Here is a 57671-nt window from a genome sequence, read left to right on the forward strand (position 1 = left end):
GGGCTTATCCTATCTGCTTTCCGATATGAATCGGGAGCAACCAGCTAAAGTAAGTAAGCAACTTTCGTATCCAGTTTTCAGGGCGCAAGCCTTGAGGAAAAGATCATTTGGTTTTGAGATGAACCTTCATCGAGAAACACCGTTTGGTGGCGATGGCGGAGGGGAACCACGCGTTCCCATCCCGAACACGACCGTTAAGCCCTCCAGCGCCGATGGTACTTGGACCGCAGGGTCCTGGGAGAGTAGGGCGTCGCCAAGCACGAATAACCTGTCGCANCGAAGCTATATCACGAAATGAATTCATCCGGTGCGGAATGGGCGTCGCCAAGCACGAATAACCTGTCGCAGATGACTGCGGCAGGTTTTTTGTGCGTAGCCAGACGCTCTTCTCCCAACGGGAGAGTGTTCGAACCTCCGATCGAAGTAATACGAAGCAGCAGGCCCGGCCCTAGCGGAAGGTTCAAACGCCGACCTCGAAGCTATATCAAGAAGTGAATTCATCCGGTGCGGAATGGGCGTCGCCAAGCACGAATAACCTGTCGCATATAACTGCGGCAGGTTTTTTGTGCGTAGCTGGACGCTTCTCTCCTAAAGGGAGAGTGTTCGAACCTCGGATCGAAGTAATACGATGCAACTGAGCGTGCATGTGTGTGAAAAAGTTACTACTTGGTTCATGTGGTAGAAGACACAATTTGGGAAGCTATGAAATCAATTGAGCGAAATCTCCTATTTTACAGCGGCGCATGGATCGCTTTGGGAGACTACGTACAAAATGTCAGGTTTGAGTAGTGGATTAGCTACAGTTTAAAGAACTATTGTAAAAACGTACAAGTAGGTTGGTTTGTACTTTGATCAACTATATAGGAAGAGGCGGTTGCTCATAACTGCCAAGCTCCTTTGTATCCTCTATTATGTTAAACTAATAGCATATTGGTTAACTGGAGGCAAGAGCGATGCAAGAGACAATAGAAATGAAAAAATTGGGACACGAGTTATTCGATCAGTCGTTAGAGCTGTCAGAGTTCGCATTCCAACTTAAAAAAACGCCGGAACAAAAAGAGAAGCTAAGAGCCATGACACTTGAGGAAGCGGCGGATCGCTGGGCTATATTTGCTAACGATCATCTGGCTGCACAAGTGACGGTGCTTGACCTGCAAACGTATATAGCAGGGAAACCATTCTCGATGGGAGGAGTCGCAAATGTAGCTACATGGCCGGAATATCGAAGAAGAGGATATGTGGCTAAGCTGTTAGTTCACGCCATACAAGAGATGAAGAAAAGAGGGCAGCTTCTCTCATTCTTGTCACCGTTCTCCTTCCCGTTCTACAGGAAGTTCGGATGGGAAACATATACCGAGCATAAAGTCTACACGATCGAAACGAAACAATTGCCGCCTCGTTCCCCGTACCCAGGACAAATGGTTCGAGAAGTGGACTACGAATCGCTTCATACGATATATGAGCTTTATGCAGCTCAATACAACGGTATGCTTCTGCGATCTGAAGTTTGGTGGAAGTATCGTATACCTCAGAGAAAGTCAGGTTCTGTTGTTACTTATCGCGATTGCGATGGTAAGAAGCAGGGTTACCTTATCTACGAGGTTAACAACAGGATAATGTCGGTTCATGAACTGATCTATTTAAAGGATGAAGCAAGGCGTGCTTTATGGTCATTTATTGCCCAGCACGATTCAATGATTGATCATGTTCAGCTCCGTGCTCCTGTAGACGATTTACTAGCCGATACACTAGCCGACCCTCGAATCAAGCAGGAGATTAGCCCTTACTTTATGGCAAGAATTATCGATGCCGAGGCATTTATCAAGGCATATCCCTTCCTGCAAGGGGAGCAAGATCAATGTACGATTGAGCTTCATGACGAATACGCGCCGTGGAATACGGGAAAATATGAATGGAGCATTGATAAGGAAGGAAACGGGTGTCTGAGGCGGTTGTCTAATGAAGAAGCGATGCAGATGAAAGGTATTGCATTAGATATCGGCACATTGTCGACATGGTTAATGGGATATCGCAGTGGTGGACAATTATCGGGATATCAGCGGATTCAAGGTGATCTCGCAGCAATTAACCGCTTGCAGAATCGTATTCCCGAACATAAAACCTATTTGTCCGACTTTTTTTAAGTAAATGTGCAAATGAGTTCGGAAATGCCTAAATTGCGGGAAATTTCTTGATTTTACTGCGCCTTGACAGCCCTAGACCCCTCTGCTAATATTGCAATAATATACGTGAGAGGTACTGAAAAAAAGGGAGGAACATACTCGTGTGGGAAACGAAATTCGCTAAAGAAGGGCTAACGTTCGACGACGTATTGCTTATTCCGCGCAAATCGGAAGTGTTGCCGAGGGAGGTTAACATCTCGACTCAATTGAGCGAGAACGTTAAATTGAATATCCCGCTGATCAGCGCTGGTATGGATACGGTCACGGAGTCGGCTTTGGCGATCGCAATCGCTCGTGAAGGTGGAATCGGGATTATTCATAAGAACATGTCCGTTGCGCAGCAAGCGGAAGAAGTAGACCGTGTCAAGCGTTCGGAAAGCGGCGTGATTACGAACCCATTCTCACTTACACCTGATCATCATGTCTACGATGCAGAGGAACTGATGGGCAAGTACCGTATCTCCGGTGTTCCGATCGTAGACGAGAACAATCATCTTGTCGGTATATTGACGAATCGAGATCTGCGCTTCGTACACGATTACTCCATTAAAATTAGCGAAGTAATGTCGAGGGACAACCTGGTCACTGCACCGGTAGGAACGACTTTGCAAGAAGCTGAAGTTCTTCTGCAGCAGCACAAAATCGAGAAGCTCCCATTAGTCGATGAAGAAAATACACTGAAAGGTCTTATCACGATCAAGGATATCGAGAAGGCCATCCAGTTCCCGAATGCGGCGAAGGATTCTCACGGCCGCTTGCTGTGCGGCGCAGCGGTAGGCATCTCTAAGGATACAATGGACCGTGCAGAGGCGCTTGTGAAGGCAGGAGTGGACGTGCTGGTCGTAGACTCCGCCCATGGGCATCACATCAATATTATTGAAGCAGTCCGCAAGCTGCGTCAGACATATCCTGACCTTACGATTATCGCGGGCAATGTAGCCACTGGCGATGCAACTCGCGAGTTGATCGAAGCAGGCGCATCCGTCGTCAAGGTAGGAATCGGACCTGGCTCGATATGTACTACGCGTGTCATTGCAGGGATCGGTGTTCCGCAAATTACGGCGATTTACGACTGTGCGTCCGTCGCGAGAGAGTATAATGTACCGGTCATTGCAGACGGCGGCATCAAGTACTCCGGCGACATCTCGAAGTCCATTGCTGCCGGAGCAAGCGCGATTATGATTGGAAGCTTGTTCGCAGGAACTGCAGAGAGCCCTGGCGAGACGGAAATCTTCCAAGGGCGCAGCTTTAAGGTATATCGTGGCATGGGCTCCATTGGCGCCATGAAGGAAGGTAGCAAGGATCGTTACTTCCAGGAGAACGACAACAAGCTCGTTCCTGAAGGCATCGAAGGTCGCGTCCCTTATAAGGGCCCGCTAGCTGATACGGTTCACCAACTGCTAGGCGGCTTGCGCTCGGGCATGGGCTATTGCGGTACAGCGACTCTGGAAGAGCTGCAGAACGATACAAGCTTTATTCGCATTACCGGCTCCGGCTTGCGCGAGAGTCATCCACACGATGTTCAAATAACGAAAGAAGCACCAAACTACTCCCTATAATTCACCTCTAATACGGGGTCAGGCAGAGACATTAACAGCGCTACGGCTGAGTGTCTCTGCTTTTATTTTGCACGCATGCAAATATGAAGGAATCTTCATGCGCTTGCGCCCTAAGACAGGTTTAAAAAAGGACGCCTCGTATGTTACAATTGTTAACGGACAATATAATCGAAATGGGGAAATCAAAGTGAACGCAAGAAGGAAGAAGAAATCACTATTGTCCGTCATCGCTGCCAGCATGGCACTGTGGGTGGCGGTGTTGTCAATTGGGGCGCCCAGTGCGCTGGCGGTTGGCTTTAACGATAGGCCAAGTACAGATAATGAGCTAGGCTTGCAAGTGAAGTCTGCAATTCTTATAGAAGCGGATTCCGGTCAGGTACTATATGAAGTATTAGCGGATGAACCGCTTCCGATTGCTAGTATGACGAAGTTAATGACGGAATATATTGTGCTGAAGGAAATCCAAACCGGTCGGCTGAACTGGGATGAAGTTGTGACGATTACGAAGGAAGCGGCTGATACTGATCCGGCGGAATCACAAGTATTCCTGGCAGAGGGCGATAAGCACACTGTCAGGGAATTATATATCGCTATGGCGGTGGGATCGGCGAACGATGCGACGAAAGCGCTGGCGATTCAAGTTGCGGGCAACCTCGAAGCATTTATTGACAAGATGAATGAAACGGCGGACGAACTGGGACTGGAGTCCGCAATATTCACCAGCGTTACCGGACTTGAAGATACGACAGTGATGTCCGCATACGATGTGGCTATGCTGGGACGCACGATTCTAAGAGACTATCCGGAGTTCCTTGAATTCTCCGGTATTCAAGAGTACAAGTTCCGTGAACGCGACAAGAAGCCGATGGTCAACTTCAATTATATGCTGGGCGCTAACGTTAATAACGAGTTCCTGAGAAAGCTTGCTTATGAAGGTGTCGACGGAATGAAGACAGGATTCATTAATGCTGCCGGGTATAATTTCGCAGGCACTGTGAAACGCGGTGATCTTCGGTTCATCAGCGTTGTAATGGATACAAGCTCCAAAAATCAGCGTTTTTATGAAACGGCAACACTTTATAACTATGGCTTCAATAATTTTGAGAAGAAAACGGTGGTATCCCCAAAAACGGTTGTAGAAACGCTAGAAACCGTAGAGGTTAAAAAAGGAGTAAATAAGACTGTCCCAGTCGTAACGGATCGCGACATTACCATTATGGTGAAAAAGGGAGCGAATCCGCAAATGGAGATGACGAGCAGCAGCTTAACGCCAAAAGAAGAACTGGTTGCTCCGATCGCAGCGGGTACAAAGGTCGGCACGGTAACTTATACCTATGCGGATGAAGCGACAGGCAACGATCTCCAGTATACGGTAAATCTTGTGACGACGGAAGAAGTGGAGAAGGCAAGTTGGCTGAAATTGTTGTTTAGGGCGATTGGCGAATTTTTCACCAAGCTGTTCGACAGCATCATGAACCTGTTCTAGGCGGGAAATCTATACTTGTGGATTAGCTGTGGTTCCTGTAAAATCAATGGTTAGAACAACTTCGGCAGTTATACTTTGATGGATGATAATAGGAGGAACGAAAAGATGGAAACTGGTACTTCACGTGTAAAGCGCGGTATGGCAGAAATGCAAAAAGGCGGCGTAATCATGGACGTTATGAACGCCGAACAAGCGAAAATTGCGGAGGCGGCAGGTGCCACGGCAGTTATGGCGCTTGAGCGCGTTCCTTCCGATATCCGCGCCGCTGGCGGCGTTGCTCGCATGGCTGATCCTACAATCGTAGAGGAAGTCATGAAGGTCGTATCCATTCCGGTGATGGCCAAGGCGCGTATCGGTCATTATGTGGAAGCGAAGGTTTTGGAATCCATGGGCGTAGACTATATCGACGAGAGTGAAGTGCTTACCCCAGCGGACGAAGTTTTCCATATTAGCAAGAATGAATTCACTGTGCCGTTCGTCTGCGGTGCGAAGGATCTGGGCGAAGCATTGCGCCGTATTCAAGAGGGAGCGGCGATGCTTCGTACGAAGGGAGAGCCAGGGACAGGCAACATCGTTGAAGCAGTGCGTCATCTGCGTCTTATTAACGGCCAGATTCGCAAAGTACAGGGCCTGTCGAAGGACGAGCTGTACAACGAAGCGAAGCTGCTGGGCGTGCCTTACGAGCTGTTGCTTCAAGTGCATGAGAGCGGCAAGCTGCCTGTCGTGAACTTTGCCGCAGGCGGCGTGGCTACACCATCAGATGCGGCACTCATGATGCATCTGGGCGCAGACGGTGTATTCGTCGGTTCCGGTATCTTCAAGTCCGAGAATCCGGATAAATTCGCTCGCGCGATCGTGGAGGCGACTACTCATTATCAGGACTACAAGCTAATCACAGAAGTATCTAAAAACCTGGGTACGCCGATGAAAGGCATTGAAATCTCCAAGCTTGACGCATCACAGCGTATGCAAGATCGTGGAATTTAAGATTTGTTAAAGCTTAAGGAGACGGTCCATCCTGTATAGTAGGGTGGACCGTCCGTTCGTACAAAGGAGATGAAGCAGTAATGAAAGTAGGCGTACTGGCGCTGCAAGGCGCCGTTGCGGAGCATATACGCAGCTTGGAGGCGGCTGGTGCGGAAGCTGTGGCAATTAAGCGTGTGGAACAGCTTGACGATGTCCATGGGCTAATCATTCCGGGAGGAGAGAGCACCACGATTGGCAAGCTAATGCGGAAGTACGGCTTCATGGAGGCGATAGCTGAGTTCTCTGATAAGGGAAAGCCGCTATTCGGTACATGCGCCGGCCTAATCGTATTGGCGGATCGCATCGAGGGGGATGAGGAAGCTCATCTTCGTCTGATGGATATGACAGTCGCCAGGAATGCATTCGGACGCCAGCGCGAGAGCTTCGAGACGGACCTGACGGTGAAGGGGATCGATGAACCGATCCGTGCCGTCTTTATACGCGCTCCATTGATCAAATCGGTCGGTGACGGCGTAGATGTACTATCCGAATATAATGGTGAGATTGTGACAGCCAGACAAGGCTCGCTTCTCGCAGCCTCATATCATCCGGAATTGACAGATGACTATCGGTTGCATGCTTATTTCCTTGAGATGGTGAAGGAAGCGGCTGCTGCAAGTGTATAAGGATATAGCATGACATAATACTCTCTTTAGAGGGGAGCTTGAACAACGTGTTGGATGTAAAATTATTGCGCTCCGACTTCGATAAAGTGGAGCAAGCGCTACAAAATCGCGGCGCATCTCTTGATATGGTGAAAGATTTTCCTGAGTTGGACGCGAAGCGGCGCGAACTGATTCAGGAGACGGAGCAGTTGAAAAACCGACGCAATGTGGTGTCACAGGAAGTAGCCCAACTGAAGCGCTCCGGAGGCGATGCGGAATCGCTTATTCTGGAGATGCGGGAGGTGGGAGACCGAATTAAAGCACTGGACGAGGAGCTGCGTCAGCTGGATGAGCAAGTTACCGAGATCGCTATTGCTATTCCGAACATCCCGCATGAAAGCGTGCCGGTAGGCGCTTCTGAAGACGATAATGTGGAGATCCGCCGTCATGGCGAAGTGCCTGCATTCTCCTTCGAGCCGAAAGCGCACTATGAACTGGCTCATGACCTTGGCATTCTGGACTTCGAGCGTGCATCCAAGGTAACAGGATCCAGATTCGTCTTCTATCGCGGTCTTGGCGCACGCCTGGAGCGGGCTCTAATCAGCTTCATGATGGATCTGCATAGCGATCAACATGGGTACGAAGAAGTGCTGCCGCCTTATATCGTCAATCGGGACAGCTTGGTTGGCACAGGCCAGCTGCCTAAGTTCGAAGAGGATCTGTTCAAGCTGGTGGATACGGATTATTACCTTATTCCAACAGCAGAGGTGCCTGTAACGAACATTCATCGCGATGAGATTATGGACGCCAATGATCTGTCCAAGAACTTCGTCGCCTACAGCGCGTGCTTCCGCTCTGAAGCAGGAGCTGCTGGGCGTGACACGCGCGGATTGATTCGCCAGCATCAATTCAACAAGGTAGAGCTGGTGAAGCTGGTCAAGCCGGAGGACTCCTATACGGAGCTGGAGAACTTGACTGCCCATGCGGAGAAGGTGCTGCAGCTGTTAGGGCTTCCATACCGCGTTCAGCTGCTGTGCACGGGAGATATGGGCTTCGCCTCGGCGAAGACATACGATCTTGAAGTATGGCTGCCAAGCGCAGATACCTATCGCGAGATATCGTCCTGTACGAACTTTGAAGAGTTCCAGGCGCGCCGCGCAAGCATTCGCTTCCGCCGCGAAGCGAAGAGCAAGCCGGAATTCGTGCATACGCTGAATGGCTCAGGATTGGCTGTAGGGCGTACGGTTGCCGCCATCATGGAGAATTATCAGCAAGCTGACGGGTCGATTGTCATTCCGGAAGCTCTTCGTCCTTACATGGGCGGCTTGGAAGCCATCACAGCCAAGTAAAGCATCAATCTTGGATGAAATCTTGGATGAACGATGAACTGTTACCTTGACGCAATATACCCTATCTTTACGACTAACTGGAAAAAGTACAGGTAGATGTTTGAAAATAGGGAGCAAGGATGTACCTAACTGGAAAAAGTACAGGTAGATCTCGGTGTTTAAGAGTTTTCTAGCCGAAATGGCAAAAACAACTGTCGCTTTTCCAGTTAAATCTGGAGAAACAAGCCAATCTAGTGCAATGAACTGTCGTTTTTCCAGTTAGCGATCAATTTTAGCCCGTCCGTTGACTGAGTTGTTACCATGGGTCAAATTAACGGTTGATATTTCAATTTGACCTGTGGTACAATATCTTTTGTCAGTCACAATTAAATTTCTGGAGAGGTACCGAAGTGGTCATAACGGGGCGGTCTTGAAAACCGTTAGGGTGCAAGCTCACGTGGGTTCGAATCCCACCCTCTCCGCCAGAATGAATATTCTACCATTAGAGGCCTGAGGGCCCCCAGTAAAGTATGGAATACATAATGTAATGTAAATTACGCTTGAGCGCTTATCGCTTGGGCGTTTTTTTATGGCTTGGATCGTATAAAAGGGGTGAACCTTTCGCATCTTAACGATGTGGAGGTGCTTAATGAATGGCGAAGTCAGATGAGCTCCGTATAGACCAGCAGAAGCTGGTGCAAGCTTGGCAAGAAACCTTGCCCAGAGTCATGAATAGCCCCGATCGGAGCGAAGTAAAAGCCGATGAAGCTGACGAACGCTCGTTGCGGGTGACGATACATGCGGCAGGGCATCAGATGTATGAGTTTGATTTCAAGGTTACTTATGTGGATAGCAGGGAAGTAAAGGTAGAACTTGTCGATGTGGAGAAGGATAACGTCTCTATCGATGAGCGGAACGACATCGTGCAGCAGCTGACGCAGGATTATATCCGGCATCTGCACGAATGCGCACAAGCGCTGCATCAGTTAACACATGCATAGAGGGGGAAGATCGCGATGACGAAAGCGAAAGGCACAGCAGATAAAAATTTGTCCAATGTCGTTGAAGCGCTGGAGACAGAACCGGTCAATAGCCATCATGCTCAACAGCTTCAGCAGGGCAAGAATGACCGACGGCATCAGGATTCGCTGAACTTCGACCAGCCAACGGACTTGAAGCATCAGCGTTAATAGCGGATGAGGGAGGGTTAAGCAATGGCCAAGTCAGAAAGTATACCGGTTCCGGAAAGCATCCCGCACAATGAGCGTAATCGAAAGGATAAGTCGGGCGGAGCCATGCAGGAGCCCATGTCAGGTTCCAAGAAGACAAAGCAGAAAAACCATGTGAGTCATCATAACCCTGAAGGATAGTATTAAATACCTAAACACTAGAATCCCATCCCCGCCTTTGGCAGGAGATGGGATTGTTTTGTAATTATTCACTTTCAAAACCACTATATATAGGATAGAATGGAGATGCTCAAAAAATAGATAGTGGAGGGAATTTACGATCATGAAGCAAGTAAAACGTTTGGCACTCATGGCTGTGCTGCTCACGGCAGTTATCGTGGCCGGGTGCAGCTCCAGTCAGCCGCCTAAGGAATCGCTGCAGACAGCGATGAAAAACACAATGGCTGCAGAGTCCTACAAAATGAATATGACTTTGCAAATCGATGATTTGCAACTGGGTGATCTTGCAGCTGAACAAACAGGCGGTATCGATGTAGCTGGCATTATTAAGGGAGCCAAGTTATCCGCAGATACTATGTATACAAAAGAGCCAATGCGCATGGACATGAACATGGAGATTAATCTTCCAGGCATGATGGACATGAAGCTGGCCGTTCCAATGATTGTAACGAAGGACGAAATGTACGTCAAAATTCCGAATCTGCCGATGCTTCCATTGCCTGAGCAATTATTCGATCAATATATTAAGATGGATCTGCAAGAACTGGCGGAGCAATCCGGGCAACAAATCTCCATGGATGTGGCAACACAACAGAAGATGGCCCAAGAGTTCGCCGCCGTATTCATGGACAACTTCGATGAGAAGACATACTTCACTGAAGTGAAAGCTGCCGATGCGGGACTGCCTGAAGGCATGAAAGCAGACCAGGTGGTCAAGTTCGCGATTACGAAGGACAACTACGATGGAACGGTTGATACGATGGTTAATAAAGTCGTTCCAGCTATCTTCGACCTTCTTCTGAATAATGAAGACTACCTGAATGCGGTAGGTCTGGAGAAAGCGCAAGTGGAAAGTGCAAAAGAGAGCTGGGATAACGACAAGGATCAAGCGCTGGATAGCTTCAAAGAACTGTTGACCGTCAATACGCTGGATATTACGACAGCTATTCAAGACAAGTATATGGTGCATCAGGACGTAAAGATTGATCTGGATCTGAAAAATCCGGAAGGCACTGGCGAGACGATGAAATTCATCATTTCTTTCGCCGCCCAATATTCCGACTTCAATAAGAAGCAAGAGCATCCTGAGCTTCCTGCAGATGCCATAACGATGGAGGAGCTGATGGAGCAGTTCCAAGCTCCTATGGGCATGTAATGATATCATAACGAACAACGTAACGGAAAGAGGCTCCTTGCCGCCAGCTTATGTGCTGATTGCGGCAAGGAGCCTTTGTTCATCGGATTAGACTACTTCAGAAATCTTATCGTCAAGGGATAACGGTAGCGGACGCCTTCATTCGCTTTCACGCTGGCGATAATGATCATGATGATGTAGAAAATGCCAAGGGCGATTAGCAACAAGATACCGATAACCACCAGTGTCAGCAGTCCGCAGACAATGCCATAGATCAAAATGCTGATCTGGAAGTTGAGCGATTCCTTGCCTTGATCGTCTACGAACATTGACTGATCCTTCTTCATCAGCCAGATGACAAGCGGTCCGATAATATTACCGAGTGGAATAAGGAATCCCGCGAACGCCAGTAGATGACACAGCATGCCGTATGTGCGTTCTTCTTTAAAGGAACCTCCGTCTGGATACATAGTGAACCTCCTCTTGTAGTTGGATGCACGTTGCCACGCAACGCGCAGCATCTTAGGAACAATATATCAAGGAAACCTTTGGCATGCAACAACAGATTATAGTAGAAGTACTTGCCAGGAACCGTATTCTTCTCTATACTAATACCTAGATAATCTATGTATAAATGAAATCTAGGTATAGGAGGATATGATGAAGGTTAATAAAGAGTTGATGAAAGGCAGCACGGTCACTCTAATCCTGTCTTTGTTGAGCCGCAAAGAGATGTACGGCTATGAGATGGTGAAGGGGATTGAGACAAGCTCGGGAGGTGTCTTCTCCTTCAAGGAAGGAACGCTGTATCCTATCTTGCATACGCTTGAGGCCGAGGGTTATGTGGAAGCGTACTGGATGGACGAGGGGGCTCGCAAGCGCAAGTATTATCGTCTTACAGACGAAGGGCGAATGCATCTGGAACAGAAGCAGAAGGAATGGAAGCTGTTCCGCACGACCGTAGATCGTGTCATCGGGGAGGGCGGAGCATGAGCGCGGCGATAAGGGAGCATCCGTCCGTCGTTGCTTATATGGAGCGGGTATGCTTCGAGGTGAAGGCGGCCGAGGTGCATGAAGAGATCCGTCTCGAGATGCTGAGCCATCTGGAGGACATCGTCGAAGAGAAGATGGCGAGAGAGGGGATGGCGGAGGAAGAGGCGATCGCCTGCGCCTTGCGGCAGATGGGCGATCCCATCGCTGCCGGCCGGGGACTGCATGCTGTGCATCGTCCGAAGCCGGAGTGGGGCGTGATGGCCTTGCTGGCAGGATTGATTATAGTAGCAGTAGTGGCTATCTATGTGGTCAATTTAACAAGGGGAGAGAGATACGAGGGGTTATGGGTCAACCAGATGGTTTACGGCTTGGCTGGGCTCGCTTGCCTGACCGTCTTCTACTTCCTTGATTACCGGAAGCTGCTGCGCTGGTCATTGCCGATGCACGCTGCTGCGGTGGGATTGCATCTTTCACTCCTTTGGATAGGCACTACGGTTAACGGCTCGAACCACTGGATAGTGGTAGGTGCCTTTGCTTTCAAGGCGACCGCTGTAACCCCATTCCTGTTCCTATTGGCGATCATCGGAATGATGCATCGCGAGAAGGATAGGATCAGTAATATGCAGTCTCCATTCCGCAGGGTGGTTATGGAAGCAGTGTTGTATGTGCTGATACCAGTAGTTCTGTACGCTGCAGCGAATGATATGGTTCATCTGACGATCTATGCGATAGGCGCCATTACAGTGCTCATGATGGCGGGCAGATGGAGAACGTTAGGGGCATCCATGCTGGTCATAACAGTCGTTATGTTCATACGGTTCCTGCTGGATCCGCTGCGATGGGAGAGGCTATGGAGTCGCCTCACCGGCTTTATTAGTCGTGAAGGGGACAGCGGCTATATGACAGCCCGGGCGATTGAAGCTATAGAGCAGGGCGGCATGTGGGGACAAGGGCTCAGGGCTGTATACGGTCCGCTCCCGTATCCATACAGCGATGCTTTGTATGCCCATCTGGTGTACAGCTTGGGATGGGTGGCGGGCAGCGTGATCGCTGTATTCTCTCTGTTGTTCGTCGGCAGATGCATACGCATGGGCATGAAGCTGAAGGATGGCTATGCCAGAGGGATTGTAGTGGGGTTGACTGCTGTATTGGGCACGAAGCTGCTATGGAACATTCTGATGTGTCTGGGCTTGCTGCCGATCAGCAGCATCCCTCTGCCGATTGTTCATGTCTCATCCATCACCGTCGTGGAGCTGGCGGCGATCGGGCTGATGCTGGGAGCGTACAGGAGAAAGGATATGATCCGCAAGCACGCTATAGAGCATTCCCCGCAGTCACTATTGCGATAACGGCGGGGAATGCTCTATAGGTGAACATGTCGGGCAGTCGGCTATGGATAAAGGTTAAGGCGCCACCTTCACAAGCAGGAGCGAGCGCAGACGGATCGGAGCTGCCTGCCACGCTTCGAAGAAGCCCGTCTTTTCTTTCACCCATGCCGACTGCAGGCGGATATCGTACTCGCCGGGCTGTCGGATCTGGACGCGTCCAAGCACAGAATGAACTTCCTCATAGGGATGCTGGCAAGTCGGCGTATCCTCCAGCAGCATGTCCACAGCGGGAATGCAGCTTATTTGCTGTCCGGCGACAGTGGCGACCACTTCCTGATGGCAGTGATCCGACCACTCCTGATTGAATCGCTTGAATGCAATCATGACGACGTCGAATTCGCCCGGCTCCAGCATCGTGAAGGACCAGCCGGCCTCGTTCCCCGCCTCGCCCCCTGACATCACCTTCGCATGGGCGATATCGAGCCGGATATTGCCGGTAGGGAGCTGCAGCCAGCGCGGATCGACATGCGGCTTGCCGTCCAGCTCCAGCGCCACGACGGATACGACGTCGTCCGGTGCCGATAGCGGAAGCGTGACATGCAGCTGATGTAAGCCGACAGCTTCATGATAATGTTGCTGTACGGCCAGCGGCTTGCGGGCTTCGTCGTCGGCGTCGTCTCCCTGCAGGACGTAAGCATGGCGTATCGCATTGTTCAGCCCGTACAGATGGATGCTACCCTTGCTCCAGTACGGTCCATGGATCAGAAGATACATCGTCGTATCCCGAACGGTGATCGCTCCCCATTCCTGTTCATAGTGGAACGGGCTGGGGGTCGTATCGTAGATCGCTTCACCGAACCTGCTCGTCCATCTCCCCACTGCTTCCAGCCTCTCTACCGATTCATCCGGTATGTCGCCTTCCGCGGTCGGTCCTACATTAAGCAGCAGATTGCCGCCCTTGCTCGCGACATCCACCAGCTTCCGAATAAGCGCCTCGCTCGATTTCCACGATTGATCCTTGTTCTGATAACCCCAGGAATCGTTCAATGTCATCGGAGTCTCCCAAGGCCGGCTATCCTCGCCGTGCATAGGAATCTCGTTATCCCCTTTGGAGCTGTAGTCTCCCGCATATTGCGGCCAGTGGCTGACCCGGCTGTTGATCAGGCATGCCGGCTGATGCTCTCTCACCCAATTGATTATCTCCTGACTGTCCTTCTTCGACAGTCCCCCCGCCGTATCGAACCAGATCAGGCCGACAGGCCCGTACTTCGTCAGCAGCTCCTTCACCTGCGGCTTCGCCTTACGGTTCCAATACGCATAGAAGGCCTTCTCTTCCAAGGGGTAATCCCATGTGTTGTTATAAAATTCATGAATAGCATGAGGATGATGCCAATCGATGACGTGAGAATAATAGAAGCACATGCGAAGGCCTTCCCTCTGACACTCTTCCGCCAGCTCCTTCATGGGATCGCGGCGGAACGGCGTGGCGTCGACGATATTGAAGGGATCATGCTCGGAATGATACATCGCGAAGCCGTCATGATGCTTGGCCGTCACGACGATATATTTCATGCCGGCTGCTTTCGCCAGGGCCACCCACTCTCTGGCATCGAACTTGACGGGGTTGAACCGCTCCGCCAGCTTCTCGTACTCTTTCACCGGAATCTTCGCCCCTGACATATGCCATTCTCCCTTGCCGTGAAGCGCGTACAATCCCCAATGCACGAACAAGCCGAACTTGGCCGCCTTCCACCATTGCATACGGTCTGCTTCTTGAGCCTCAATGACCGGACCGGATAAACTCATCAGCTGCGACACCCTTCCCTCATCGGTTTTTTTGATTAGGATACTGTGATCAATATAACGGAAACGCTTTCTTCTAACAACAAGCATGTTTTCAGGAATAGGGACATTCCTCACAATCGCAGCTTCTGCACATATTTTATCCCCTGCACATTTCCGGGCGAAGCGAGATGCAGCGGCACTTTTGGGAATCGGTAAAGGAATTGTACGCGGGGCGTGTGTCGATTAATCAGTCTCGATTCGTAATCTTAGCTTCTGCATATGGGGTGAAGCATTGCTTCTTTACCCCATCATCAGCCATGGAGTAAGGTTACACTATATCTCGGCAGGAGAAAACGAAATTGATATGAAAGCGTATTCCAACAATCGGAAGTGAGGAGAAGATAATCGTGATCGTGATGAAGGCCTATTGGAAGAAGTTGCTGCATAGCTGGCAGTTGCATGTCCTGTTTTTTCTCCCGCTGATGTATGTACTGATCTTCAAATATTATCCCATGTACGGCGCGCAGATCGCTTTTCGCGATTTTGTCGCATCGAAAGGGGTTATGGGCAGTGAGTGGGTGGGGCTGGAGCATTTTATTCGTTTTTTCCAGTCTTATGACTTCTGGCGTATATTGGGCAATACGCTGGAGCTTGCACTGTATCAGCTTGCTGTAGGCTTCCCCTTCCCCATTATTCTGGCTCTGAGCCTGAACTACGTGAGAAGCGGCAGATTCAAGCGCAGCGTGCAAATGATCACCTATGCGCCGCATTTCATCTCTGTAGTGGTCATGGTCGGCATCATTCTTCAGTTTCTTGACCCGCGGACCGGCATGATTAACAATGCTCTGGGGTTACTAGGCATGGAGCCGATTCACTTTATGGCCGATCCGGCATTGTTCAAGTCGATCTATGTCTGGTCGGATATTTGGCAGAATGTCGGATGGGGCTGTATCGTCTACTTGGCGGCGCTAGCCAGCATTAACCCCACGCTTCATGAAGCTGCGGTTGTGGATGGCGCCAGCATCGTACGGCGGATATGGCATGTAGATATTCCGGGCATCCTGCCCATAACGATTATATTGCTCATTCTGAACACCGGCAATTTGATGGATCTTGGCTTTGAGAAAGTCTTGTTAATGCAGAATCCTCTCAACCTGAGCGCGTCCGAGATTATTGATACGTACGTGTACAAGGTCGGATTGTCTTCTGCGGTTGTGAATTTCTCCTATGCGACAGCAATCGGTTTGTTCAAGTCGGTCATTAATCTAACACTGCTCGTTCTATTGAATCAAGCCGCCCGCAAGGTCGGACAAGAAAGCTTATGGTAGGAGGCGGGACAGGAATATGGAACAATCTCACCTGTTGAACTCGAGAGGCGACAAGGCCTTTCTTACTTTCAATAGCTTAATGCTATGGCTCATTCTGCTCGTCGTCCTGTATCCGCTTATTTATATCGTCAGTGCATCCTTCAGCAATCCGGAGGCTGTAGCCTCAGGCAGAGTATGGCTGTTCCCGGTTGACCCTACCTTGGACGGATACAAGGCTGTGTTCAAGCATGATATGATTCTGACGGGGTTCTCCAACTCCTTCTTCTATATGATAGTAGGAACGGTCTTCAATGTGCTGATGACGGTGCTGGCGGCGTATCCGTTGTCTCGGAGGGACTTCTTCGGGGGCAAGGTGTTGATGCTGCTGTTCGTCTTCACCATGATGTTCGATGGCGGATTGATTCCGCGCTACATTCTGGTGAAGGATCTGGAGTTGCTGAACACGCGATGGGCACTTATTATTCCGGTCGCATTGGGCGTGTGGCATGTTATTATTACTAGAACCTACTTCCGAGTGACGATATCGAACGAGCTGTTGGAAGCGGCCCGCATCGATGGCTGCAATGACTTCCGCTTCGTATGGCGAATCGTGCTGCCGCTGTCGGCACCGATATTGGCCGTTATCAGTCTGTTCTATGCGGTCGGGCACTGGAATCAATATTTTAACGCGCTGATCTTCCTGAAGGACCCCGGGCTCTATCCTCTGCAGCTCGTATTGAAGCAGATATTAGTGGAGAACGAGGTGGATATCAGTATGGTTGGCGACGTCGCCGATCTGGCGATGCGCGCGCAGCTTCGCGATCTGCTGAAGTATTCGCTTATTATAGTCGCCACTGTTCCTGTGCTGGCCATCTATCCTTTCGTGCAGAAGCACTTCGTGAAAGGGGTGATGATCGGCTCGTTGAAGGAGTAGTGTGCGTAGGCTGGACAAGCTGAATGACCAATTCGATGAACAAAGGGGAAGAGGACACGTGAAAAAAACGTCTTTCAAGCTTCTTGCTGTGCTGATGGTGCTGACGCTAATTGTAGCGGGCTGCGGATCGAAGAACGATGGCAATTCCGCAAGCCCTGGCTCTGGTTCCGGCAATAATAGTGCTGGGGAAGCGGGAGGAAAGGGTCAAGTTAAGAGCGGTATCAAACTTACGGAACCAGGCAATATGAAGGTGTCGGAGGAGAAAGTGACGCTGAAGGTGATGGTCGGCGCCAAAATTGAAGGCGATTACAATACGAACTGGTTCACGCAATGGCTGGAGGAGCAGACGAATGTTCATGTGGAGTGGGAAGTCGTGCCGAAGGACAGCATGGCAGAGAAGCTGAACCTGGCGCTGGCGAGCGGCGATTATCCCGATGTCATCATGAACATGAAGGTTAATCTGACGCAGCAGCAGCTATACGGAAGCCAAGGCATCTTCCTGCCGCTCAATGAGCTGATTGAGGAGCATGGCGTAGAGACGAAGAAGGCGCTGACCACTCTTGAGGATAAGGATCAATATTATTCGCTGGACGGGAATATCTATTCTCTGCCTAGCTTCAATGATTGCTATCATTGCAACCGGGATCAGAAGCTGTGGATCTATAAGCCTTGGCTGGATAAGTTGAATCTGGAGATGCCGCAGACGACGGATCAGCTGTATGAAGTGCTGAAGGCGTTCAAGGAGCAAGACCCGAACGGCAATGGCAAGGCGGATGAGATTCCATATGCAGGGGCGGTGAAGGATTGGCAGAGCAGTGTGCATAACTTCCTGATGAATGCATTCATCTTCACGGATACGAAGAACCAGTTCAAGTTCACTTACTTGAATGGCGATAAAGTGGATATTATTGTGAACAAGCCGGAGTTCAAGGAAGGGCTCGGCTATATGCGCAAGCTATATCAGGAAGGGCTTATTGCGCCTGAGACGTTCACGCAGAAGAGAGAGCAGCTGAGGCAACTGGGCGACGGCAAGGGCGATCCTATTCTGGGAGCTTTCCCGTCGGGCTGGATGGCTTCAGCCACCTATCTGAATGGCGAGAGCGGCCGTTGGCTGGAGTACGTCACCGTGCCGGCTCTGGAAGGACCAAGCGGGACAAGATATGCAGGCTTCGGCCCTTATGCCGGTATCATTCATGGCGACTTCATTATTACGGACAAGGCGAAGCATCCGGAAGTGGCATTGCGCTGGGGTGATAACTTCTTCCGAGAAGAAGTGATGCTAAGAGCATTGTACGGCAAGGAAGGGGAGAACTGGCGTTACGCGCAAGAAGGGGAGAAGGGCATTAACGGCGAGCCGGCCAAGTATGTCATTCTGGAGCGTTCCAAGCCGGAGGAGAATATCATTTGGGATCAGAGCATGCCGTCCGTTCGTACAGCGGAGTTCCGGCTAGGTGAAGGGATCACGGATCCAGAGACGAATCTGGAATATATTTTGTACCATGAGTCGAAGAACAATTACGATCCCTATGTGCCGGACAAATCGATGATTTTGCCGCCGCTCTTATTCAGCAAGGAGCAATCTTCGGAGCTGCTTGACTTGCAGACGACGCTGGATAGCTATATGGAAGAGATGATTGCGAAATTCATCATTGGCCAAGCCAACATTGAGGCCGAGTGGGATGCTTATCTGAAGACGCTGGACAATATGAAGCTTGAGCGTTATCTCGGTATTTTGCAGGAAGCGTACGATTCCCGTTATTAGTAGGATAGGAGAAGGGCGAGGGCATCCTTGTCCTTCTCTTCCATTCATCAGAGGCGGGAGTATTCTCACATGGAAGGCATGTATGTGGTAGAATGTAGGGAACCTTCATTATCTATACCATGACAGAGAGTTGGGATTGCGGCTTATGATATCTGACAAGACTACGATTCTACTGCGGTTTCTCATCCCTTATATGCTTATGATGCTGATTCCGCTAAGTATCGGCTTTTTTGTCTATCATAAAACGGTAGATGTGCTGGAAGATGAAGTGGTGGAGAAGAATATGGCTTTGCTGCAGCAGAGCAAGAAGGTGCTGGATGCACAACTGGAGGAAGTGGAGTTGTTCGCGCAAAATATGACGACGCATCCTAAGGTCGTGTCTTTTCAGTACGAGCGGGATGTATTCCATCGCGATCAAGTGTATAAAACATTGGAAATTAGGAAAGCGGTTTCAAGTGTTGTTCAGCAAAGCCGATTTATTGACGACTTCCTATTGTTGTTCAAAAATAGCGAGCTGGCCCTGACCGCGGACTCTACATATAAGTGGGCTGAATTGTATCCCGGATTTCTCCGTTACGGACAATATGATTACACGTCTTGGCGGCAATTGATGCTTGCTGACGAGGGAAGCCGCTATTTGCCGGCGGAGCGTGTGCATCTGGAAGGGAAGGCCATGAATAGGGTGACGTATCTGGCTCCGATCGGCGCGCCGATTGCCTTTAACGGCATGCTGGCTGTCATGATGGATAACCGTCACTTTACCGAATTGCTGCAAGGAATGGAGCTGTCGCAAGATGGCTGGGCGTATATTGCAGATCGGAATGGAACGGTCATTAGTTACTTGTCTGCCAGCGGCCAACCGCCAATGCCCCTTCAGCTGCAAGGAAGGGAGGGCGTCTTGGCTCCTGAGGATGGGGACGATAGCGGCCTGATCGTAACTTACACCACCTCGGATTATAACGATTGGGTGTACGTAGCCGCGCAGCCGTCCGATCTACTGTTCTCCAAGGTGCACTACATTCGCAATATCTCGCTCATTATTCTCGCCGCAATGGGGCTGATCGGGCTGTTGCTTGCTTCTGTCCTCGCTTATCGGAACAGCCGTCCGATTCGCAAGATAGCCCTCTCGATAATGGAGCTGCAGGGGAAGGCGACGCAGCCGATGAAGGATATTCACCATTTCATTCAACAAGCAGTGACCAGGCTCGCTCTCGATAACAGGAAGCTCCAGAATAAAGTGGAGGCGCAGATGCCGCTCTTGCGTGCCGCAATGTTCGAACGGCTGCTTAAGGGGGATTTCGCCAATCGCGACGAGCTGCAGATGATTATGCAGCATGCCGAGATGAACCCGCCGGAGAGCAACTATTATCTGATCGCGGTCATCGATATAAGAGGGGACTGGAATTCTCTCAGTCTGGAGCTGCTTCAGCAGCTGGATGTGCGCCGAATCGTATTGAAGGAATGGCTTGAGGATATTAGCGATTATTCCTGCTTGATTCACGATTTAAGTGAGGGCAAGCTTGCGGTCATGCTGTCCAGCTCCGAGAGCGATGAGCGTGCAGCCGTCGGCATAATCGAGCGGAAGCTAAGAGAGAAGGAGACCGCGTATTACGATCAATTCCATACTCAATTCGCCGTGGCGCTGGGTAGCTGCAGCCGGGATCTGATGCAGATGTCACGCTCTTATGAAGAAGCCTTGTTGGCACTGCACTATATGAGACCGAACGATATGCACTACATCGTCCGTCATGACGAGGTCCCCCGATCATCCTCCAGCTTCTATTATCCCGCCGAGCTGGAGACCCGGTTATCGAATCTGATCAGGGCGGGGGAGACGGCGGGAGTGGAGAAACTGCTGGAGGAGCTGTATGAAGAAAATTTTCGTCAGCGCCATCTGTCGCTTCAGATGTCGAAGCTGCTATTGTTCGAAGTATGCGGCAGTCTCATGAAGGTGCTGGATTATGTGTCGCTGAAATCGTCTGATCTTGCGGAGCAAGCCCAACAGCTGGTGGATCATATCGGCCATTCCAGTGAGAGCGAACCGCTATTCAGGCAGTTATCGCAATGGATGGCGGAAATTAGCTTGCAGATGGCGAAGCGGAAGCGCAGTCGGAATGAACAGCTGAAGCAAGAGATGCTGGAGCGGGTGAAGCGGAGCTACGGCGATGCCGGCCTGTCGCTGCTGTCGATGGCAGATGAGCTGCAGATGTCGGAGACGTATCTGTCCCAGTTCTTCAAAGAGCAGACGGGCGTTACGTTCAGCGAGTATGTGAATAATCTGCGCATGGAGCAAGCCCGAATGCTGCTGCGCGAGACGGACTTGCCTATCCATGAAGTGACGGAGCGTATCGGCTATCAATCCTCCAATACATTCTGCCGCGCATTCAAGCGGATTAACGGTGTGACCCCGACGAAGTACAGACAAGAAGAGAGAACGCAGCAGCCCTCCGGTCATGCGAGGGCTTAGTGTCGAGGATGGAGCCTGCAGCGTGAACGCTCCTTCTTATAAAAGAGAATGCAGGTCGTCAGCCATACGGCTGACAGGCGCTTCCGTTATTGCTGTAAGTCCATAAGCGTAGGTTGGCCGGGGCGTCTCCATGATCTGCTTGTCGATCAGCTGGGCTCCGTTGAGCTCATCCAGACGCATGGACAGCATGCGCGGCGTGATGGAGCCAAGTGCGGTACGAATGTCCTGGAACCGGTCATATTGCATATGCAGGGCGATTAGGACAGGCATATTCCAAGCTCTCGCAGACAATAGGCCATGTCCGATCTCGGTATCTGCATATCGCATTGCCTTCGCTGCCTCCCGGTATAACCGCCCCTTATCCGTAAGCTGATATTCAGGCAATAGAGGATGTCGGCGTTCATAGGGTGATAGATGCCTGAGCAAGCCTAGCGCATTAAGCTGCTTCAAGTTGCCGCTAAGCCGGGCTGGCGCAATCTGCAGCTGATTCTGCAGAGGGGTGAATCGTCCACCGCTGCTCTCCAGAGCGAGCAGGATCGGAATGACCCACCGGCCCGACAGCTCTTTCGACAAGGCAATGATCTGCCGTGCGTTGCTCAAAGCTCCGTTAATTGCTCCGATAACATGAACGAGTGTCCATCCGGATCAATGAACGTCGCCAGCTTCACGAAGTCCGGTATAACCTCGATATCCCCGATGAACGTAACGCCATCCTTCTTCAGCTTGTCCACGGCAAGCTCGATATTCTCCACATCGAATACGGTAGATGAAGTGGAAGGGACAACGGAATCTGCTTCTGAGAACCCGATCAAGCAATTCTCCGTATTTGTCTTCACCATCGTTATGCCGCTTTCCTGATCATGATAAAGCAGCTCGAAACCCAGTTTCTCTGTATAAAACGCCAAGGTGTGATCAATATTTTTGACACTGTACCATACGGTTACGCCTGGAACATACATGGTATCGCCCTCCTTTTATACCGTTATTATACTTAGTATAATTTCGGTAGTAAAGAGGGAGATGTAGTTCCATACAAAAAACCTCCCGCAATTGATCGCAAGGAGGCCGTATAGTTACCACTTATTATCCGGTTGAAACGGTCGCTCTTCGGTCTGCCTTCCGTCACAATCAACGACGGGCAAACGCAGCAGAGACACGGGTTTTTCATAAATGGCGCGCCCGATACGATTCGAACGTACGACCTGCAGTTTAGGAAACTGTCGCTCTATCCTGCTGAGCTACGGGCGCGCGTACTTCACATTTTACCACGGCTGGATGAGGGGCGCAACTTGCAATTGCTGCTGTCTGTTCACATCGACTGAGCGGCATAAGTTAAAACATTTAAATTAGATTGAGATATTCTGGAATTGGTATATAATATAGTAGTTGTGACCTATTGGATTGTGAATATGGGTAATATTTAGTAGATAACGATAGATATATCCCATATTATAGGCTTTATTTTGTTGTGTCTTGTCATTTTATTGTATTCAAAACGAAGGAATAGTAGAAAGGATGTGAAAAAAGAGTATTCAGCAATAGGGCTAGAACAACTTAGTTACATACTGCCAGGAGGCGAAAACGACAAATGTCTAAACAGTCAAAAAGATGGATTTGTACATGGCTCGCTGTCATCATGTCATTGTCATTATGGAGTGCAGCAGGAGCAGCAAAGAGCTTAGAGATTGACGATATTAGCGGTCATTGGGCTGAGGATAGCTTGCGGAAGTGGATTGATGATGGGTTGTTGCGTGGCTATGGTGAAGGAAGTTATAAACCGGATCGTGAAGTAACGAGAGTGGAATTGGTAGCCTTGATGAATCGTGCATTCGGATTGGATGATAAAGGCGAGTTAACATTCTCGGATGTCGACGAGAGCAGCTGGAAATACGAACAGATTGCCGTTGCTGTGGAAGCTGGCTATGTGAAAGGTTATACCGATGGTACCTTCCGACCAGATCAAGCGGTAACTCGGGAACAAGCTGCATGGATGGTCTCAGGCTTGCTGGAGCTTGAGAATGCTTCATTGGAGGCACTCGATCAATTCCACGATTCATCGAATATATCCGAAGCGGGGAAACCAGCTGTAGCTGCTCTTGTAGCGGAGAGCATTATGAAAGGCAAACCGGACGGAAGATTCGATCCGACGGGAGAACTGACTAGAGCGCAAGGCGTAACACTGCTCGAAGCGGCCATCTCGTTCGCTAATCCGCTTACCGTATATGAAGAGGCCGGTGTGTACGGACCTTCTGAGGGGATGACCATCATACCCGGTGACGTTGTCGTGTCGGCAGCCGGTGTCACACTGCGGAATGTGACCATTGAAGGCAACCTGACCATTGCAGAATCGGTGGGCGAAGGCGATGTCTACTTTAAGGGAGTAACCGTGAAAGGCGATACGATCGTACAAGGCGGGGGAGCCAACTCCATCCACTTCGAAGACTCCGTCCTTGTGAGAGTAGCTGTAGACAAGAGAGACGGCTCGGTTCGGGTCGTCGTCGTCGGAGCTTCGTCCATTCAGTATGTAAAAGTGAATTCCCCTGTGAAGCTCGAAGAGTCGGGCGTAACGGATAGTGGATTCGCCAACGTGGAGATAGCCGAGTCGCTGCCTTCTGGTTCGAAGGTGGATCTGGTCGGTCAATTCGAAAGTGTGGAAGTATTCGCCTCAGACATTAAAGTCAGCGTACCAAGCGGTTCGATTAATGAGTTAACAGTACAAGAAGGCGCGGAAGATACGGAAATCACGCTGGATAAGCAAGCTACTATCATGAAGCTGGTGTTAGAAGCAGTAGCTAGCCTGCTTGGACAAGGCAAGATCGAAGAGGCGGCTGTCAACGAAAAAGCGGCCGGTTCCAAGTTCGAAACAAATCCGGACAAGACAGAAGGAGCGGGCGCCGATAAAGCTACATCGGCACCAACGGTTGTTCCACCTGGGCCAGTAGCAACTCCTAACCCCACTCCCACGCCAAACCCGACACCGTCGCTAGAGCCAACACCGACACCAGAACCAACTCCAACACCGCCAGCGTGCGAAGGAGTGGACTGTACAATCGCATCACTTGAAGGCTTGTCCATTGGCGGCGGCTTTACGTTGAACCAACTGGATGGCAATTACTATACAACGGGAGAAACGGGCTTCGATTCAGATGTATTCGCATACAGCGTTGTGACCGACCGTGACATGGAGAGTGTAACAGTACCTGTAACGGTGTCGCAATCTACCTATACGACAAGCAATTACAATATATGGACAGGATCGTATGAACATGTCGGTTCAGGGATTGTGACGGACGAGCCCATTCAGCTCACGATTAACGCTATGGAAGACACGCGCATATCCGTGTATGTAAATAGCGGAGATCAATTACGATCGAAGCGGTATGATATCTTTGTTCAATATCCGCGTACCATACAGGAAGGTTTTACTATAGACCGTAACAGTTCCTATCAACACTCCGATGGGACTTGGGGATATAGCTACTCATTAATCGGTCATACCGTTAATGGGGAGAGAGTGCGTGATAACGATACGATACAGATCTTTGCAACTAATACCGATATAGATCCGTTCCAGGAATGCGGTTACGCTTATTGTCATATTCCAGTCGAAAAATTGCAATCCAATACAGGTGAGTGGTATGTAAAAGTATGGAGAGACGGACAATTGTTAGCTGAAGGGGAGTACCCATACAATATTACTCCCATTCCATTGCTATCCGGCGACTTCGGTATTGAGACAGTGATGATGAGTAAGCAGCAGTTGATCGATCAATTTTTGGAGCACCACTCTAGCCGTCCGTATAGTCATGGCTATATTCGGAATGTTGATGCGAACAAGCTTTTAGAACAGCTTCCAAATGCCAAATTTATAGCTAGCAGCCATGAACACATTCATATGCCACGCAGCACATGGCCGGATGCTCTAGTGTTAGATGATGTTAAACAAAATACAGGACCGGCTGGTTATTCATCAAGAGGAACCCTTCACAGGGCAAATCGACTAAACGAACATTCAACAGGTAAGCAGCAATTCGATGGGGCATTCTATCTTCAATCGGATAGCACTGATATTGCAAAGACGGTAGATGACAAATTCATCTATACGGTCTTCTACGATGAAAACCTTGAGCCGATCGGCTATATTGTCGAAGCAGTTGTATTCGATGAAAATCATGTTGCGGACGGTTACACGCCAACGAATCATTGGAACCCGCAGCAGCCATAATGGAACTTAGACAGAGCAATTGGCATGAATAGAGCAAGGGGGTGTCCCAAGGTCTTATGACCCGGGTCACCCCCTTGCTTGTAGTAGACGAACGGGCTATGGAGCGTCCTGCCTGACGCGCTTACCCGAGCGAGTAATGGAAGCCTCGACGAGCACCTGCATGGCGTCGACGCTGCACTCCGCGCTGGCTGAGCTCAGCTTAATACAGGACAGCTCCGTGCAGGCAAGAATGACGCAACGGCAATCATGATCTGTCACTAGTTCGCCGATGAGTGCTTCCAGTTCTTCCGGCGAGAAGTCCTGATTGCTCTTCACATTCGTATAGATGATGTCCATGACCCGGGCCTGCATCGTCTCATCTGGGGTATACAGCTCCATGCCGTATTGCTTGCAGCCAGTGGCATAGATGCCGCTCTGAACAGTGCCGCTCGTCGCCAACAGGCCGATTCTGATGCCGGAGCCATACTTCTCGTAGATGAGACGCAGCGTCTCGTCCACCATGTTGATAATCGGTACGACCGTCATCGCCTGCATGTCTTCATAGAAGTAATGCGATGTATTGCATGGAATGGCGATATGGGCAGCCCCCGCTTGCTCCAGCAGCTTCAGATCCTTCGCCACCGCCTCCAGGAACTGCTCCGGCCTGCCTCCCAGAATAACGCTCGTGCGATCAGGGATTGTCGCATGGTTCAGAATGATCATATTAATATGCTCTTGATCCTTCTCGGCCGCAGTGCAGGTTATAACCTTGTCGAAGAATACTGCAGTAGCCTTCGGTCCCATCCCTCCAATTACGCCTAAGCTCTTATGTTCCATCGTTCAACCTACTTTATAGATATAGTATCGATTAAATTTAGCGTCTTCCGCTCATGATTTCATTGACGATCTCCGCTTCATTGAAGGGCACCTCAGTCTTGCCGATCACTTGCGTCGTTTCATGTCCCTTGCCAGCAATAAGAATGACATCATCCTTGCGGCTAATATCAATAGCATGCTCAATCGCTTCCCTACGATCGACAATGCCGCAATAGGTGCCGCCTGCCGCTTCGATAGCTGCGGATACCTCGGCAATAATCGCATCGGGATCTTGATCCTTTGGATTGTCGGATGTGACGACGGCAATGTCGGAATAATCCGCCGCTACCTTGGCCATCGCCTGCCGCTTGCCGCTGCCCTCGTCTCCTGGCGCAGCATAGACGCCGAAGACAAGGATGAGTCTTCCCTTCGTGTATGGCCGGAGCGTAGTCAAGGCTTTCTCCAGACTATCCTCCGTGTGCGCGAAGTCGACGATGATCTTGCGTTCCTCATCCCGGTAGACGACCTCCAACCGCCCTCTAATGCTCTCGACGGCTCTAATGCCTGCCGCAATGTGGTCCACAGCAATGCCATGCGCATATGCCCAGGCGACAGCTGCCAGACTGTTATAGACATATATGCTGCCTGGCAGATTCACCTGAATGGTGATGCTGCCGGTTGGGGTATGCACCGCATACGTCGTATAGTCCTCGTAGTAGCGTATATCCGAAGCCGTAATGTCCGCCTTCTGCTCGATGCCGTAGGTGACTAGCTTCGTATCTCTGTCCCGCAGCCGCTCAATTAAGCGGCGTCCGAAGAGGTCGTCGCTATTGACGACATTGAAGCGGGAGGTGAGGTCGAACAGGCTGGCCTTCGCCTCGAAGTATTCCTCCATCGTGCGGTGAAGCTCCAGATGATCCGGCGTCAGATTGGTGAAGATGCCGGCGCTGAAGCGAGAGGCTGCGGCGCGCTTCAGGCTGAGCGCGTGGGACGATACCTCCATGACGCAGTAATCGACACCGGAGCCCGCCATATCGGCGAACATATGCTGAAGATGCAGCGATTCCGGAGTGGTAGGCGTCGTCGACTTCGTCTTCAGCGTCTGTGTTCCAATCATGGCGCCGATGGTGCCGATGACGCCGACTCTGCGCCCTGCCGCTTCCAGAATGGATTTGACGAAGTATGTCGTCGATGTCTTCCCGTTCGTACCGGTTATACCGATCAGGTCAAGGTTGTTCGTAGGGTGTCCGTAGTAGGAGGCTGCCGCCATCGCCATCGCCTCGCGCGTATCGTCGACTTTCAATATCGTGACAGGTCCTTCCACCTTGACATCTTTCTCTACCAGGACAGCGGCAGCGCCAAGCGCTATCGCTTTGGCAATAAATTGATGACCGTCCACTTTGAAGCCGCTTATGGCGACAAATAGCCCGTTCTTCTCTACTTCTCTGGAGTCGAAGGCGATAGAGGATATGTCTATATTCGTATCCCCTTGCAAGACAGTATAGTTGATTTCGGCCAGCATGGAAGTTAGAAGCATACCATCAACTCCGTTTTTACGCATAGTGAGTTACTTTCTTAACAGCTTCCTGACAAATTTGCCGCCGATCATGGAGACGTAGGCCATACCCGGCTTGGGGTCCGACCATTCCCATATAGCGGCCGTCTTCGGTCTGAACAGGGAGCGGAACACTTGACCTGCCGTCAATTGCTTGGTCTTGATATAGTCACGAATGGCAAGCATGTCTTCATAGAAGTACCAGAATGCGCGACCGGTCGTATGGGTGAAGGACATCGGCTTCAGAGGCGAGCCGGTCAGCTCCCGGTACGTAATATAAGGCATATTAAGCCCCACTTCATAGAGCATATAGTTGAAATTGGTCATACGCACATTGACTTCAATCAGATAGAATTGTCCGGTGTCGGCGTCCTTCTTGAATTCGATCTCGGCGAAGCCCTTCCAGCCCATCTTCTCCAGAAATGTGCCGCCAATGTCATATAGCTCGGGCACATGCTTCTGAACAGTGAAGACAGATGCTCCAAAGTTGATTGGATATTGGCGGAACTTCTGGCAGGTCGTCCAGTGAGTCACCTTGGCGTCCTGATTCAAATAAGCGTCGAACGTATACATATGATCGTCGAAGCCGGGAATGATGCGTTGCACTATGACCTCGAGATCAGCTTGTGCCGCCTTCTCCAGCGCCTCTAGCAGCTCCTTCCGGTTGTGTACCTTGAACAGCTTGCGTCTGAACTTGGCGACAAATGAAGGAGAGTCCGTCGGTTTCACGACACAGGGATATTGAATAATTTCATCAATCCGGTTCAGGAAGTTGTCTTCGTGAATTCTGACCGTCTCAGGCACGTTTACGCCGTTCTCCTCGGCTAGACGGTGTAGTATTTCCTTGTTCATCATTTTCGTATAGAGACCTTGCTCCGTCTGCGGGATGAGATAATATTGCCTTAGTTCCTCCAAGTACTCATCGATGACCTCGACATAGGAGTCATGGCAAGGGAAGAGCACCGGAGGGGCGCTTTGCTTCCGGGCATAATCCTTCAGGAATGTGATGAAGGCAGATTTCTCGTCGCGGTAATGGGGAGCGATCAGGCGCTCTGACGTATATTTTGACAGTGCTCCGTATGCTCCTTCATGAGAATAATCCACAGCAACTGTATGTATCCCTTGCTTGCCCAGACAGCGAATGACACTTAGTCCGATATAATAATTGCATCCTAGAATAACAGCCTTGTTGTTCACAATCAATCATCCCGCATTCCATAAATGTGTATGAAGTCATTGTACTTCATCACTACTTATATTACAATTGCGCGTTCCGGCTACAATCGGTCATGGGGAAGTCATTCGGTAGCCCATTCGGTAATGGGAATATGGGTCTGAAACATTTTTCCTAAACATGTCGAAATATGCCTGAAAATAGTAGGCGTTTGTCGACAAATTTTTACAAACTCCTCTGGAGATGAGGAGTATAATGATACCATTACCACATGATGACTAGAAGGAGCGTGCCTCGAAGCGAGCTATGGATAAAAAAAACTTGCTTAGACAACTGCATTCGCTTCGGAAGAAGCTGCATGAGATTGCCGAGGCAAGAGGCAGCCTGACGGATCCGGCCGTACTCGCTATAAGCGAAGAGGCGGACCAGTTAATTGTAGCGCTTCAGCAAATCCAACGAGAGGAAATCGCAGTCTCTTCGATGAAACGTGAAGAGAATACATGATTTATTGGCGTTCTCGCAGTCGACGAAAGAATCGGGTAAGCAGCATGGCGCATTCCGGCTGCAGGATACCGCTTGTGAGCTCCGTTTCGTGGTTGAAACGGGGCTCTTGTAATAAGTTCATAAGCGTACCTGCACACCCTGCCTTAGGATCTGTCGTGCCGTAGACGACACGCTTGACACGGGCTTGCACAATTGCTCCCGCACACATGGGACAAGGCTCCAGCGTGACATAAAGCGTGCAGTCGCTTAGCCTCCATGCTCCGATTGTCTCGCAGGCATTGCGAATGGCGACAAGCTCTGCGTGCCCGGTAGGATCCTGTTTCGATTCTCTTACATTGTAGCCACGGCCGATGATCTCATGATTCCGAATGATAACGGCACCGATGGGTACCTCTCCTATTTTCTCGGCTTTCTCGGCTTCGGCAATCGCTTCTAGCATCCATTCGCGATCTGTCTGCTCTCTTAACATATGTAATCACTCCTTAACTGCCCTTGGGTATTCAATTTATACAACGAACAAATATTCTAATGTTAACAGGCGGTGTATAACTCTGTGGACAACTAATTATTTGTTCACAGAGTTATACACAATTCATCCACTACTGTGAATGAGAACTGTTAGTTTTGTGTGCAAGATGTGTATAAGAACGTATAGATTGTACTTCAGCACCGATCATCTTGAAGAAGGATGTGTCGCTCTTTGTCCATTAAAACCAAGCTTTCTGTCGCCATTTCCTTTATGCTGCTGGCTGTAGTCATTGTATACCACTTGCTGAGCGAATATTCAATGGTGAGGGAAGTACAAGGCATGCTGCTTCGGTCAATGGAGAACACATCCAGACATGCTGCCATCACGATACATGAACATGAATCGCAAGCGTTAGACCGCTCTGATGATGCGTTATCTACAGACAACATATTTGATCGATTAAAGTCCATTAATCCGTATATTGAAGAGATCACGGTCTTCCGAGTGGGTGCGGAGGAGGTTGCTTATGGCACATATGCTTACTCTGATGCTAACAACGATTACCGATTTCTGCAAGAGGCGACAAAGGGTAACGCGGGGCTGCAGCAATTCAAGTTGAACGGGAACAGTTATTATAGAAGCTATTATAGGAGTGAACAATTACAGGACTATATTATCAGTATCGTATATGAGCGCGGAAGAACATTGGAACTGATGGGCATTCAGCGCAATAATATGTTATATTACACATTGATTTTCATCGCTATTTTACCGCTGTTTACGTATTGGCTGGTCAGTGTGATGATCCGTCCGCTCAAGGATATTTTATGGAAAGTGAATGAAGTGTCTTCTGTTCGATTTCATAAGCCAATTCTAATCAAGCGCAAAGACGAATTCGGGCTTCTAGCACTGAAGATTAACGCCATGTCGCAAAATTTGAGTATTTATATGAGTAAGCTGCGCAAAGCGTTCGAAGAAAATCGGCGAATGAAAGAGCATCTGGAATCCTTCATTAATCATTCAAACGACGCCATCCATCTGATGGATTTGGAGGGGAAGGTCGTACAAGTTAATCGCGCTTTCGAGCACTTATTCGGCTATGAGGAAGCCGAGGTGCTGGGAAGAAGATACCCTACCGTACCGGAGACGCACCGGATGGAGAAATGCCAGATGATCGGCTTGCTGCTGGCAGGGAAGAAGCTGCCCGCCCAAGAGACGGTGCGCATTACCAAGTCCGGCGAGCCGATTCCCGTCAGCGTAACGGTATCGCCTATTCGCGACGGGGATGGCACGATTCGCGCCTTTGCCAGCATCTGTAGAGATATGCGCAGCCGCAATAAGATGGAGGAATTACTGCGCCGTTCAGAGAAGCTTACGACAGTTGGACAGCTCGCAGCAGGTGTAGCGCATGAAATACGTAATCCGCTAACGACGCTGAGGGGCTTCCTGCAATTACAGAAGCAGAGTGGCAGCTTGAATCTGTCTCATGTCAATCTCATGCTGTCCGAACTGGATCGCATCAATCTGATCGTGGGCGAATTCCTTATCTTGGCGAAGCCGCAAGCGACCAAGTTCGTGACCAAGGATGTTCGCGATATAATGAAGGACGTGCTGCTATTCTTGGACAGCGAAGCCCATCTGCATAATATCGAGTTCCGTACGATACTGACGCAGGAGGAATGTCTGATCTCCTGCGAAGAGAATCAGATGAAGCAGGTATTCATCAACCTGCTCAAGAATGCGATCGAAGCGATGCCGGGCGGCGGCCCCGTCCATATCTCCATCCAGAGGAAGAGCGCGAGCATTGCCATCTCCATTACGGATGAAGGCATTGGCATTCCCGAAGAGATGATATCTCAAATAGGAGATCCCTTCTTCACGGCGAAGGAGAAAGGGACTGGCCTTGGTATCATGGTCAGCCAACGCATTATTAACAGCCATCAAGGCACTCTGGAGCTGCAGAGCCAGGTGAGCGTGGGGACATCCGTCAAGCTTACGTTGCCGGCTTTGACAGACGGAGCATGAACGGTATACTGGTAACAGGATGTAATTGGTGATTATAAGTAAGCCATGCAGCGAGGTGACAACAGTGCGGATCAATAAATTCATTAGCGAGACGGGGTTCTGCTCCCGTCGCGAAGCGGACAAGCTGGTTGAGAGCGGGCGCGTTACGATTAACGGACAGAAGGCTCTGCTTGGCAGCCAGGCGGAGCATGGCGACGACGTCCAGATCGATGGACGTCGTATCGGGGAGCGCAGGAGCGCTGTCTATATTGCCTTGAACAAGCCTGTAGGCATTACAAGCACGACGGAGCAGCATGTGCATGGGAATATCGTGGAATTCGTCGGGCACAAGGAGCGCGTATTCCCCATTGGACGGCTTGACAAAGATTCGGAAGGACTCATCCTGTTGACGAACGACGGCGATGTCGTTAACCCGATCTTGCGATCGGAAGGCAAGCACGAGAAGGAGTATATCGTGACGGTAGACAAGCCTGTGACTGCCGCCTTCCTGAAGGGAATGACGGAAGGCGTGCATATATTGGGCAGCATGACCTTGCCATGCAAGGTCACGCGGATCGGGGATCGCGTGTTCCGCATTGTTCTGACGGAAGGACGTAATCGTCAGATCAGAAGAATGTGCGAGGCATTCGGCTTCCATGTCCGGCGCCTTCGGCGTATCCGAATTATGAATATCCATCTGGGGGATCTTCCGAGAGGGCAGTGGCGCGATCTAACGGAGGATGAGAAGCGGGAGTTGTTCGGCCTGCTAGACTACAAGCCCGCCCCATAACAGAATAACCATCTTCCCCAAAAGAAGAAAGAAGCCTCCAAAACCACTATTAAAGTGGCGCTGGAGGCTTCTGTGTGGCTTGGCCTTCCCATCTATGGCTTCTTCACTTGAAGATTCTGAGGGTTGGTCTTGTCAATAAAGGTATGAATGATGGATACTTCGACGCGTCTGTTCTTCGCCTTGCCCTCTTCTGTCTCGTTATCCGCAATGGGATGATATTCCCCGTACCCGATCGCGCTGAAGCGCTCTGGCTCCAGACTGTCATTCTTCAGCAGAATATCAAGGAAGCGCACGGCCCGCATCGTGCTTAAATCCCAGTTGGAACGGAATTGCGCATTATTGATCGGCCTGTCGTCTGTATGACCGGCAATGATGACGTCATAGTCCGGATACTGCTCCAGCAGCTTGGAGATGGCGATGGCCAGCTCCGTTCCTTCCGTGTTGACTGTCGCTTGGGCGGGAGCGAACAAGGCACTGTCGCTTATCGTAATGAGCAGTTGGGACATATTCAGCTCGGTCTCCAGGGTGGAATCCAACCCGTTCTCGTTAATATAGGCATCCATTTCTTCCTTCAATTCGTTCAGCTCGGCTTGTTCCTGGACAATGAGCTCTTCTTCGCTCAATTCGGACTGTTGGCTGCTGTCTTCTTTATCCTCTTTCTTGTCATCCCTCTCCGTGTCATCGCCCTTCCGAATAACCGAAGGCATGTCCAGCACGCCGCTTCCGTTGTTAAGCGCGAAGTTGAAGGCGCGGGACATATCCTCGAATTTCTTCACATCTACGGAGTTCATGGAATACAGGACGATGAACAAGGCAAGCAGCAAGGTAAGAATGTCCGCATATGGAATCAGCCAGGACTCATCGATATGCTCTTCATGGTCCTGATGCTTACGCTTCCTGCTCATCGGCCCCTTCCTCCTTCTCCGCCATCTTCTTCCTCTCGGTTGGGGTCAGGAAGACGGACAGCTTCTGATTGATGGCGATTGTAGATACGCCGGATTGAATGGACAGCAGTCCTTCAAGCATCATGAGACGAATCTGAATTTCCTGCTTTGATTTGCGTTTCAGCTTATTGGCAAGCGGATGCCACAGGACATATCCTGTGAATATACCCAGCAAGGTAGCAACGAACGCGGCCGCAATGGACTTGGCCAGATGCTCCATATCGCTCATATCGGCCAGAGCTGCGATCAAGCCGACAACGGCGCCAAGAACCCCGAGCGTCGGCGCATATGTGCCGGCTTGCGTGAAGATAAGGGCCCCCGCCTTATGGCGTTCCTCTGTAGCGGCGATGTCTTCCAGCAGCACATCGCGCACCAGATCCTGATCGTTGCCGTCAATAATCATGCGCATGCCGTTGCGCAGGAAGGAATCTTCAATTTCATCGACCCGAGCCTCAAGCGCCAGCAAGCCTTCGCGGCGAGTGATGGAAGCCCACTCCATGAAGCGGGTAATCAGCTCTTCACGGGAAGCCAGTGGCTGTTCGGTGGTGGCGATTTTGAACAGCTTACCGACTTTCGCCAGCTCTGACATAGGGAATGCAATCATAACGGCTGCGACGGTGCCGAGAATAATGATCAAGAATGCTGCGGGATTGAATAAAGCGGACAGCTTTGCCCCTTTTAAAACCATTCCGCCAAGTACGGCTACGAATCCAAGAATGAGTCCAATAATAGTTGAGTTTTTCATCATACACCCCGTCCAGTACGTTTTCGACATTTCTCTACTTTTATTTATATCGTCAAAAGGGTATTCTGAAGTTATAGCAAAGAAGAAGCTGTGGCAAATTTGCCGCACTTTCGAAGGGAGCGAGCACATATGGGAGTCAGACATGCGAGAGAATATGCGGATATCTTAAAGGAGCTGACAGAAGCGGTCGGCAAGATTGAACGGGGCTATTCCTTCTTCGAGATGGAACAGGAGGAGTGGACTGCATTGCCTCAGGGAGAGCGCGGTGAAGTGATGGAAGCGCTAGCGGATGATGTGTTCTACGGGCTTGGCGAGACACCGGTTATCGAAGTTGGCGATGGCGTCATTACCTATAACAACAAGCACCATATTATCGAAGTGTCGCAAGGGGACAACGTTATCCAGATCGTCAGGCTCATTTAAAACTGGAAGGAAGCGGCTGTTTTTGTAAGGGGCGGAATTCACTGCGAATCCGCCCCTTATTTGTATAGAGACGCAAAGCGATATCGTTTATAATGAATGGAACGCATGGAAACGCTTTCTTGCTATTGCGAACAGGGGGATTGTCATGAGGAAAAAACACTTCTTCATAAAATTGCTGGTGGCTTATCTTGTCATCATCGTTTTGTATACATTAATTGCGGCAGGCGTCTTCCTATATAAAAACACGGAAATCGTCGGTCTGGAGCTGAAAACCAAGCAGGAAAGCTTCTTGCTTGGGATGGCGGAACTGTTGGATAATCGCTTCAAAATTGCTCAAAGCCTCATTCATCAGCTGCAGGTCAGTCAGGCGGTCAAAAGCTATGTCCAAAATGACCGGCATAATTACTACAATATTACGACGGTGTATAAAGAGCTGGAGAAATTAAACTCTACCTTCTACGACCTGGGCATTCGCATCGACCTGACAAGGGCGGGAGACAGTCTGGTCATCAAGCCGGAGAATACGATCAGCAGATATTATTACGATCAAGAGATGGCCTTTCAGAATGCCAGGGAAATTGCCATTCCTTATAAAAACCGGTACAGCGGTCTTAATCAAGATATAACAGCCTATATCAAGGAAAGCGGCGATGAAAACGGATTTCTGATGACCTTTGTCACCCGGACGCCGCAATATACAGGACCGGACCTGATCTTCTTCACTTCATTCTACGGAAGCTTTATCATGCCCGGATTGACCAAGGAAAGCCAAGAAGCTTTCTACATCGTTAATCCGGAAGGAGCGGTGTTATCTGCCTCGACACTGCAGGAAGAGTATCCTTCGCTAGGAGAGACGATAGCACACTATGACCTCCCGATAGCGGAAAGCTTCATGACGGCAGAGCATGACGGGCTGCAGCTACATATAGCGAACTCTGCGATATTGCCGGGATGGAAATATGGATATGCCGTGCCGAAGCGTTCCTTCTTCGCCGATCTGCAGCCTCAGCTCATTGGCATTGGAGCGGCTACCTTCATCTGCATGTTGCTCGGCATGCTTGCCGCCTATATGCTGAGCCGCACGATGTATCGTCCCATTGGACGCGTCGTGGCGATGTTCAATGGCTTCGACAACAACGAAGGGCTGGATGAGATGGCATTCATTAGCCGGACGGCGGTGAAGATCCGCAGAGCTAATGAACAATTGAAATCGATGATGCTGAAGGAACGGGCGCCGCTGAAGGATATGTTCCTGCGCGACATGCTGCATGGCTTGCTGACAGGGGAACAGATAGAGGCAAGGATGAACAAGCTGCAGATGCAACTGTCGGGGGGACCTTGGACGGTCGTTGTGCTGGAAATGTCTAATTATGCGGAGCTTAATGCGATCTATTCGCGTAGCTCGCTGCTGGACAAGAAGTCTCAACTGATACACATCATGGATGAGCAGTTAGGCAGAAGCAGGATTTGCCAGCTCGTGGCGCTCGACTTTAAACGGTTCGCTGTACTGCTTCATGAGTCATGCACGGATACCGTCAAGAAGGAAGTGCAGCATGCGCTCATACACATGGAAGCCAAGGTCGAGAGTCCGTATACGATCGGGATAACGGCGGGCGTGGGGGCCCCCGCACAAGCGCTCGAGGAGACCGGACAGTCTTATATAAGCGCAGTGCGAGCGCTGGAGTATCGATCATTTCTGGACAAGCGAACGGTTGTCGCTTATTCCGATGTAGACACTGCGCCGCGCGGCCAGTATTATTATCCGCTCGATATCGAGCGTGATCTGATCAGCAGCGTACAACAAGGGAAGCGGGAAGAGGTCGCGGCCATATTGGAGCGCTTGTTCGACATTAACTTCCAGCAGCGGGTTCCCCAGCAGCAATCGCTTCAACGATTCAGCCTGGCGGTACATGCGACGATAGAACGGATACTGCAGCTCTCTAATCTGCAAGACATGCAATGGGAAGATATGGAGTTGGATAAGATTCATCCGGAATCGCAGCAATTGTGGCAGCAAAATATTCGGAACCGATTTCATCGTCTGCTTGATGAGATCAACAGGGAGCGAGAAGGTGCCGACAGCGATCTGGTAGAGAGATTACTGCAATATATTCATGAACACTATCATGAAGATCTTTCATTGACCGACTTGTCGAGCCAGCATCATTTCTCGCCAGGTTACATCAGCACGGTGTTCAAGCAGTATACGCGACAGAATTTCAAGGATTATCTGAATCAGTATCGCGTTCGCAAGGCGAAGGAAATAATGGGAAGCGAACAAGTGAAAATCGCGGATGTGGCGCTTAGAGTCGGCTGCAACAATACGAATACATTTATCCGTATCTTCCGCAAGTACGTAGGGCAGTCTCCGGGGCAATACGCAAAGCAGCAAAACTAAAGAAACAGCAGTAAATAATAGTAAAGAGGGGGACGAATATGGGAAAGGAAACGTACTTGGACGTGATGGAGCGTGTAATTAAAGCTTATACGAATCAACAGCTCATTCTGAGGAAGAGACGGAACGGAGACTATCTCGATATTCAGTCTTACGCTAGATTGACATGCGTGCTGGCTTGTCTCATTGACGGAGGACGAATGGCGAACCGGCAAGAGCTGTGGGAAGGCATGATGACGGCATGCTGCAGGGAGCTTCCGCAGGTGTCCGGCAGCATCGAATCCGACTTTGCGGTGAAAGATATTATGATGGCCTATACCGTGATGAAGAATCGAGTAAAGCAAGCACGATTGGAAGAGTGGCGACGGGACTTGATCGCGATGGATCCATTCAAGCAGTATCAGTATGTGATCGGGAAGTTGCAGGATGAGTCCAAGCTGCACAACATTAACATATACAGCATGGCGGGCGAATATTTACGGGAACGGGAAGGCATGACGGATACGGAAGCTTATTTCGCCGAGCATTGGCCGATTCAATTGAAGCGATTCGACAAGAATGGCATGTATAGGGATCCCGGCTGTCCCATGCTGTATGATGTAACGACACGTTGTCAGATTATGCTGATGCTTCACTATGGTTACCGCGGATCATTCTATGAAGTGCTGGATCGACATCTGCGTAAGGCTGGCCAGATTGGTCTCTACATGCAATCCGCCACCTTCGAAGGACCCTACGGGGGCCGTAGCAATCAGTACCTGTTCCATGAGGCGCTGATGACCGCATGCGGCGAATTCGAAGCGAGGAGATATGAGGAAGAGGGCAATCCGGAGCTGGCCGGTATGCACAAGAGAAGCGCCAAGCTTGCCCTGGAATCCGTACAGCGCTGGATGGATGCCGATCCGCCGCATCATATCAGGAACGGATACAGCGTTGACAGCGGGTGGGGAACCGAAGGGTACGGTTATTATGACAAGTATATGATCACAATGGGCTCTTTCCTGGCGCTGGCCTATCTGTTCGCTTCCGATTCTGCCGTACCCGAGAGGCCTTGTCCGGCAGAGACAGGGGGATATGTCGCGCAGACTTCCCCCTACTTCCATAAATTATTCGCAAGCGCCGGAGGCTACTCCTTGCAGATCGACACGAACGGAGACCCGCAATACGATGCGACGGGCCTGGGCCGCATACATCGTTATGGAGTACCATCGGAGCTATGCTTATCCGTGCCATTATCGTCAGGAGACGGTTACAAGGTGGGAGAGGGTGTCGGACGTCTGCAAGGCTGTCTGTCTCCAGGCTGGCAGAAGCCGTCCGGCGAAGTGCAATATTTGAGCCAACTGGGCGAAGGGTTGAGGAACGAACTGCAGGTATTGCGGGAGGAGCAGGATGATGTCGCCTTTCAGGTGACGTACAGCGGTTCTTGCATGGAGGGCTGCGAGGCGGTCAGGCTCGTGTATCATGTGGGTCCGAAAGGCGTTACAATCGATACGGAACTGATTCATCCAACTACGCAAGCCGTATATACATCTGTGCCGCTCCTAGTTACCAATGGACAGGATACCGCTACAATCGACTGCGAGCCGGGGCTCGTTCGGGTGCGACTTGGCGACAGTCTCTATCAAGCCAGCTTTAATGGTGAGATCGTCATCAGTGAAGAGGCGTACGGCAATCGCAACGGCGAGTATAAGCTGGCTCAAGTGAGGACAGAGGAGATGAGCACATCAATGGTCATTAAGCTATTGAAGGCGTAATGCCAGGCTATGTTTCAAGGTATTTGAACCAGATTGTGAAAAGGAGCTCCTGCATCATACGTTGCAGGAGCCCCTTCATATGTGGCAGTCTACTCGTTCTGCCAGTTATGCATCAGATAATAGCCCGATGCTTGCAATACGCGCATGGCATCTGCGTTGATCAAATCTGTGTTCTCGGTGTCGGTTAGGTGCTTCAACAATTGCCTTAGATGATGCTGCGCTTGTTCGTCATGGCCTTTCATCTGGTGGTGTACAGCCGCCTTTAACGCATTCGCCAGCTTCTTCGTCAGAGGGTGCAGCAGCTGGTCGGATGCCGCGTATTCGTTGATGCGGTCCTGAAGGAACACAGCATTCACCTGATCCGCGCTAAGCGTATAAGACATACGGATATTGTCGTAATAAGCCGTCGTCATCCAATACTGTGAGCAGAAAGCGACCACTCTTGCCGTATGCGCGCTTTCCGGAGCCGTACCCTTAATCGTGACCGACTGCCATGCTCCTGCTCCGCTTGCCACTTGTGTGCTTGACTTGGCGAGCTCCTTGCCATCTTCATCATAATAGCCGATGTACAGCAGCGTTCTTCCCTCTTGCAGAAATACGTCAGCGGTGAGGGTATAGTCCAAGCCCGGCTGTACGGGGAACGCATCTGAGCCTACGGCGACTGTGCCGGTCTGGCTGCTATCCTCAATCTTCAAGCTGTATTGGCCGGAGCTGCTTCTCTCGGTACTGACTCCAGCGTCCGCGTTCGATTGATACAGCGTCGACCAGCCTGGAATGTCCGTAGCGGATACGAATTGCTCGAAATCATGGTTAGGGAGCGGAATCGCTACTTCCACATCCGGGATCGTGACACCGTCCGATACTTCGATCATGGCCAGCTTGGTACTGTCCATACCGTAATAGATGTTCCCGTCATCTCCCAAGGCCATGACCGGTGTCTTGCCCAGACGGACATATTCCAGCGTCTTGGGATCAAGTACGGTAAGATGTCCAGCCGGCGTGGAGTAGAGCAATCCGTCATCTCCCCAACGGGAGTATACCGGACGCCACTTTCCATACTGAGATACACTGGCATCGACGGCGATTGCTTGACCATGTCGAGAGAGTCAGGATCAAGAGCGAACAAGGTGCCGTCGGCGGCTGCCCAGAGCAATCCGTCCGGCCCGAATGTCAGCCCGTTAATCATCGTCGGAGCTGTGGCTGCGCCGGGAATTTCAGGAGTGAACTCGATCGTTTTTTCATTCGTCGATAAATCCCATACAAACATTTTTGCTACAGTTTCCGTTGGATTAATGCCTTCCCCGCCGTGAATGGAGGTGGAGCCGTAAAGCTTGCCGTCCCTGTAAGCGAGGCCCACAATGCTTTGATTGTATACCACATCATGGAATATGTCATGTTCATTGGTCGTCGGATCGTAGATCGTTAAGGCTCCGCCTAACAGCCCATAGTCAGGGATCGTGCCGATATACAGCTTTTCATTATCCGTTGTCATGATGAACGGCCGGTCTTCACCTTCGATCCAAGCTAACCGGTTCTCCGATCTCTACTGGATCGGAGAAGGACCGTTCAACGAAAGCATCGGCTTTGCCGGGGAACAGGGCAATACTTGCGGTAATGATCAGTGCCAGCGTTAGGGATACGGCGGAACGAAGGTTCATGTTCAGTCTCCTCCTTTATCGATTATTGAGACATAAAACGATCGTAAGCTTGCTGCTCAAGCTGAAGCATCTCCTCAACGCCCATGCTCTTCAGGCTTTTCTGGAATGCGGCGAACGAATCGTCAGTCAAGTCTTCCGCGCCGAGAATCCACTTCTGCGACATTTCTTCTACATAAGTTGTAATCGCGCTTTTCAGAGTCGTCAGCTTCTCTCTTTCTTCATTGGTATAGCTGACAGTCGGGTATTGCTCCATGAACACGTTGGCTTTCGTATACATATCTTCGCCTTGCAGCGCAATGGCATTAGACCATTGTCTTTCATAATCAAAGTTTTGATGGAAGCCGATTTCAATCTGAACGCCGTCTTCCTGTAGTGCGGCCAATGTGCCATTCTCAGCTTTCAGGTATTGTTCTTTAAATACCGGCTTGCCGTCCACCATATCGTAATGCACGTCTTCAATGCCGAAGTTCATGAGACGGCGGCCTTCCTCAGAGAACCAGAAATTGAAATATTTGATCGCCTCTACTTTATGTTTGCTCGTGGAAGCGATGCCCCACCCACTGGCCGCTACTTCCGCTCGCTTCGTTTCTTCGCGTATTTGGCCATCTACGCTTGCCGGAGGCAGCATGGGCATGAAAGCAAAGTCCGGGCGCTCACCTTGCAAGATATCGTTATAGCCGGCTGTGCTTCCCAGCCAGTCATGCGTCACTCCGCCACGGTCTTCACGCAGCATAATGTCCCGGCCTTTCGAGCCGCGCGTGAAGATTTCGGGATCGATCAGTCCTTCTTTATACCAATCAGCGATATTTTGCACGCCTGTCTTGTAAGCGTCCTCATAGGGTCCGAAGCCTATCTTATCATTGGCTAGGTACAGGCCGCGGTTCGCATTCCAGAAGACAAGGAAGTCAAGAGCCGCAGACTTCATTCTGGCGAAGAAAGGCACTTCATCCTTCTGGCCATTACCGTTAGGATCCTGCTCTCGGAATGCTTTCATGACCGTATAGAACTCATCGACGGTAGTAGGCGTCTCCAATTGCAGCTTCTCCAGCCAATCCTCGCGGATGAACCAGCCTTTCGCCACTTGTCCGTCCGGGATGAAGTTGATGAAATAGATGTTGCCGTCTGAAGCGGTGGCGTGGCGTTTCAGATCCGGACGTTCTTCGAACAGTGCTTTGATATTGGGGGCATGCTCGTCAATCAGATCGTTGAGTGGCTCGAAAGCGCCCTCAACACCGTAATTATCATACACGTCCTTCAAATTGAAATGAACGATATCCGACAGCTCCCCGGAAGCCATCGTAATATTGAACAGCTCTTTGCTGTTCGTGGCGCTGCTTGGCGCCGTTCCTTTCAGAGAGACGTTGGTCAGCTCGGCAGCCTTCTGGAATACCGGCCAATCATCCTGATAGGAAACATTGTCGCCGAAGTGCATATGAATCGTTAACTCAAGCGGGTCTTTCGTTACAAGATGGCCTGAAGTTCCGCCACTCTTCTTGTTGTTTCCAGCGTTACCAGCATTGTTGGCGCCTGCATGTGAACCGTTTTCAGCTTTGCCGTCAGAAGCGTTCGGCTCTTTCTTGCTGTCTGCGCAGCCCGCAAGCAATGACATGGTCATGGCGAATGCCAATAGCAGGATGAATCCGTTTCTCTTTTTAAACATAGTATAATGTCCTCCCTTTGTATTAGCCTTTAACAGAACCGATCATGACCCCTTTGACGAAGTAGCGCTGAATGAAAGGATAAACGGCTACGATCGGTATAATAGAGATGATGATAGTGGCATAGACAACGGTTTCTTGTGAGATGGCGGTAGCTATATCTCTGGACGCCATCATTTCCTCACTCAGGTTCAATTCCACAATGAGCTTCTTGAGCAGCACTTGAAGCGGAACTTTGTCCTCGTCCTTTAATAATACCATGGCCCAGAAGTAACCGTTCCAACGCAACACTGCGTAGAACAGGCCAATCGTCGTGAGTGCAGCCTTGGATAAGGGCAAATAAATCTTCCATAAAATCTGAAAGTCGTTCGCGCCATCTACCTTGGCAGATTCTTCAAGATCGTTCGGTATGTTCTGGAAGAATGTCCGCATCAAGATGACATAGAAAGCCGACACGGCAAAGCCTATAATGATAGCTGCGCGGTTATCTAGCAGTCCCAAGTCCCGGAAGTTAAGGTACATCGGAATCATGCCCGCATTAAACCACATCGTGAAGGCGATCATGAAGCTGAGGAACGTGCCGCCCAGCAGCCGCTGCTTGGACAGCGGATAAGCGCCCAGAACGGTAAGCAGAAGGCTGCATGCCGTGCCGACTACAGTATAGTAGATGGTGTTAGCGTAAGCCATCCATATGCCTTCGTATTGCACGACCTTCAAATAGGATTGCAGCTGGATATCAATCGGCCACAGCCAGACAGAGCCTGTCACGACGGCTTCCGAAGAGCTTAGGGAAGCGGACAGCACATAGACGAACGGATACAAGGCGGCCAAAGCGAATAGAGTGAGCGCTATATAATTGAATACGGCAAATATCTTTTCTCCTGATGTTGGTTTCATCGGCTCCCCCCCTTTACCATAGCCCGGTTTCCGTTAGTTTCTTGCTGGTTCTGTTGGCGAATAAGACAAGAATCAAGCCGATAAGACCGTTGAACAGTCCAACTGCCGTGGCAAGATCATACTGTCCCTCCTGCAACCCTGAGCGATAGACGTACGTGCTGATCACATCTGCCGTCTCGTAAGTGGAGGGCTGATAGAGCAGAATAATCGCTTCATAGGACACTTCCATCATCGAGCCGATCTTCAGTATAAGCATAATCGCAATCGTAGGCATCATCGCCGGCAAGGTGACATGGATCGTCTGCTTCCAGCGATTGGCGCCATCCATGACAGCGGCTTCATAGAGAGCCGGGTTAACGGCTGTAACTGCTGCCAAGTAGACGATCGTGTTGAAGCCGGCTTCCTTCCATATGTCCATAGAAGCGATGAAGATCGTCCGGAAATAGTCCGGCTGCGTCAAGAAATAGACCTTCTCCCCGCCGAACATGCTGATGACCAGGTTGACGATGCCGTTGCTAGGTGCCAGGAAATTGGTCACAATACCTGCTACGACGACGACTGAAATGAAGTGAGGCAAATAAGTCAGTGTCTGAACGGTCTTTTTGAACAAGGCATTACGGATCTCATTCAACAGCAAGGCAAGCGCAATCGGAACAGGAAAGGCAAAAATAAGCTGATAGAAATTGATGATAAGCGTATTTCGCAAGGTCCTGATAAAATAAGGACTATCAAAAAAGGTGATAAAGTTTTTCCAGCCTACCCAGGGACTATCCGCCATACCTTTCCACACGCTGAAGTCTTTGAATGCGATTTGCAGCCCGTAAAGCGGTTTATATTGAAAGATGATGTACCACAGCAGGAATGGGATGAGCATAATGTACAGATACCGATCCCGAATGATCGAAGATCGAATATGACTGAATTTCATAAGAGCGTTTTCATCTCCTTTCATCGGGATGGATATTGCCTTCGCGAAGTTGACTTAACTGTATGCCATCCGGCATGACGGTTCAATCGCTACTTCTTCATCGCATCACGATTCTTTCATGGCATCGATAATGCGAACAAAAAGTGTACATTTTTTCAGGATCATCAAAAGCGACACTATTTCGTATATAATGAAGAAATTCAATGTGATGGCAGGATAGATTAAGTTTTAAAGGGGTTATTGCTGAATGAAGAGGTTGATATGGATCGGCTGTCTCTCATATCTTGTGATCGGGATTGCCCATGTGGTCGGAGGAGCTGTGCTGGAGCCGATGATGGCGCATTACGGTCTGGCGTATAAGGATGGCGGGCAGTGGATCATGAATCAGTTTCTCGGTTTTCTTGCGGGAGTGTTGTCGGCGCCCTTCTTATCGGGCAAGATGGGGAAGCGGGGAGTCGTCTTGCTTGCTATGGGCGTACTCACCGTAAGCGAAGCGGCTTACAGCTTATTGCTCCCTTGGGGCTGGATGCTCGCTGTCGCTCCCTTTGCCGGCTTCGGCTTCGGCATGACGGAAGCGATCGTCGGCGCCATGGTCATCGATCTGGTGAAGAATGGCAAGGCTTCGGCTGTTAGCCGTCTGGAGACATTCTTCGGTCTGGGCGCGCTGCTTATTCCCATTACGGCAGCTTTTCTTATTCAACATCATATCTGGCAGCTGTCGTTCCCGATTCTGGCTGCGCTTTCCGGCATCACTTTCGTGCTGTGGCTGTCGATGTCCTTCGGCAATGAGACGGACGATTCGTTGGCCGTGCAGCACTCTGCTGGTAAAGTGAATTCACCCGATGCCGCCGTATCTGTAAAGCATGGCAAGAGGGGGCAAGCAGGCGTGTATGGATATGCGTATTCGGCCCTTCCGTTCCTCGCGCTGTCTGCTCTGTTCTTCATGATTTACGTAGGCATGGAGATGAGCTTCTCCAATTACCTGCCCTCCATCATGATTGCAAGATCCGGCATGGAAGAAGCGGGAGCAGCCGCTGTGCTGGGCTTATTCTGGGGGATGGTCGTTGTCGGACGACTATTCGCCGGAGTACTGGCCGATCGGATCGGCTATGTCCGCTATCTGGTCTATGCGACGATAGGCGCGACGGTTGTCATCAGTCTGATGAGCATCGTCGAAGGATTGACGGGCATGCTCATACTAACCGCATTGTGCGGCTTGTTCTTCTCCGGCATGTTCGGTATTGCACTGGTCTATGCGAATGAGCTGCTGCCCGGCATGACCGAGCGGACAACGAGCATACTTGTCGCCTTCGGCGGGCTTGGCGGAGCGATCTTCCCTCGTATGACAGGCTGGATGATGGATGCTTTCCATGCAGGAGCGACGTTGTGGTACATTGCTGTGCTTGTAAGCGCGCTTCTTGTTCTGCTTATCGTGATGCTGGTGCTCGGTCGTAAGCGCAAGCTGACCCTTACATAATGACTAACGGCGATCGGTTATGTCCAAGGCAAGGGGAGAACGACAGTAACGTTGAAATTCGGCAATATGAAGGCGAAGGTTAGCGTTATGGCGAAATAAGGGGACATTAAAAATGGCGGTGCGAGGATGGAATCCTGCACCGCCATTATTTCAATATATCGATTACTTCTTAGCTGCAGCTACTTGGACTTCTTTCTCCTCTACCGCCTCTACGGCAAAAGCCTGATAGGATTCCTCATCCAATACGCGGCGAGCCGTTACGTAACGAGTTTTGTAATAGGAAGAGTCCAGCTTGTCAATGACCACACCACGGCTACTGGAGGCATGTGCGAAGCTTCCGTCCCCGACATAAATGCCTGCATGCGATACATTCCCATTATTCTTGCCGCTAGTATCGAAGAATACAAGATCCCCCGGCTTCAAGTCTGCCTTGGCTACCTTAGTGCCTACCGTTGCCTGGTCTGCCGATCTGCGGGGCAGGTCGACGCTCGCCTGATTGAAGATATAAATGATAAATCCGGAGCAATCGAAGCCACTGGTCGTGTTGCCGCCATACTTATACTTGGTTCCGATGACTTTATCGATACTCTCTTGCATTTCGGAGCTTGCCATGACGACTCCCGCCTGGAATGCGAGCAGCAGTGCAAGTCCTGCGAATAAGGCGCTGATCTTCTTCTTCAAAACGTGAAACTCCTTCCGGTGCCGACGAGGTTAGCTGTGGGGTTCGGTTGAAGGTCCCCTATGATTCCCAGAAGGAATCAATTCACCCAAAGTGGTTCCCCCGTATCCCTCTGAAGGGAATTAGGCAATTTATTCGTTTTAACTAAGCTAATCATACTGGCAAAATGTTCTTTTGTGTTGAAAGTGAGAATTTTTTAATGGATTCTGAGAGTGTTATGAGAGTATTCTGCTGCAGGCGGTCATAACAAGTGTAATTTCAATTATTTTTGTGTATTATAGTAGGATAAATATGTACCGTGGGAAAGGTTGATCGTGATGGAAAGCGCAACAGAAAACAAGTCTTCATCCTCTAATTTCATTCGCCATATCGTTGTTGATGATTTGCAGAGCGGTCGGGTGCAGGAAGTCGTCACTCGCTTCCCGCCCGAGCCGAACGGGTACTTGCATATCGGGCATGCCAAGTCAATCTGTCTTAATTTCGAATTGGCTGACGAGTTCAAGGGAAGGACGAACTTGCGGTTCGATGATACGAATCCGCTGAAGGAAGATACGGAATATGTGGAGGCCATACAAGAAGATGTGAAATGGCTCGGATTCCAATGGGATGAGCTGCGTTTCGCCTCCGATTACTTCGAGGAGATGTACAATCGCGCAGTGCTGCTCATTAAGAAGGGCAAGGCGTACGTATGCGATCTGACAGCTGAGCAGATGCGGGAGATGAGAGGCACATTGACAGAGCCGGGCAAGGAAAGCCCGGGAAGAAACCGCAGCGTAGAGGATAATCTGGATCTGTTCGCGCGCATGCGCGCAGGCGAATTCAAGGACGGGGAGTTTGTGCTGAGAGCCAAGATGGATATGGCGTCTCCTAACATCTCACTGCGAGATCCTGTGCTCTATCGCATCGCTCATACGCATCACCATCGCACGGGAGATGACTGGTGCATTTATCCGATGTACGATTACGCGCACCCGCTTGGAGATGCCATTGAAGGCATCACGCATTCCATCTGTACATTGGAATTCGAAGATCACCGCCCTCTCTATGACTGGGTTATCTCGGAATGCGAGATGGAAGCGACGCCGCGTCAGTATGAATTCGCCCGCTTGAACGTGACGAATACAATCATGAGCAAGCGTTATCTGAAGCAGCTGGTGGATGAAGGCGTCGTAGACGGTTGGGACGATCCACGTATGCCGACGATTAGCGGGATGCGTCGTCGCGGATACACGCCGGAAGCGCTCCGCACCTTCTGCCGCGAGATCGGCGTTGCCAAGAGCAATAGCGTGGTGGATGAGCGCAATTTAGAATTTTTCATCCGCGAAGATTTGAAGCTGAAGGCGCCTCGCACCATGGCGGTGCTCAAGCCGCTTAAAGTGGTCATTACGAATTATCCGGAAGGCCAGACGGAATGGCTGGACGCAGAGAACAACTCGGAGAACGAGGAGATGGGCATGCGCCAAATTCCTTTCTCCCGCGAAATATATATCGAACAAGACGATTTCATGGAGAGTCCGCCCAAGAAATACTTCCGCTTGTTCCCAGGCAACGAGGTGCGGTTGAAGCATGCTTACTTTATTACCTGCCAGGATGTAGTCAAAGACGAGGACGGCAATGTGGTGGAGCTGCATTGCACGTACGATCCCGAGACGAAGAGCGGAAGCGGGTTCACGGGGCGCAAGGTGAAGGGTACGATCCATTGGGTGGACGCTTCCGCCGCCGTCCCTGCGCAATTCCGCTTGCTGGAACCGCTCATAATAGATGAAGCGCAAGAGGAAGGGAAGTCGTTCCTGGAGAAGATTAATCCTGCTTCGCTGGTTGTGGAGCACGGCTATGTGGAGCCGAATATGGCAGAGACGAAGGGCGGGGACAAGTACCAGTTCTTCCGCCACGGCTATTTTAATGTCGATCCCAAGGATTCTGACGGCGAGATGCTGGTGTTCAACCGCATCGTCTCCTTGAAGAGCTCGTTCAATCCGGCACAAGCTTAACGGAAGCCTGATTAAGCGGTCCGCCCATTCATCAATTTGGCGGGCCGCTTCCCTATACATCCGAGAGAGGGATATACATATGCTGCAGCTATCCGATCAATTTGTTATACGAGATGCAGAGCCGGAGGACTTGGATCAGATCGTCTCTATTTATAATGCGACGATACCGGGCAGAATGGTGACGGCGGATGTGGAGCCTGTGACGGTAGAGAGCAAGCTCGACTGGTTCCGGTCTCGTACGCCGCATGAACGCCCGATCTGGGTCGTTCACGATGCCGTTAGCGGGGGAATGTCCGCTTGGCTCAGCTTTCAGTCGTTTTATGGCCGCCCCGCTTACAACGCTACAGCCGAGATCAGCATCTACATCTCTGAGCCTTACCGCCGCTGCGGTCTGGGATCGCTGATGCTGGAGCGAGCTATCGCGGAAAGCCCGCGGCTTGGATTGACGACGCTATTGGGATTTGTGTTCCGTCATAACAAACCTAGCCTTGCATTGCTGGAGCGGTTCGGCTTTCAGCAGTGGGGATGTCTGCCGGGCGTCGCAGTGCTGGATGGCGTAGAGCGCGATGTGGTCATAGCAGGAAGACGGGTGGAGAAGCAGGAATGATTCCGCTCATAAGGGGGGGATGCTCCGTTGAAAAATAATATTTTGCACGGGGTGGTGGCATGAGAGCCGACCGCTTCGGGTGGCGAATGCTGCTAATCGGAATGGGGCTTGGTTATGCGGCAGTGATGCTCTATTTGCTGTTCATTCGCCATCGCTATCCGATGGCCGGCTATGCTTACAACTTGGTGCCCTTCCGTACGATTGAGGGTTATCTGTTGAACAGAGACGCTTACAACTTCGACACCTGGTTCAAAAACCTGTTCGGCAATCTCGTTTTGTTTATTCCAATCGGGATATTCCTGCCGCTGCTGTTCAAGCGATTGAGAAGAGTGATTCCGTTCACAGCAGCTTGCGTGCTTATGTTGCTTACTGTAGAGACGATGCAAATGCTGCTGAAAGTAGGCAGCTTCGACATCGACGATATTATATTAAATACGCTTGGCGCGTGGCTAGGGCTATATATTTCGTATATGGTCGGAAAATGCCGCGAATTGGGGCATTAAGCAATCCATATTGGATGAGAGATTGAATTGTCATCTTGACGTGATACAGCGGGGGCCGACTGACTGGAAAATATGCAGTTAGATGGTAATATAGCTGAAAGAAAAAGCTTCGGATAAATAGAGGGGAGAACTGTCGATGAGCAAGTATTGGAGTCCGCTGACCGCTTCGCTGGAGCCGTATGTGCCTGGGGAACAGCCGAAGGACAAGCGGTACATTAAGCTGAATACGAATGAAAGCCCGTATCCGCCATCCGCCAAAGTGCTGGAGGCGATTAACGGAGCCGTCAACGAAGACCTGCGGCTGTATCCCGATCCGAACTGCGAAGCATTGATTGAAGCCGCTTCGGCTTACTACGGCTTGTCCCCGGAGCAGACCTTCGTGGGCAACGGCTCGGATGAAATTCTCGCATTTGCCTTTGCCGCTTTCTTCGATCCGAAGAAGCCGTTGATGTTCGCAGACATTACGTACAGCTTCTATAAAGTGTATGCCAAGTTCTACGGGCTGGAGCCACAGCTGATCTCGCTCGATGATGAGCTGGGTATTCCTCTTGACCAATTCCATGGCGACGGCCATGGCGGGGTGATCATTCCTAATCCCAACGCGCCTACAGCCGAGCTGCTGTCGCTGGAGGCCATCCGCACGCTACTTGAACAGAATCGCGATGTTGTCGTCGTCATCGATGAAGCTTATATCGATTTCGGCGGCGAGTCCGCAATTGCGCTCATCGGCGATTATGACAATCTACTTGTGATTCAGACGTTATCGAAGTCTCGCGCCCTTGCAGGCTTGCGCGTCGGCTTCGCCTTCGGCTCGCCGGAGCTGATCGACGGGCTGAACCGGATCAAGAATTCCTTCAATTCCTACACGTTGGACCGTCTTGCCCTGCGGGGAGCGGTTGCAGCGCTGCAAGACGAGGAGTACTTCAAGCAAATTACGGATAAGGTTATCGCAACGAGAGAACGGGTTGCTGAGCAGTTGCGGGGGCTGGGATTCCGGGTGACGAACTCCAAGGCTAATTTCCTGTTCATCTCTCATGACGATTTCGCTGCGAAGGATTTGTTCCTGGCTCTGCGCGAGCGGGGAGTGCTGGTCCGATATTTCGCCCAGCCACGCATCGACAACTATCTTCGCGTCAGCATCGGCACCGACGACGAGATGGACACGTTCCTGAAGCTGACGAAAGAAATGATAGGCCATTCATAAGCGATATTGTAAGAGAAGAGGAGCAGCTTCCTGATGGGAGGCTGCTCCTCTTCTTGGGTATTCGTTCTATTCGTAGACGACGCCGGCATAGAACTCCAGCACGTCGCGCAACAGCATGAAAAATTCTCCGTTCGTAATGGCTGCTGTGTCGCTGATGGCATCCAGAGTGCGCTGCTGAATCCAGCCTTGCGCCACCAGCTTATCCAGCGTGAGCGTCTCCCCTTGGCCGATATCGACCGTATAAGCGATTGTCTTCGCAGCTTGCTCGACAGAGAGCGGCTGCTTCTCCGGCTCGGACATATCCTTTACGGCTGTAAGAGGATCGCCTGCGAAGCGCTCCGGATGCTGCTTCATCACTCTACTCATGCTGTAAGCGATACGTAGCGGATTGGACCTGCCGTCCAGATCAAAGGCCTTATTGTCGCTATTGCCGCTCGTAAGCAGCATGCTCACGGCGGCCTTCAATCCCTCGTATGCTTTGTGCTTCACATAGTAAGGCTCTTGGAAGTCGTTCATCTTCAAATCCATGCCTTGCGCGGTCAAGCGTTCACGCAGCCCGGCGATCAGTTCCTTCGATTGCGACAGCTCGCGGAAGGTCATCTGGTTGTCCTTCGCCAGCTTGGCTGCGGCTCCAGCCGCTTCCGCAGTGGCCATACCAAGCGGGATAACCCGGGCGCTGCCGTGCGGCAAGGAGTCGAAGCTGGCAGCTCGTCCTACGACGAGCAGGCCGTCCACCTTCAGTGGCACGAGCGTTCGGAATGGTACGCCGTATTGCTCGGGCGAGTACAGGACATATCCCTTGTCCAGCGGACTTGCCGCTTGAATATCCACATCGTAGGAGCCATAAGCGATGGCATCCCAATGATCTCGATTCTCCATGAGGTCCACCATCGTCAGGCGGTACTCGCCCATAATATGGCGCGACTCGCGAACATATAATTCGTTGAACGTATAAGCGAACTCCAGGTCCTTGAATTCCTCGAACGTGCTCGTCAAGTAGTCTACAATTCGCGGCGCTTCCGCCTTGCCGATCTCGATCGCTTCCTGAATGCTGCCGGGGTCCAGCGGATCGATTCCGAATATGTGCATCGCGTTCACGAGAATGGTGTCGTCGTTCTGACGGCCGATGTTCAGGCCCCTCATCTTCACGCGTTCCGGATTGCTGGATTCGTAATACTGCGCGTCAGGGAAGCCCCAGGCGCTCATCGCATCTATGCCGGTACTGGGGTGGTCCTCGAAGGAGTCCCATATCTCTTGCGTAACGCCCTTCATGCCGAATACCATCGTGACGGCCATCTGGTCATCAGGCGCGCCGATATCAGCTCTGCCCAGCGTGAACGGGGCTCCGGCCGCCGCTGCGATGTCGCCGTCTTGCGTCGCATCGATGACGGCTGGCGCTGTCACTTCCAGCTCTATGCCGTCTTCCTTCACGATCCGCATGCCAGTCACGACAGCGACGCCGCCTTCCTCACGCACGAGTGGTACCATCGACTGGACCTTCATAAGCAGATCGATGTTGTCCTCCGCTTGCACCATGCGGTTGAATACATTGGCCGCCGTGTTCACATCGAATGAGGTTCCTTCCACTTGGTCGTACCACTCTTGGAATATACCCTTGTTCAGGAAGTTATGCTTGCCCGGTATGGGAGACTTCTTGGGTGAATAGTTCAAGTCTAGCGTGTTCAATCCGCCGACTGTCATTAGCCCGCCCAGCATATCGCGATACCGTCCGTCTACCAGCAGTACGCTCAAGCCGTTGCGGGAAGCGGAGATGGCGGCCGCAATCCCTTCAGGGTCTGTACCGGCTACGATGACGTCATATTTTTCGCCCACTTCTACAACAGACTTCACAGGCGACAGCTCTTGTCGCTTGTGAGAATTGCTTGTATCGTTGGTGCGCATCCATAATCCGACGACGGTCGTGGAAGCGACCAGCACGACAGCCAGTCCGCCTAGCATGATCGTATTGCGAAGCCGCTTGGACATCGCTGGCGTATGGCCCGGTTGGATGTCCGGCTGCTGCCCCTTCTTCGGCAGCTGGCCGAACAAGATCCAGGAATAGGGAACGAAGCGCCCGAAGAAGGCGACAGTTGCCCACGAAGCTAGCAGCATGAACAGCCAGCTGCCCAGGTAGCTCATATGCTCCAGGATGGAATTGCCGAATGTCGGCACATAACGGTCGTATAGATAAAGGTACAGCAGATGAATCAAGTATATGCCGAAGGAATATTGCCCGATCCGATACAGCAGCTTGGATAGAAACACCGGCATATGGCGGTAGACGAAGAAGGCCGCGCCAATCAGCACTAGTGCGGAGAAGATGGCATGGAATCCCCATAGTAATTCATATAGCCAAGCGGGATAACGCGTATTATAAGCGCGTTGATTATGATAAATGTATACATGCGACAGGGCGACGGCAAGCCAAGTTGCCCCCAATAGCACCCACGCGATAATCCGGCTGCCGCTCATATGCTCTCTGGTCACCGCCAGCCAGCTCTTCAGCTTCGGATAGAAGATGCCGAGAGCCGCCCCCGTGAAGAAGAAGGAGAAGTAAGACAACGACCAGCTGCCCTTGTTCGGCACGCTCCAGCCGTAATGCTTGATCATATACAGATTGAACAGCACGAATGCCCATTGCAGAGCGAAGCCTACCGGAACGAACCAGTAAGCGGCGCGCTTCCACTTCTTTGCGATCCAGAGCACGATCGGGAACAGCAGATAGAACTGAATGCTGATGAATACAAAGTATAGATGCGCGTACACATTGCCCATCAACAGCTTCTCGCCGAAGTCTAGCAAGGCTTCCGCCGTGAACAGCGGCACATTGTAAATTTTTCGGACGAGCGCAAAGTAGATGGCGGAGAAGACGATATAAGGAATAATAATATAGAGTAATCTCTTCTTATAGAAACTTCCTATCAATTTCTTGTCCAGCGGCCGATTGTAATAGCTATAGAACAGGACAAAGCTGCTGAGAAGGATAAAGGTAGGCGTGCCGAATCGCATGAAAATATTGATGAAATTATAGAAAAAAAAGTAAGCCGACTCTTTCATCGTTATCGTTGCCGTCGCACTGGCATGAACGGATATGACTCCGATGATGGCAAGCGCGCGAACGATCTGCAGCTCGGGAATATGAGCTTTTCCCGGCAATGCTTTTGTGTTCATATAGCGACTACTCTCCCTGCTAGATTGAAGTATAAAGAACGTATAAATAGTATCATTGATAGAGTTTGATTTGCAACAAATGGGGGGGATTAATCTATTAGTCATTGGAATAGAAGTTATATACAGGAAAAAACAGCGCCGAATAGCGACGCTGTCCGCTTTTGTGTTCATGAATCTCTTCGATTTTATAACTCCTGATCGAAGGCGTCCATCAGTTCCTTTGCCCGGCTGGTATCTTTCTTTTTCACATGTATTCTCTTCAGTGCTCCTTCTTCGGTCATTTTGATCTTCAATCCTTCACTTTTGAACAATGCGTAGAGCCGGTCGATCTGATCTGTCCGGGAACCGCCTTCCGTCCGCATGACAACCCAGCGGCCGCCGAATAATCCCATTGTGATCACCTCCACTCGGGAACATATTTGCAGCAGGAGACACATTACATATGTATTCATTGAGCTATTGCATTCATGACTGGTCTGTTCAAAAAAACTTAAAATTGTGTCTTTGCCGGGTCACGGCGAATAAGCAGCGTCCGGGCTTCGCAAACTAAACGGGAATGCTGTCCCGATGATAAAGAAGATGTGGCGCCAACACTTGACAACTGCAACTGTAATATATATTATTACAGTATAACCGCAGGGAGGCCCGCCAAGTGAACAGTGAATTTACAATTGCCGTACACAGTCTTGTCTTTCTGGCTTATTTGCCGGAGAGGATGGCAAGCAGCGAGATGATTGCTCACAATGTAGGCACGCATTCAGCGCGTATACGCAAGGTGATGAGCAGCCTGCGCCGCAGCGGATTTGTAGACACGAGGGAAGGCTCAGGCGGCGGTTACCGCCTCACGATTGATCCGAAGTCCGTTACGCTGGCCGACATCTACCGGGTGCTGGCCCACGGTTCGCTTATTCCGAGTTGGTGTTCAGGCGATCCCGGCATGGATTGCGTCGTCGGCTCCAATATGAACGAGGTCATGCAAGGCATATTCTGCAGTGCGGAGAAGCAGCTGGAGGGCTACTTCAAGGACATCACCATCGAAGATGTCCTGAAGCAGATTCGGGCATGTCAGTAACGGGTAATGGATGAGACGGGACTTCCCTTGATCATACACACATTGGATAGAGAGGATGATTGTAATGGCAGTAGTAATGACGAAGGATAACTTCACGCAAAGCGTGCAAAACGGAGTAACATTGGTAGATTTCTGGGCGCCATGGTGCGGACCGTGCAAGATGCAGCTTCCAATCGTGGAGGAGCTGTCCACAGAGCTTGAGGGCACAGCTACAGTAGGCACCATCAATGTTGACGAGCAGCCTGAGCTGGCTTCCCAATTCGGCGTGATGAGCATCCCAACACTAATTCTGTTCAAGGACGGTCAGCCGGTTGATAAGATGGTCGGCCTGCAAAGCAAGGAAGCGTTGAAGTCGAAAATCGCAAACCAGCAGTAATCGGTAAGAAAACGATAACCATCACGAAAATGATAACCGTCAAGATCGGCTGAAGGCTGATTTTGGCGGTTTTTCAATTTGGGACAATTTTTGGTGAAAGCGCAACCTTTCCTCCGTAAAATCCGTCTAAATTATGGATGAAATGCCAATTATGCAGGAGGGGTTGAATGATGAAAAGAACGAAAGGTGGAAGGCTTGCGCTCGCACTGTCGGTTGCGATGGTTGCAACAGCCTTGTCAATGCCTGTCTCCTCAGCCAGCAAAGAATTGACATCTTTGGAGGAAGCCGGTGAAGGAACGAGTAACGCAGTCCAGATGGGTGCAGCGGATGCGGAAGAGGAAGCTGGCTCCAGCACGATATCCAAGGAGAAAGCGGAGTCGCTTATTCGACAGTACGTTAATATTCCCGAGGATTATGTGTTGCAGAGGACGAGTTATCAGACGAATATGCTGACAGAAGGCAAGCGTTATGAATGGAATATGCAGTTCCAGAAGCAAGTGAACGGGAAGCATATCGGCAGTATTAATGCTTCGATTGACGCAGACAGTGGCCAGCTCATGTCCTTCAGCAGTTATGTGGACAATCCATCGGCTAAGCCGACGTTCCCGCTGAAGGTGGATCGGAAGGAGGCGCAGCGAATGGCCGAGGAATTGATCGGCGAGCTTGCGGCTTCTTACCAGACCCAGCTGCGACTGGACGAAGCTTACGGGGCGGACACGCTTCCTCCACTGACAGGAGGAGTGGTGCATCAGCTGCGGTATGAGCGGGTGGTGAACGGCAACCTGTTCAATGGCAATTTTATTCGCATCTCCATCGACAGCGAAGGGCATCTGCAGAGCTTCCGGCTCGTATGGGATGATACAATTACGTTCCCAGAGGCTGGCAAGACATTGACGATGGAGGAGGCTCAGGCGGCATTGGAGAAAGCCGCCGATCCGGAATTGTATTACATTCTTCCATTCAATCAAGGCATGGGAGCCGCGAAGCCTTATCTCAGCTATCAACTGCAACCGTTCGCGATCGACGCTGTGTCCGGGGACCTGCTGGGAGAGGATCGTTATTACAGTTATCGGAGAGGAGAGGTGTCCGCCGATCCGCTGACGAAGCAGCCGCTTGGCAGTAAGCCTGAGACGGGCCAATTGTCGGAGAAGGATGCGATAGCCGCCGTGAAGGATGGCTTCGGGCTGCCCGAAGGAAGCGAGCTCGTGAGCAGCAGCTTCAATGATTACAAGGATGAGCAGACCGGCAAGCCGAAGCTGCAATGGCATTTGAACTGGGTGCTGAAGAAGGACGGCAAAGAAGCCGGGAATCTCTATGCCAGCGTGGATGGCAGCACTGGTGTCGTCCAGAGCTTCAATCAGTACAGTCATCATAATGAAGTCAAAGACGGGCAAGGCGTCACCCTGGAGCGAGCGCTTGAGAAGGCTGAGAATACCGTGAAGGAACAGCTGCCTTGGCTAACGGATAAGCTGTATACCGTGAAGCCGGATGAGAAGCAATACGAGTACAAGCAGCCGGAGGAAATAGGCTCTTATTCCATCTCATTCGTGCACAAGGTGCACGGCGCGACCGTGCAATACGACTATGTGAATGTGAACATCGATGCACGTACGGGAGAAGTGAGAAGCTTCGAAGCGCGCATTGCTGATTTCGACTATGCCTATAGCACTCCCAGACTCATTAGCGAGTCGGCTGCTGTGACGCATTGGATGGATGTGTATAAGCCGCAGCTGACGTATCGCCTGCAGGAGCAGTATTGGCTGGACGGCCAGCCGCTGCCTGTCGAGAAAGTGAACCTGCTGATCGCATCGGGAGAGCGAGTGCCGGACGACATCGAGAAGAAATCAACGGTGGAGCTGGTGTACCAGCTTGTCAGCAGACCGTTGGAGGACTCGGTATTCCTGGACGCCAGAGACGGGCAATGGCGAAGCGAGGAGACAGGCGAAGCGACAAGTCTGGATCGGCCCCGTGCGACGGATATAGAAGGACACTGGGCGGAGCATTCGCTGGAGCTGATGGTCGCTTATAAGGCGCTTGATCTGAAGGACGGGGAAGTTCGTCCGGGCGCGAAGATTACCCGCGGCGAGCTGATCAAGATGCTCGTGCTTGCCCGTAACAGCGGCCGCTTCGCCAGCTATGACGGATTGGCCAACAAAGAGATGAGTGCTTCGTTCAATGACGTCTCCGCAAGCTCTGCATACTTCGCCTATGTGGAGAGCGCGCTGGAGCAAAATCTGATTGACCGCGGCGACGGCAACTTCGAGCCGGATGCGACCGTATCGCGCGACGAGATGGCGGAGTTGATCGTTCGGGCGCTGGGCTATAATCCACTTGCGGAATATGATCATATGTTCAAAGTGAACTTC

At 50.8% G+C, this 57671-nt stretch carries 51 protein-coding genes, 2 tRNA genes, 1 rRNA gene and 1 riboswitch (1 of these 55 running past the window's edge); of the genes, 33 read left to right on the forward strand and 21 right to left on the reverse strand.

Annotated features, from left to right (window positions below; genetic code table 11):
- Positions 1–142 precede the first annotated feature (142 nt).
- Positions 143–259: ribosomal RNA gene (gene rrf, locus ACFQ2I_RS00010) — 5S ribosomal RNA — on the forward strand.
- Positions 260–287: 28 nt separating this feature from the next.
- On the opposite strand, the gene ACFQ2I_RS00015 is transcribed toward rrf, so the two are convergent.
- A complete protein-coding gene (locus ACFQ2I_RS00015) occupies positions 288–464 on the reverse strand; it encodes a hypothetical protein (RefSeq protein ID WP_377561378.1) in 177 nt (58 codons plus the stop codon).
- A gap of 489 nt (positions 465–953) precedes the next feature.
- On the opposite strand from ACFQ2I_RS00015, the gene ACFQ2I_RS00020 reads away from it, so the two are divergent.
- The 11 genes from ACFQ2I_RS00020 to ACFQ2I_RS00070 all read left to right on the forward strand — a co-directional run bounded on the left by ACFQ2I_RS00020 (position 954) and on the right by ACFQ2I_RS00070 (position 10752).
- Entirely contained in the window at positions 954–2144 is a 1191-nt protein-coding gene (locus ACFQ2I_RS00020; RefSeq protein WP_377561380.1) for a GNAT family N-acetyltransferase, read from the forward strand.
- Between the two features lie 140 nt (positions 2145–2284).
- A complete protein-coding gene (gene guaB / locus ACFQ2I_RS00025) occupies positions 2285–3742 on the forward strand; it encodes an IMP dehydrogenase (protein ID WP_377561381.1) in 1458 nt (485 codons plus the stop codon).
- Between the two features lie 187 nt (positions 3743–3929).
- Positions 3930–5228, forward strand: a complete 1299-nt coding sequence (locus tag ACFQ2I_RS00030; protein ID WP_377561382.1) for a D-alanyl-D-alanine carboxypeptidase family protein — start codon at positions 3930–3932, stop codon at positions 5226–5228.
- Positions 5229–5333: 105 nt separating this feature from the next.
- Complete coding sequence (pdxS, locus tag ACFQ2I_RS00035; RefSeq protein ID WP_377561383.1) at positions 5334–6215, forward strand: pyridoxal 5'-phosphate synthase lyase subunit PdxS; 882 nt, start codon at positions 5334–5336, stop codon at positions 6213–6215.
- An 80-nt stretch (positions 6216–6295) separates the two neighbouring features.
- A complete protein-coding gene (gene pdxT, locus ACFQ2I_RS00040) occupies positions 6296–6880 on the forward strand; it encodes a pyridoxal 5'-phosphate synthase glutaminase subunit PdxT (RefSeq protein ID WP_377561384.1) in 585 nt (194 codons plus the stop codon).
- A 47-nt stretch (positions 6881–6927) separates the two neighbouring features.
- Positions 6928–8208, forward strand: coding sequence for a serine--tRNA ligase (gene serS / locus ACFQ2I_RS00045; RefSeq protein WP_377561385.1), 1281 nt, complete (start codon positions 6928–6930; stop codon positions 8206–8208).
- A gap of 375 nt (positions 8209–8583) precedes the next feature.
- Positions 8584–8672: transfer RNA gene (locus ACFQ2I_RS00050), tRNA-Ser, on the forward strand.
- Positions 8673–8840: 168 nt separating this feature from the next.
- Positions 8841–9188, forward strand: a complete 348-nt coding sequence (locus tag ACFQ2I_RS00055) for a hypothetical protein (RefSeq protein WP_377561386.1) — start codon at positions 8841–8843, stop codon at positions 9186–9188.
- 15 nt (positions 9189–9203) lie between these two features.
- Positions 9204–9377 carry a hypothetical protein gene (locus tag ACFQ2I_RS00060; protein ID WP_377561387.1) on the forward strand — a complete coding sequence of 58 codons (174 nt, stop codon included), beginning with the start codon at positions 9204–9206 and terminating at the stop codon, positions 9375–9377.
- A 24-nt stretch (positions 9378–9401) separates the two neighbouring features.
- Positions 9402–9557 carry a small acid-soluble spore protein P gene (locus tag ACFQ2I_RS00065; protein WP_377561388.1) on the forward strand — a complete coding sequence of 52 codons (156 nt, stop codon included), beginning with the start codon at positions 9402–9404 and terminating at the stop codon, positions 9555–9557.
- A 142-nt stretch (positions 9558–9699) separates the two neighbouring features.
- Entirely contained in the window at positions 9700–10752 is a 1053-nt protein-coding gene (locus ACFQ2I_RS00070) for a hypothetical protein (RefSeq protein WP_377561389.1), read from the forward strand.
- A 92-nt stretch (positions 10753–10844) separates the two neighbouring features.
- Here the strand turns inward: ACFQ2I_RS00070 and ACFQ2I_RS00075 are convergent, their stop codons facing one another.
- Positions 10845–11201, reverse strand: a complete 357-nt coding sequence (locus ACFQ2I_RS00075) for a DUF4870 domain-containing protein (protein ID WP_377561390.1) — start codon at positions 11199–11201, stop codon at positions 10845–10847.
- A 190-nt stretch (positions 11202–11391) separates the two neighbouring features.
- Between ACFQ2I_RS00075 and ACFQ2I_RS00080 the strand changes: the two genes are divergently transcribed.
- Together ACFQ2I_RS00080 and ACFQ2I_RS00085 are read left to right on the forward strand one after the other, a co-directional pair.
- Positions 11392–11724 (forward strand): PadR family transcriptional regulator, encoded by a 333-nt coding sequence (locus ACFQ2I_RS00080; RefSeq protein ID WP_377561392.1) that lies wholly within the window; start codon positions 11392–11394, stop codon positions 11722–11724.
- The gene (locus ACFQ2I_RS00085; RefSeq protein WP_377561393.1) at positions 11721–13073 is read left to right on the forward strand and encodes an FtsW/RodA/SpoVE family cell cycle protein; all 1353 of its coding nucleotides are present in this window, start codon (positions 11721–11723) and stop codon (positions 13071–13073) included. Before ACFQ2I_RS00080 ends, ACFQ2I_RS00085 begins: the two co-directional genes overlap by 4 nt.
- 54 nt (positions 13074–13127) lie before the next feature.
- Here the strand turns inward: ACFQ2I_RS00085 and ACFQ2I_RS00090 are convergent, their stop codons facing one another.
- Positions 13128–14858 (reverse strand): alpha-L-fucosidase, encoded by a 1731-nt coding sequence (locus tag ACFQ2I_RS00090; protein WP_377561394.1) that lies wholly within the window; start codon positions 14856–14858, stop codon positions 13128–13130.
- A 395-nt stretch (positions 14859–15253) separates the two neighbouring features.
- Between ACFQ2I_RS00090 and ACFQ2I_RS00095 the strand changes: the two genes are divergently transcribed.
- The 4 genes from ACFQ2I_RS00095 (at position 15254) to ACFQ2I_RS00110 (ending at position 21307) form a co-directional block, all read left to right on the forward strand.
- Complete coding sequence (locus ACFQ2I_RS00095; RefSeq protein WP_377561527.1) at positions 15254–16165, forward strand: ABC transporter permease; 912 nt, start codon at positions 15254–15256, stop codon at positions 16163–16165.
- Between the two features lie 16 nt (positions 16166–16181).
- Positions 16182–17078, forward strand: a complete 897-nt coding sequence (locus ACFQ2I_RS00100) for a carbohydrate ABC transporter permease (RefSeq protein WP_377561396.1) — start codon at positions 16182–16184, stop codon at positions 17076–17078.
- Between the two features lie 58 nt (positions 17079–17136).
- A complete protein-coding gene (locus ACFQ2I_RS00105) occupies positions 17137–18840 on the forward strand; it encodes an ABC transporter substrate-binding protein (RefSeq protein ID WP_377561397.1) in 1704 nt (567 codons plus the stop codon).
- Between the two features lie 145 nt (positions 18841–18985).
- Positions 18986–21307, forward strand: coding sequence for a helix-turn-helix domain-containing protein (locus ACFQ2I_RS00110; RefSeq protein WP_377561398.1), 2322 nt, complete (start codon positions 18986–18988; stop codon positions 21305–21307).
- A gap of 36 nt (positions 21308–21343) precedes the next feature.
- Here ACFQ2I_RS00110 and ACFQ2I_RS00115 read toward each other — a convergent pair whose 3' ends face one another.
- The 3 genes from ACFQ2I_RS00115 to ACFQ2I_RS00125 form a co-directional block, all read right to left on the reverse strand.
- Positions 21344–21907, reverse strand: coding sequence for a winged helix-turn-helix transcriptional regulator (locus ACFQ2I_RS00115; protein ID WP_377561399.1), 564 nt, complete (start codon positions 21905–21907; stop codon positions 21344–21346).
- Complete coding sequence (locus ACFQ2I_RS00120; protein ID WP_377561400.1) at positions 21904–22266, reverse strand: VOC family protein; 363 nt, start codon at positions 22264–22266, stop codon at positions 21904–21906. The genes ACFQ2I_RS00115 and ACFQ2I_RS00120 overlap by 4 nt, the downstream gene beginning before the upstream one ends.
- Before the next feature lie 212 nt (positions 22267–22478).
- Positions 22479–22555: transfer RNA gene (locus ACFQ2I_RS00125), tRNA-Arg, on the reverse strand.
- 340 nt (positions 22556–22895) lie between these two features.
- Between ACFQ2I_RS00125 and ACFQ2I_RS00130 the strand changes: the two genes are divergently transcribed.
- Positions 22896–25532 carry an S-layer homology domain-containing protein gene (locus ACFQ2I_RS00130; RefSeq protein ID WP_377561401.1) on the forward strand — a complete coding sequence of 879 codons (2637 nt, stop codon included), beginning with the start codon at positions 22896–22898 and terminating at the stop codon, positions 25530–25532.
- 96 nt (positions 25533–25628) lie between these two features.
- Here the strand turns inward: ACFQ2I_RS00130 and ACFQ2I_RS00135 are convergent, their stop codons facing one another.
- From ACFQ2I_RS00135 to ACFQ2I_RS00145, 3 genes are read right to left on the reverse strand one after another with little or no spacing between them, the layout of a single operon-like run.
- Positions 25629–26348: an aspartate/glutamate racemase family protein gene (locus tag ACFQ2I_RS00135; RefSeq protein WP_377561403.1), complete on the reverse strand. Its 720-nt coding sequence runs from the start codon at positions 26346–26348 to the stop codon at positions 25629–25631.
- A gap of 37 nt (positions 26349–26385) precedes the next feature.
- Positions 26386–27864 (reverse strand): UDP-N-acetylmuramoyl-L-alanyl-D-glutamate--2,6-diaminopimelate ligase, encoded by a 1479-nt coding sequence (locus tag ACFQ2I_RS00140; RefSeq protein WP_377561404.1) that lies wholly within the window; start codon positions 27862–27864, stop codon positions 26386–26388.
- A 30-nt stretch (positions 27865–27894) separates the two neighbouring features.
- Positions 27895–29079, reverse strand: coding sequence for a carboxylate--amine ligase (locus tag ACFQ2I_RS00145; RefSeq protein WP_377561405.1), 1185 nt, complete (start codon positions 29077–29079; stop codon positions 27895–27897).
- 298 nt (positions 29080–29377) lie between these two features.
- On the opposite strand from ACFQ2I_RS00145, the gene ACFQ2I_RS00150 reads away from it, so the two are divergent.
- Entirely contained in the window at positions 29378–29560 is a 183-nt protein-coding gene (locus ACFQ2I_RS00150) for a Spo0E family sporulation regulatory protein-aspartic acid phosphatase (RefSeq protein WP_377561406.1), read from the forward strand.
- 1 nt (position 29561) lies between these two features.
- Here the strand turns inward: ACFQ2I_RS00150 and tadA are convergent, their stop codons facing one another.
- Complete coding sequence (tadA, locus tag ACFQ2I_RS00155) at positions 29562–30029, reverse strand: tRNA adenosine(34) deaminase TadA (RefSeq protein WP_377561408.1); 468 nt, start codon at positions 30027–30029, stop codon at positions 29562–29564.
- A gap of 231 nt (positions 30030–30260) precedes the next feature.
- Between tadA and ACFQ2I_RS00160 the strand changes: the two genes are divergently transcribed.
- Positions 30261–32054 (forward strand): PAS domain S-box protein, encoded by a 1794-nt coding sequence (locus ACFQ2I_RS00160; protein ID WP_377561409.1) that lies wholly within the window; start codon positions 30261–30263, stop codon positions 32052–32054.
- A 64-nt stretch (positions 32055–32118) separates the two neighbouring features.
- Positions 32119–32823, forward strand: coding sequence for a 23S rRNA pseudouridine(2604) synthase RluF (rluF, locus tag ACFQ2I_RS00165; protein WP_377561528.1), 705 nt, complete (start codon positions 32119–32121; stop codon positions 32821–32823).
- Positions 32824–32915: 92 nt separating this feature from the next.
- On the opposite strand, the gene motB is transcribed toward rluF, so the two are convergent.
- On the reverse strand, positions 32916–33728 hold the full coding sequence (gene motB / locus ACFQ2I_RS00170; RefSeq protein WP_377561410.1) for a flagellar motor protein MotB: 813 nt from the start codon (positions 33726–33728) through the stop codon (positions 32916–32918).
- Positions 33712–34512 (reverse strand): flagellar motor stator protein MotA, encoded by an 801-nt coding sequence (motA, locus tag ACFQ2I_RS00175; protein ID WP_377561412.1) that lies wholly within the window; start codon positions 34510–34512, stop codon positions 33712–33714. Before motA ends, motB begins: the two co-directional genes overlap by 17 nt.
- A gap of 129 nt (positions 34513–34641) precedes the next feature.
- Between motA and ACFQ2I_RS00180 the strand changes: the two genes are divergently transcribed.
- The 3 genes from ACFQ2I_RS00180 to ACFQ2I_RS00190 all read left to right on the forward strand — a co-directional run bounded on the left by ACFQ2I_RS00180 (position 34642) and on the right by ACFQ2I_RS00190 (position 39084).
- On the forward strand, positions 34642–34935 hold the full coding sequence (locus ACFQ2I_RS00180) for a hypothetical protein (RefSeq protein ID WP_377561413.1): 294 nt from the start codon (positions 34642–34644) through the stop codon (positions 34933–34935).
- 145 nt (positions 34936–35080) lie between these two features.
- Entirely contained in the window at positions 35081–37333 is a 2253-nt protein-coding gene (locus ACFQ2I_RS00185; protein WP_377561414.1) for an AraC family transcriptional regulator, read from the forward strand.
- A gap of 38 nt (positions 37334–37371) precedes the next feature.
- On the forward strand, positions 37372–39084 hold the full coding sequence (locus ACFQ2I_RS00190; protein ID WP_377561415.1) for a hypothetical protein: 1713 nt from the start codon (positions 37372–37374) through the stop codon (positions 39082–39084).
- Positions 39085–39173: 89 nt separating this feature from the next.
- Here the strand turns inward: ACFQ2I_RS00190 and ACFQ2I_RS00195 are convergent, their stop codons facing one another.
- The 6 genes from ACFQ2I_RS00195 to ACFQ2I_RS00220 are packed head-to-tail and all read right to left on the reverse strand — an operon-like array spanning position 39174 to position 44225.
- Complete coding sequence (locus ACFQ2I_RS00195; RefSeq protein WP_377561529.1) at positions 39174–40013, reverse strand: FIMAH domain-containing protein; 840 nt, start codon at positions 40011–40013, stop codon at positions 39174–39176.
- Positions 39953–40576, reverse strand: a complete 624-nt coding sequence (locus tag ACFQ2I_RS00200) for a hypothetical protein (RefSeq protein ID WP_377561416.1) — start codon at positions 40574–40576, stop codon at positions 39953–39955. The genes ACFQ2I_RS00195 and ACFQ2I_RS00200 overlap by 61 nt, the downstream gene beginning before the upstream one ends.
- 16 nt (positions 40577–40592) lie before the next feature.
- Positions 40593–40742 carry a hypothetical protein gene (locus ACFQ2I_RS00205; protein WP_377561417.1) on the reverse strand — a complete coding sequence of 50 codons (150 nt, stop codon included), beginning with the start codon at positions 40740–40742 and terminating at the stop codon, positions 40593–40595.
- A 22-nt stretch (positions 40743–40764) separates the two neighbouring features.
- A complete protein-coding gene (locus ACFQ2I_RS00210; protein WP_377561418.1) occupies positions 40765–42402 on the reverse strand; it encodes an extracellular solute-binding protein in 1638 nt (545 codons plus the stop codon).
- Between the two features lie 22 nt (positions 42403–42424).
- Complete coding sequence (locus ACFQ2I_RS00215; RefSeq protein WP_377561419.1) at positions 42425–43297, reverse strand: carbohydrate ABC transporter permease; 873 nt, start codon at positions 43295–43297, stop codon at positions 42425–42427.
- A gap of 13 nt (positions 43298–43310) precedes the next feature.
- Positions 43311–44225, reverse strand: a complete 915-nt coding sequence (locus ACFQ2I_RS00220; RefSeq protein WP_377561420.1) for an ABC transporter permease — start codon at positions 44223–44225, stop codon at positions 43311–43313.
- Positions 44226–44472: 247 nt separating this feature from the next.
- Here ACFQ2I_RS00220 and ACFQ2I_RS00225 point away from each other — a divergent pair, with 247 nt between their 5' ends.
- Complete coding sequence (locus ACFQ2I_RS00225; protein ID WP_377561421.1) at positions 44473–45702, forward strand: MFS transporter; 1230 nt, start codon at positions 44473–44475, stop codon at positions 45700–45702.
- Between the two features lie 162 nt (positions 45703–45864).
- Here ACFQ2I_RS00225 and ACFQ2I_RS00230 read toward each other — a convergent pair whose 3' ends face one another.
- Positions 45865–46383, reverse strand: a complete 519-nt coding sequence (locus ACFQ2I_RS00230; protein ID WP_377561422.1) for a C40 family peptidase — start codon at positions 46381–46383, stop codon at positions 45865–45867.
- Between the two features lie 4 nt (positions 46384–46387).
- Positions 46388–46520, reverse strand: a riboswitch (cyclic di-AMP (ydaO/yuaA leader).
- 178 nt (positions 46521–46698) lie between these two features.
- Between ACFQ2I_RS00230 and ACFQ2I_RS00235 the strand changes: the two genes are divergently transcribed.
- The 4 genes from ACFQ2I_RS00235 (at position 46699) to hisC (ending at position 50686) form a co-directional block, all read left to right on the forward strand.
- Complete coding sequence (locus tag ACFQ2I_RS00235; RefSeq protein WP_377561531.1) at positions 46699–48372, forward strand: glutamine--tRNA ligase/YqeY domain fusion protein; 1674 nt, start codon at positions 46699–46701, stop codon at positions 48370–48372.
- A gap of 79 nt (positions 48373–48451) precedes the next feature.
- Complete coding sequence (locus tag ACFQ2I_RS00240) at positions 48452–48979, forward strand: GNAT family N-acetyltransferase (RefSeq protein WP_377561423.1); 528 nt, start codon at positions 48452–48454, stop codon at positions 48977–48979.
- A 59-nt stretch (positions 48980–49038) separates the two neighbouring features.
- The gene (locus ACFQ2I_RS00245; protein WP_377561424.1) at positions 49039–49482 is read left to right on the forward strand and encodes a VanZ family protein; all 444 of its coding nucleotides are present in this window, start codon (positions 49039–49041) and stop codon (positions 49480–49482) included.
- Positions 49483–49618: 136 nt separating this feature from the next.
- On the forward strand, positions 49619–50686 hold the full coding sequence (gene hisC / locus ACFQ2I_RS00250) for a histidinol-phosphate transaminase (protein ID WP_377561425.1): 1068 nt from the start codon (positions 49619–49621) through the stop codon (positions 50684–50686).
- Positions 50687–50752: 66 nt separating this feature from the next.
- Here hisC and ACFQ2I_RS00255 read toward each other — a convergent pair whose 3' ends face one another.
- Together ACFQ2I_RS00255 and ACFQ2I_RS00260 are read right to left on the reverse strand one after the other, a co-directional pair.
- Positions 50753–53857, reverse strand: a complete 3105-nt coding sequence (locus ACFQ2I_RS00255) for an FAD-dependent oxidoreductase (RefSeq protein ID WP_377561426.1) — start codon at positions 53855–53857, stop codon at positions 50753–50755.
- 185 nt (positions 53858–54042) lie between these two features.
- Positions 54043–54249, reverse strand: coding sequence for a hypothetical protein (locus ACFQ2I_RS00260; RefSeq protein WP_377561427.1), 207 nt, complete (start codon positions 54247–54249; stop codon positions 54043–54045).
- A 260-nt stretch (positions 54250–54509) separates the two neighbouring features.
- Here ACFQ2I_RS00260 and ACFQ2I_RS00265 point away from each other — a divergent pair, with 260 nt between their 5' ends.
- The 3 genes from ACFQ2I_RS00265 to ACFQ2I_RS00275 form a co-directional block, all read left to right on the forward strand.
- Positions 54510–54929, forward strand: coding sequence for an RrF2 family transcriptional regulator (locus ACFQ2I_RS00265; protein ID WP_377561428.1), 420 nt, complete (start codon positions 54510–54512; stop codon positions 54927–54929).
- Positions 54930–54993: 64 nt separating this feature from the next.
- Positions 54994–55305 (forward strand): thioredoxin, encoded by a 312-nt coding sequence (gene trxA / locus ACFQ2I_RS00270; RefSeq protein WP_377561429.1) that lies wholly within the window; start codon positions 54994–54996, stop codon positions 55303–55305.
- 170 nt (positions 55306–55475) lie between these two features.
- A protein-coding gene (locus tag ACFQ2I_RS00275; protein ID WP_377561430.1) for an S-layer homology domain-containing protein crosses the window boundary here: on the forward strand, positions 55476–57671 show its 5' portion. 183 nt of this gene lie beyond the right edge of the window; the window shows 2196 of its 2379 coding nt (coding positions 1–2196); its start codon is at positions 55476–55478; its stop codon lies off the right edge, out of view.

This window comes from Paenibacillus chungangensis (assembly GCF_042675905.1).
GTDB lineage: Bacteria > Bacillota > Bacilli > Paenibacillales > Paenibacillaceae > Pristimantibacillus > Pristimantibacillus chungangensis.

Coding starts and splice junctions, on each gene's coding strand:
- ACFQ2I_RS00020 (WP_377561380.1), top strand. CDS start 954: ATGCAAGAGACAATAGAAATGAAAAAATTGGGACACGAGTTATTCGAT.
- pdxS (WP_377561383.1), top strand. CDS start 5,334: ATGGAAACTGGTACTTCACGTGTAAAGCGCGGTATGGCAGAAATGCAA.
- pdxT (WP_377561384.1), top strand. CDS start 6,296: ATGAAAGTAGGCGTACTGGCGCTGCAAGGCGCCGTTGCGGAGCATATA.
- ACFQ2I_RS00055 (WP_377561386.1), top strand. CDS start 8,841: ATGGCGAAGTCAGATGAGCTCCGTATAGACCAGCAGAAGCTGGTGCAA.
- ACFQ2I_RS00060 (WP_377561387.1), top strand. CDS start 9,204: ATGACGAAAGCGAAAGGCACAGCAGATAAAAATTTGTCCAATGTCGTT.
- ACFQ2I_RS00065 (WP_377561388.1), top strand. CDS start 9,402: ATGGCCAAGTCAGAAAGTATACCGGTTCCGGAAAGCATCCCGCACAAT.
- ACFQ2I_RS00070 (WP_377561389.1), top strand. CDS start 9,700: ATGAAGCAAGTAAAACGTTTGGCACTCATGGCTGTGCTGCTCACGGCA.
- ACFQ2I_RS00075 (WP_377561390.1), bottom strand. CDS start 11,201: ATGTATCCAGACGGAGGTTCCTTTAAAGAAGAACGCACATACGGCATG.
- ACFQ2I_RS00080 (WP_377561392.1), top strand. CDS start 11,392: ATGAAGGTTAATAAAGAGTTGATGAAAGGCAGCACGGTCACTCTAATC.
- ACFQ2I_RS00085 (WP_377561393.1), top strand. CDS start 11,721: ATGAGCGCGGCGATAAGGGAGCATCCGTCCGTCGTTGCTTATATGGAG.
- ACFQ2I_RS00090 (WP_377561394.1), bottom strand. CDS start 14,858: ATGAGTTTATCCGGTCCGGTCATTGAGGCTCAAGAAGCAGACCGTATG.
- ACFQ2I_RS00095 (WP_377561527.1), top strand. CDS start 15,254: ATGAAGGCCTATTGGAAGAAGTTGCTGCATAGCTGGCAGTTGCATGTC.
- ACFQ2I_RS00100 (WP_377561396.1), top strand. CDS start 16,182: ATGGAACAATCTCACCTGTTGAACTCGAGAGGCGACAAGGCCTTTCTT.
- ACFQ2I_RS00110 (WP_377561398.1), top strand. CDS start 18,986: ATGATATCTGACAAGACTACGATTCTACTGCGGTTTCTCATCCCTTAT.
- ACFQ2I_RS00120 (WP_377561400.1), bottom strand. CDS start 22,266: ATGTATGTTCCAGGCGTAACCGTATGGTACAGTGTCAAAAATATTGAT.
- ACFQ2I_RS00130 (WP_377561401.1), top strand. CDS start 22,896: ATGTCTAAACAGTCAAAAAGATGGATTTGTACATGGCTCGCTGTCATC.
- ACFQ2I_RS00135 (WP_377561403.1), bottom strand. CDS start 26,348: ATGGAACATAAGAGCTTAGGCGTAATTGGAGGGATGGGACCGAAGGCT.
- ACFQ2I_RS00140 (WP_377561404.1), bottom strand. CDS start 27,864: ATGCTTCTAACTTCCATGCTGGCCGAAATCAACTATACTGTCTTGCAA.
- tadA (WP_377561408.1), bottom strand. CDS start 30,029: ATGTTAAGAGAGCAGACAGATCGCGAATGGATGCTAGAAGCGATTGCC.
- motB (WP_377561410.1), bottom strand. CDS start 33,728: ATGAGCAGGAAGCGTAAGCATCAGGACCATGAAGAGCATATCGATGAG.
- motA (WP_377561412.1), bottom strand. CDS start 34,512: ATGAAAAACTCAACTATTATTGGACTCATTCTTGGATTCGTAGCCGTA.
- ACFQ2I_RS00180 (WP_377561413.1), top strand. CDS start 34,642: ATGGGAGTCAGACATGCGAGAGAATATGCGGATATCTTAAAGGAGCTG.
- ACFQ2I_RS00185 (WP_377561414.1), top strand. CDS start 35,081: ATGAGGAAAAAACACTTCTTCATAAAATTGCTGGTGGCTTATCTTGTC.
- ACFQ2I_RS00190 (WP_377561415.1), top strand. CDS start 37,372: ATGGGAAAGGAAACGTACTTGGACGTGATGGAGCGTGTAATTAAAGCT.
- ACFQ2I_RS00195 (WP_377561529.1), bottom strand. CDS start 40,013: ATGGCCTTGGGAGATGACGGGAACATCTATTACGGTATGGACAGTACC.
- ACFQ2I_RS00200 (WP_377561416.1), bottom strand. CDS start 40,576: ATGACAACGGATAATGAAAAGCTGTATATCGGCACGATCCCTGACTAT.
- ACFQ2I_RS00205 (WP_377561417.1), bottom strand. CDS start 40,742: ATGAACCTTCGTTCCGCCGTATCCCTAACGCTGGCACTGATCATTACC.
- ACFQ2I_RS00210 (WP_377561418.1), bottom strand. CDS start 42,402: ATGTTTAAAAAGAGAAACGGATTCATCCTGCTATTGGCATTCGCCATG.
- ACFQ2I_RS00215 (WP_377561419.1), bottom strand. CDS start 43,297: ATGAAACCAACATCAGGAGAAAAGATATTTGCCGTATTCAATTATATA.
- ACFQ2I_RS00220 (WP_377561420.1), bottom strand. CDS start 44,225: ATGAAATTCAGTCATATTCGATCTTCGATCATTCGGGATCGGTATCTG.
- ACFQ2I_RS00225 (WP_377561421.1), top strand. CDS start 44,473: ATGAAGAGGTTGATATGGATCGGCTGTCTCTCATATCTTGTGATCGGG.
- ACFQ2I_RS00235 (WP_377561531.1), top strand. CDS start 46,699: ATGGAAAGCGCAACAGAAAACAAGTCTTCATCCTCTAATTTCATTCGC.
- ACFQ2I_RS00240 (WP_377561423.1), top strand. CDS start 48,452: ATGCTGCAGCTATCCGATCAATTTGTTATACGAGATGCAGAGCCGGAG.
- ACFQ2I_RS00245 (WP_377561424.1), top strand. CDS start 49,039: ATGAGAGCCGACCGCTTCGGGTGGCGAATGCTGCTAATCGGAATGGGG.
- hisC (WP_377561425.1), top strand. CDS start 49,619: ATGAGCAAGTATTGGAGTCCGCTGACCGCTTCGCTGGAGCCGTATGTG.
- ACFQ2I_RS00255 (WP_377561426.1), bottom strand. CDS start 53,857: ATGAACACAAAAGCATTGCCGGGAAAAGCTCATATTCCCGAGCTGCAG.
- ACFQ2I_RS00260 (WP_377561427.1), bottom strand. CDS start 54,249: ATGGGATTATTCGGCGGCCGCTGGGTTGTCATGCGGACGGAAGGCGGT.
- trxA (WP_377561429.1), top strand. CDS start 54,994: ATGGCAGTAGTAATGACGAAGGATAACTTCACGCAAAGCGTGCAAAAC.